Origin of the sequence: Oribacterium asaccharolyticum ACB7 (assembly GCF_000238075.1) — a bacterium.
GTDB classification, from domain to species: Bacteria; Bacillota; Clostridia; order Lachnospirales; family Lachnospiraceae; genus Oribacterium; species Oribacterium asaccharolyticum.
In genome coordinates this window covers 638,723-695,860 of sequence record NZ_JH414504.1, presented here as the reverse complement: position 1 = coordinate 695,860, position 57,138 = coordinate 638,723, and the positions used below count along the sequence as shown (strand labels likewise).

The following is a 57,138-nucleotide window of genomic DNA, read 5'->3' as shown; positions in this document are numbered from 1 at the left end:
GAACGATATAAGGATGAAATACGGAAGGAACTTCCCGAAATAGACGAGATTGCCTCTGTGAAAGACTATGTACGTCGTCTCGATTCACAGATGAAGAGAGTAGAGAGCGGAGAACGTTATACCCGCTACTTAAAAATAGCTGAAGGCTGCGATAAGTACTGCAGTTATTGTATTATTCCCCGTCTTCGGGGGCATTTCCGTTCCATTCCTATGGACATGGTTTTGGAAGAGGCGAGGGAACTTGTGGAAGACGGTGCGAAAGAACTGATTTTAGTGGCACAGGAGACGACTCTTTACGGAACCGATCTTTACGGGAAAAAGAGCCTGCATCTTTTGCTTCATGCTCTTTCCGAGATAGAAGGATTGGTCTGGATTCGAGTTTTGTATTGCTATCCGGAGGAAATAGAACTTCCGCTCATAGAAGAGCTTCGTGATAATCCGAAAGTCTGTCATTATTTGGATTTGCCGATTCAGCATTCTTCCGATAGGATTTTGAAAGCCATGAACCGGAAAACGCGGAGAGAAGAGTTAAAGGAAAAGATAGCGCTTCTTCGGAGAGAAATTCCCGATATTTGCCTACGAACAACTTTGATTACCGGCTTTCCCGGAGAGACGGAAGAGGATTTTCAAGATGTCCTTTCCTTCATTACGGAAGAACGTTTCGACAGGCTGGGCGTCTTCCCATACTCTCAAGAGGAAGGAACCCCTGCGGCAAGTATGGAGAATCAGATTCCGGAAAGTGTGAAGAACAAGAGACTTTCCCGTATTATGGAATTGCAGCAGGAAATTGCGTTCCAAAAGGCTGAGGAACAAAGGGGTAGGATTTTAAAGGCCCTTATTACGGGCTATGACGAGGAGGAAGGCAGAGTTATTCTTCGATCGTATATGGATAGTCCGGAGATTGACAGCTTTATCTTCGTAAAAGGACCGGAGAGAGTCAGCGGAGAGTTTGTCCAAGTGAAAGTAGTGGATACGGAAGGCTATGATTTAATAGGAGAGTATTGTGAATCTTCCCAATAAATTGACCGTTTTAAGGGCGTTGATGGTCCCTGTGTTTGTATTTTTTATCTTGTATCCGGCGGAACAGGAAATGCTATTCCGTCTGATTGCGTTGTTCTTGTTTTGTACAGCCTCTTTTACGGACTATCTGGACGGACATATCGCAAGAAAAAGAAATCTGGTTACCAATTTCGGTAAATTTATGGACCCCTTGGCGGATAAATTACTGGTTTGTTCCGCATTAATCTGTATGATTCCTTTATCAAGGCTTCCGGCATGGTACGTAATCATTCTCATATCCAGAGAATTTATTATTTCCGGTTTTCGTCTGATTGCCGTGGAGCAGAATGTGGTAATAGCCGCATCCTATTTCGGTAAGCTGAAGACAGTCAGCCAGATGGTGATGATTATTCTCCTCATTTTACAGCTTTCTGCCTTACATTTTGTCAATTTGCTTTTTATTTATCTGTCTTTAATTTTAACTATTGTTTCACTTATTGATTATTTATATAAAAATCGGAAAGTGCTGCAAGAAGGAGGCTTTTAATGGGAGAGAAGAAAAAGGAGAAGGAGCTTCATTACCCTATTGATGCTACTCTTGAAGAGCAGGTGGTGTTTCTTTTGAAAAACTCGAAGAAAACAATCACTACGGCTGAGAGTATTACCGGGGGGCTGGTTTCTGCCGCAATTACCTCGGTGGAAGGAGCTTCGGACTGTTTTAAGGTTGGATATGTAACTTATTCCAACAAATCAAAGCGGAAATTACTTTCCGTGAAAAAGGAGCTCTTGCGAAAGGAAGGCGCGGTATCGGCCTCTACCGCAAAAGAAATGGCAATTGGCGCCATGATGGAGTCTGAGGCGGATTTAGCCGTTGCGCTCACTGGAAATGCCGGTCCCGGCGCGTTGGAAGAGAAAGAGGTTGGTTTAGTCTATATTGCTGTTTGTGCAGGAGGAAAAACCAAGGTTCTGGAGTTCCATTTTACGGGAAACAGAAAAGAAGTTCGGGAACAGGCCTGTAATGCGGCTTTGCAAATGGTCAGAACCTATCTTACGGAAAAGAAATAATGCGTTTGTCTAAGAATTTATGCTTCGGGAATAGAGCCCAAAAATATATTCCCTATCTCATGGAAAATTTGAGAGAAGGGCATATTGTGCCCATGGCTTATCTGGTATATAGCGGATACGGAAGCAATTTATTCGAGTTCTATCCTTCTTCCATGCTGAAAATTAAAAACTTTCCCAGAAAAGAGGATGAGATTCTCGGGATAGCCTACGGATATAAGGATGCGCTTCAATTGGTATCGATGATGAGTCTTAAGAAGCTGAGAGGAGAGGAGAAATGCTCATCGTTTTAACGATTCTCAAATATCTCTTATTGGTTCTTCTTTTTTTGCTTCTGCTTCTTCTCTTCCTTTTGCTTTTTCTTTTATTTGTCCCCTTTCGTTACAAATTGGACGGGAAGAAGGAGAGGGAGGAAAAGCATCCGAGAGGGGAGTTCTCCCTGCGTTTTCCTCTTATGCACTTTCAGGCAAGCTATCAAGAGGAAAAACTGAGTTACTCCGGAAAGATTCTTTTCTTCACGATTTTTGAGGGAGGAAAAGAATGAATGGAATAATCGGAAAAGGGAAGAAGATTTTTCGGGAGAAACTGAGAAGCTTCAAAGAAGTTCTTGAGACCGCCAAAGAGCTTAGCAAGGAAGAATCAAGGGAAATGATAGCCCTTGTTTTACACGAAACGCTCCGCTTTTTAAAGACTTGTCGAATTCGAAAGGCAAAAGGAGAGTTCTATTTTGCAATAGAAGATCCTTATACTATGGGGCAGGTTTTAGAAGGTCTGGCGCTCTTTTATCCTCTTGTGCAGGATAAAATCAGACTTGTTCCGGAGTTTGGAGACAGTTATTATTATGGAAAGATTCGTATAGAGGGAAGAATACGGCTGATTCATCTGCTGATTCTGTTGGTTCGCCTTTTAAAAAATAAACAGTTCCGAAAATTAATCCTCAAGGGAGGGAAGCATGGCAAATAACAATACAAAAGAGCTTATTCAAGAACTATTTCAAGGGATGGACGGCTTTGTGCAATCCAAAACCGTTGTCGGAGAGCCGATTAAGCTGGGAGATACTGTTCTCATTCCTCTTATGGAGGTTAGCTGCGGAATGGCAAGCGGTGCTTTCGTTAAAGAGAATAACAAAAAAGGAGACGGCGGCGCCGGGGCTATGAATTCGAAGATCAGTCCTGCTGCAATGCTTGTGATTCAAAACGGAAGAACAAAGCTGATTCGGGTGAAAAATGAAGATGCTTTTTCCAAGATTATAGACATGATTCCGGAGGCTATCGATAAAATCACCGGAGGAAGCAGAGTCAGTGAGTCTGCTGAAGAGAAGGGACAGGAGGCTTTGGACTCTATGGTTCAAGCTGAAAAAAAGCAGAAAAAGGAAGATAAGAAGTATACGGTTCTTTCTGCCGGAGAAAGTGGCGATGTTTATGCCGATTCCGCCGAGGATGTAATTGATATAGATTTGAGTGATTTTGAAGAGTAAAAAGCGATTATTCCGGAAAGGTTGAATGATAGAAAGTTGATGCAGAGTTCTCGTTTAGATTTTAAATTTCTGCTTGCAATCTAAAATCATTTTTGCTATAGTACTATAGTCGCTGTGAAGCAGTGGATTTTTTAAAAGAGGGAGGTGCAATCATGGCTAAGTGTGCTATTTGTGAGAAGGCAGTACATTTCGGAAATCAAGTAAGCCATTCACATAGAAGATCGAACAAGATGTGGAAAGCAAATGTGAAGTCAGTTAGAGTGAAGGTAGATGGCGGTACAAAGAAGATGTACGTCTGTACTTCCTGCCTGCGTTCCGGTAAAGTTGAGCGTGCTGTTGCAGGCGCTGCGGAATAAGAAAAGCTTGAAAAGATATTGTCGAAAGGCAATATCTTTTTTTATGCCTTGACAGACTTATTATATTAGTGTACTATTTTACTAGTGCACTAATATAGAATTATGCCATATGATTTTTAGCTCAGTTGAGAAAGGAGGCAAAATGCAATACAATCCTTCTCTTCCAATCTACATACAGGTGGAAGCGGATATTATTAAGGATATGTTAAACGGAAAGCTCTCTTCGGGAGAAAGGCTGCCTTCAGGAAGAGACCTGGCTGTAAAGTATAAAATCAATCCCAATACCGCATCACGTGTCTATCAGGAATTGGAGCTGAAGGGGCTTTGCTTCACAAAGAGAGGAATGGGGACTTTCGTCACCGAAGATGAGAGAAGATTAAAGACGGAAAGAGAAAGGCGTGCAAAGGAATATACGGAAGAATATGTTGTGCGGATGAAGGATCTTTCCATTTCAAGAGAACTTATTCAGGAATACGTAAAGGAGGAAATTGATGCTTCAGTCTACAAAGCTAAGTAAGAAATATAATGGAAAAATCGCCTTGGATCATGTCGATGTGGAGCTTTTGGATGGTAAAATTTATGCCTTACTGGGCCCAAACGGTTCAGGAAAAACCACATTCATGAAGATTCTTTCCGGTCTGACAAGGGAGAGCGAAGGGGAGGTTACTTTAGACGGAGAAGCCCTTTCCATGAAAAGTAGAGCACTTGTTGCCTACCTTCCTACGGAGTCTCATGCGTATCCGTTTATGACGGTGGGAGAGTTTGGAGAGTATTATAAAAAGTTTTTTACGGATTTTCAGGAGACGAGATATACGGAGTTGATCCGGAGAATGGAGATTCCTTTTAAGACTCCATTTAAGGTTCTGTCTTCCGGAATGGATAAAAAGGTGCGGGTGGCGGCCACTCTTTCCCGGGATGCCAAGCTTCTTATTTTGGATGAACCCTTTAACGGTGTGGATCTTTTGGCCAGAGAAGAAATTGTGAAAATGATTCTTGAAGTGATGGCAGAGGACAAAATCATCCTGCTTTCCAGTCATCTGGTGGAGGAAGTGGAATCCTATGTGAATACGGCCCTGTTTTTTAGTGAGGGAAGGCTGATTGCGAAGGAAGATGTGGAAGAGTTAAGAAGCAGTAGAGGTATGGCTTTAACCGATCGCTACAGAGAATTATTCGGAAAGGTGGGAGATTGATATGTGGACTTTGATTCGATATGAAATGAGAAAAACGATGCAGATTAAAATTATTTCCGTTTCCCTGATTGCCATTTTTGAATTTCTACTGCTCTTTGGAAGCACAAGCGGAAATATTGCCGTTATGGGACTTGCGGGGGTATTTCTTTTCTTTTTCAGCTTTGTGGCATTTCTGCTTTTTGGCCTTTCCAGTATGGCGAGCCTAAGCAAAGACTTAAGTACCAACCAGGGCTATATGTTGTTTATGCTTCCCAAACCGAGCTATACCTTTCTTCTCGCTAAGATATTGGAAAGCTTACTCAGTACATTTTGTCTCAGCCTATTGCTGTACTTTCTGTTTCTCTTTGATATCTTTTTCTTCAGTGTGGATGTCGCCGGTTTTATGGATGTTTTTAAGATGGTATGGGGACTTACCATGGAAAGCAGACTGGGAGACTTTATCCACTTTATGATTTCCATCGCCTTGATTTATGCAGGATTTTGGCTGTATATGTCATGCCTGGCCGTTCTTTGTGTTACGGTACAGGCCAGTTTCTTCAGGGGGAAAATCTTGGCTTTCCTTATTTCAATCATTGTATTTTTGTTCCTGGCGGTCAACATTGTGGAGTGGTGCGCGACTCTTTCGGAGAAGATAGTGGATTTGGTCGGCTTGGACAGCCAAATGAATTCTCCTCTGCAGATCCTTTTCTTGACGTTGGTATCTCTTCTTTGCTTTGGTCTTTCCGCCTATATACTGGAAAAGAAGAGAAATTATTAATCCCTTTTCATCTATAGAAAAATAGAGTATACTAAGAAAGAATTCTCGAACTATCGAGAATTCTTTTTCTTTTAGCTTAGTATTGCTTTGTATACATGCTTAAAAACAGAATTCTTTTTTGTTTATTAAGAATTGGAGGACAGACTATGAAAGGAAAAATTCCGTCGCATTTTGGAGAGGTTGAAATTTCCGAGAGAGTCATTGCCGAGTATGCCGGGAATTCTGCGGTTTCCTGCTTTGGAATCGTGGGAATGGCCGCGGTGCCCATGAGCGGAAAAGGCCTTGCCCGTTTACTTAGGAAAGAGAGTTATCATAAGGGAATAGACGTAAGGATTAAAGAAAATAAAATCAGTCTGGATTTTCATGTCATTGTAGCTTACGGTGTCAGCATCAAGGCAGTTGCGGAAAATCTCATGGAAAGTGTTGAGTATCGCATTTCCCAGTTTACAGGTATGGAAGTGGACCGTATCAATGTGTACGTAGAAGGCGTACGCATTATTGATTGATAGGAGGGAAGGCCCTGTGAGTAAGGTGCTTAGTGTAAAAGAGTTAAAAAAGGCATTTCTAGCGGGTGCAAATCAGTTAAATGCTAAAAAAGATCTGATTAATGAGTTAAATGTATTCCCTGTACCGGACGGGGATACGGGAACCAATATGACGATGACCATCCTATCTGCAGCCAGAGAAGTGGACAGTGTGGAGGACAAAAATTTAAAGGATATTTTGAAGGCTATGTCCGGTGGGGCCTTAAGGGGGGCCAGAGGTAATTCCGGCGTTATCTTGTCCCAGCTGATTCGCGGTTTTACCAAAGAACTTTCGGAAAGCGGAGAGATGGATGCCTTATCCCTTGCAAAGGCATTCCAAAGAGCCGTGGAGACTGCTTACAAGGCTGTGATGAAGCCGAAGGAAGGAACCATACTGACCGTTGCAAAAGGAATGGCGGACAAGATTATGGAGCTTTCTCTGACAGAGGAAGAAATCCTTCCCTTGTTCGAAAAGGTTTATGCACATGGAGAAGAAGTTTTAGAGCATACGCCGGAGCTTCTTCCGGTACTGAAGGAAGCTGGAGTAGTGGATTCCGGCGGAGCAGGCCTTATGGCAGTCATGGAAGGAGCGCTTCGCTCTTTGCGGGGAGAGAAGATTGTCCTGGATCTGGAACTGAAGGAGAGTGGAGCAGTATCCGCTCTGGTAGGGGAAAGAAAGAACAAAGGAGAGATTTCCACTGCGGACATTCGCTTCGGCTATTGTACGGAGTTTATGGTTAACGGAGACCATGCCTTTACGGACGATGAGGTGGATGCACTTCGTACTTATTTGAACGGAATAGGGGATTCCATCGTATGCTTTTCCGATGAAGAATTGATTAAGGTACATGTTCATACCAATCATCCGGGAGATGCTTTTGAAAAAGGTTTATCGATGGGCTATCTTTCCAAGATGAAGGTGGACAATATGCGCCTGGAGCATCACGAGCTTTTGATTGAAGATGCGTCCCGCATTGCTGCGATGGAGAAGCTGGACGAGGAGCAGGTTAAGCCTGAGGAGAGAAAGACTTTCGGTTTTGTTGCGGTTTGCTCCGGAGACGGCTTGGAAAATATTTTCCGGGATCTTGGAGTGGATCAGGTTGTTTCCGGCGGACAAAGCATGAATCCTTCTACGGAAGATTTGATGCAGGCGGTAGAGAAAATTAATGCGGAGCATATTTTCATTTTACCCAACAATAAAAACATTATTCTCGCCGCAGAGCAGGTGGGAAGTATCTTATCGGAACAGTCTTTGGCGGTTATTCCGACCAAGACGATTCCCCAGGGAATTTCTGCGATACTTTCTTTCCAGGAGGAAGAAGATTTCGAGAAAAATAAAGAAGCTATGACGGAAAGTCTTTCCTACATTCATTCCGGAGAAATAACCTATGCAGTAAGAGATACTTCGATTGACGGCAGAGAGATTCATTCCGGAGACATTTTGTTCTTGGGAGATCAGGGGCTTCTTTCTGCAGCAAAGGATATATCCTCTGCAGTGAAAGAATCGATTCCCAAGATGGGAGAGGGAGAGATTTTGACCCTTTACTACGGAGAGGAAGTAAAGGAGGAAGATGCGGAAGCATTGGTTTCGGAAATTCAAAACGAACATCCGGAGTTGGAAGTGGAGTTGCATCGCGGCGGACAGGCTGTCTATTACTATATTGTATCTTTGGAGTAAGACTGCAGACGCTCTGCCTGAGAGAAAAGAGGACTTTCTATAGGAAAAGGATGTAAGCATGCTACAGGATGCCATAGAAAGAGTTAAGGGAGTGGGGGAGAAAACCGCCACTCTCTTTCATAAAGAGGGGATTTTCACAAAGGAAGACCTGATTCTCGGTTTTCCAATCAGTTATAGAGAATATCCGGCCCCCGTCTTAATCCAACAGGCAAGAGATAAGGAGTGGATGGCCTTTTCTGGAGTCTTAAAGGAAGATTTCAGGGGAAATTCTGGGAATGCGAAGGGCTTTCTCTTCGCCAAAGTTTTCGATCAGAGCGGAGAGATTATTCTACAGTACTTTCATGCTCCTTATATTCGTAAAGTTCTAAAAAAAGGGATGCAATTTGTCTTCTTCGGACAGGTCAGGGAGTTCAAGGGGAGCTTGTATCTCCAGCAGGCGAAATATTTTTCTCCGGAGGAGTATCGGGAAAAACAGCGCTGTCTGGAAGCGATATACTCGGGGACAAAAGGAATGAAAAGCTATGTTCGGAGGAAGGCGATAGCGGAAATTTTCAAAGAAGACTTCCGCTATCCGGACCTATTTTCCGAAGCAGACTTGGAAAGGCTTTCACTTCGGAATAAAAAAGAGAGCTTACGGCTTCTTCATTTCCCACGAAATTTCAAGGAGAGAGAAGAAGGGAGGAGGCGCTTTGCCTTTGAGGAACTCTTTTTTTACTCTTTGTATCTGGAGAAGGAAGAAAAAGAGTATAAGAAAGTAAAAGAGACGGTTCTTTATCAAGAGGGAGAAGAGGAAGACTTTCAATCTTACTTTCCTTTTGCTCTTACGAATTCACAAAAAAACTGTATTACGGAAATGAATCGGGAACTTTTGGAGAAAAAAAGGATTTTTCGTTTTGTGGAGGGAGACGTAGGATCCGGAAAGACGGTAATTGCTTTTTATTTACTGTACTTAACGATGAAACGCAAAAAACAAGTCGCTTTTATGGCGCCTACCGAGATTTTGGCAAGGCAGCACTATGAAAATGCTCTAAAACTTTTTCCGAATGGAATAGCCTTACTGCTTGGCAGTACAAGTCTCAAAGAAAAAAAGAGGATTTATAAGGACATCGCGGAAGGAAAGATACTGGGAGTCTTCGGGACACAATCTTTAATTCAGGAACTTGTTCACTTCCAAGACTTGGAGAGTATTATTATTGATGAACAGCATCGCTTTGGCGTGAAAGAGAGAAGGAAGCTGGAAGAAAAAGGAAAATTTCCGCATGCACTTTTTCTTTCCGCGACACCTATTCCGAGAAGTCTTGCAAAGTTATTATACGGCAGTTTACCGCTTTCCGTTTTGCAGGAAAAACCGGCAGACAGACTTCCCATAAAGAATGCCTTGATTCATAAGGAAGAGCAAGGAAAGGCCTTCTCCTTTATCTTGGAAGAAATCCAAAAAGGCAGACAGGCTTATGTCATTTGTCCGATGATAGAAGAAAATGAGAACTTGGAAGTAGAGTCGGTTCTTTCTTATGAAAAGCTGTTGAGGAAATCCTTTCCGGAAAATGTGCGGATTTCCGTATTACACGGGAAGATGAAGGCTGAGCAAAAAGAGGAAGTGATGGAGGCTTTTAAGCAAGGAAAAACACAAATTTTACTTTCCACCACCGTTGTGGAAGTCGGCGTAGATGTAGGAAATGCAACGGTTATGCTGATTGAGAATGCGGAACGTTTTGGTCTTGCACAGCTGCATCAGCTGCGCGGAAGAGTGGGAAGATCCGCTTTACAGAGTTATTGTATCTTTCTGGATCGAAAGGATGATGAAAAGTCGAGAGAACGTCTGGAAATCATCAAGAACAGTAATGACGGCTTCAGTATTGCAAAAGAGGATTTACGACTGAGGGGACCCGGTGATCTTTTCTTTGGGGAAAGACAATCCGGAGACTTGCAATTTCATATGGCGGATCCGATTCTGGATGAAGCCCTTTTCCGAGATGCAAGGTTGGAAGCGGAGAGAATATTGAAACAGGATCCAAATTTGGAAAGGCATGAAAAACTGCAAAATGCTTTTTTGAAAATGCTTGAGGCGGATTGTCCCTAGCTTTTTATAACGGATAAGGAGAGTATAGATGAGAGTGATTGCCGGAACAGCAAGAAGAATGAACTTAAAAACGCCGGACGGTCTGGATACACGTCCTACACAGGATAGAATCAAGGAAACCTTATTCAATATCATTCAATTTGATCTTATGAATAAGGATGTACTGGATCTTTTTGCCGGAAGCGGAGCACTTGGGATAGAAGCCCTTTCCAGAGGGGCAGCCAGGGCGGTTTTCTGTGATTCTGCCAGACAGGCAATCCTTTGCATTGAAGAAAATCTGCAAAAAACGCATTTTAAAGAGCAGAGCCTGGTCCTTTCCGGAGATTATAACGGAGCGATTAACAGTCTGATGCGAAAGGACTATCATTTTGGACTTGTCTTTATGGATCCTCCTTATGGTCGAGAACTTGCGGAAAAAGCTTTGATCCGTTTAAAGGACAAGGCTTTTGTGAGTCAAGATACTCTTTTTGTTGTGGAGGCGGGGCTACAGGAAGACTTTTCCGGAATGGAAGAGGAAGGATACAGTATTTTAAGGGAAAAAATTTACAAAACCAATAAACATGTTTTTCTTCGTTTAAAAGGTGAAATAGGATAAAATACAAGCAGTTTGATAGAGGAAAGTAGAGGAGGGAAAATGAAGATAGCGATTTATCCCGGTTCCTTTGATCCGGTAACTTTCGGGCATCTGGATGTCATTGCCAGAAGTGCAAAAATGGTAGATAAATTAATTATTGCCGTTTTGATAAACAAAAATAAGTCGGCGTTGTTTTCCATGGAGGACCGTGTTAGAATGATTAGCGAATATGTCAAAGATGTGCCGAATGTGGAGGTGCATTCTTTTAGCGGACTGACTGTGGATTATGCCAAGAAGGTAGGAGCTACGATGATTGTACGTGGTCTCCGTGCGGTAACGGACTTTGAGTATGAACTGCAGCTGGCACAGACGAATAAGGTGATTGCCGAGGGAATTGATACCTTGTTTCTGGCAACGAATCTGAAGTATTCTTATCTGAGTTCCAGCATTGTAAAAGAGATTGCATCTTATAACGGTGACATTTCGGCTTTTGTACCCAAGATGGTGGAGATAGCCATGAAAGAAAAATACGGATTTTAAGTAGGCGGAGGGAATATGAGCAGAATAGAGCAATTGATTGGGGAAATTGAAGAGTACATTGACAGCTGTAAGTTTCAGCCCTTGTCTAATAGTAAGATTATCGTGAATAAAGAAGAGATGGAAGAACTTCTGGTGGAATTACGGTTAAGAGTTCCGGAGGAAATCAAGAAATATCAGAAGATTATTTCTCAACAGGATGCGATTTTATCCGATGCCAAGGTGCAGGCGGAGTCTATGCTAAGTGATGCGAAAGCGCAGACGGAAGAAATGGTTTCCGACAGTGAAATTATGCAGCAGGCTTATGCGAAGGCCAATGCGCTGGTGCAGGATGCACAGAACCAGGCGGACAGCATTGTAAACAATGCCGTAGCGGATGCAGATCAAATTCGATCCAATGCCATCCGGTATACGGATGAAATGCTCGCAAGCTTGGAAACGATTATATCCCGTTCTTTGGAGAATGCCAGCCTTCATCTGAATGAGTTAAAGTCTTCTTTGGGAGATTCCAAGAGTATAGTACAGTCCAATAGAGAAGCTCTTGCAAAGGCAATTCCACAGAATAAGCCTGCAGAGCAGAACTAAGGCCCGGAAAGAACTTAGCGCCGGGATTTGCGGAAAAGCTGAAAATTTTTGTAGATTTATTTCTGTATGACATTGACAGAAGAGCAGAGAAAGATTATAATCCTTCACTAGCGGCTTGTGAGGTAAAAGACATGATTCGCTAGTGTAGGAACTTTAAGGATGAACCGGGATTCATTTTTGGAGGAAAGAATAGATTTTAAGAATCTATCAGATAGCGATGCGTGGCTCAGCTTGGTAGAGCGCTGCGTTCGGGACGCAGAGGTCGCTGGTTCGAATCCAGTCGCATCGACTTCGAAAAGCAGGAGGTGTATGACATCTCCTGCTTTTTCGCTATAGTTGGGATGCTTGTTTGTAGAGGGGAAAGTAAGGATATGGGAAGAGAAAATTTTAAGTCAAGGATCGGTTTTATCCTGGTCAGTGCCGGCTGTGCCATCGGTATCGGAAACGTCTGGAAGTTTCCTTATTTGGTCGGACAGAATGGAGGCGGCATTTTTGTACTCTTTTATCTGCTTTTTCTTTTAACTATGGGGCTTCCCATTCTTACCATGGAACTTGCGGTAGGAAGAGCCAGTAGAAAATCTGTGGTACAGGCGTATAAAAAGTTGGAGCCGGAAGGCACAAAGTGGCATATTCACGGCTATGTTTGTATTTTCGGTTGCTATCTCTTGATGATGTACTACACAACGGTATCCGGTTGGATGCTCTCTTATTTTTTCAAATTTCTTTTTAACAGCTTTGGGAACATTGAACAGAGTCAAGTAGAAGGAATTTTTACTACGATGCTCAGTCGTCCTGAAGAAATGACACTTTGTATGGGAATCACGGTTATCGGCGGTTTTATGATTTGCTCCTTAGGCTTACAGAAGGGCCTCGAGAAGGTGACTACCGTTATGATGAGTGCCTTATTTATCCTTATAGTACTCCTTGCCGTACATAGTCTTCTTTTACCCGGTGCCCTGGAAGGCGCGAAGTTCTACCTTCTTCCAAATGTGGAAAAGGTAAAGGAAATCGGGTTATTTCATGTCATTTCCTCTGCAATGAATCAGGCATTTTTCACCTTGTCTCTCGGTGTTGCGGCAATGGAGATTTTCGGTTCTTATATGTCTGATGACTATACCTTGGTCAGTGAAGGGGTGAAGATTTGTGCCTTGGATACCTTTGTGGCGATTATTTCGGGACTCATTATTTTCCCGGCCTGCTTCAGCTTCGGTGTGGAGCCGAATGCCGGCCCGCCCCTTATTTTCTTTACTTTACCGAAGGTTTTCATGCATATGCAGTTCGGTAGAGTTTGGGGAGCTCTTTTCTTCCTCTTTATGACTTTTGCAAGCTTCTCCACGGTTATTGCCGTTTTTGAGAATCTGATTTCCACCAGTATGGACAATTTTCATTGGGACAGAAAAAAAGCGGTCATTGTGAACTGCATTTTTATTTTTGTAATGAGCATTCCTTGTATTTTAGGGTATAATTTATGGCAGGATTTAAAGCTTATCGGCGGAAGGGATGTACTGGATTCGGAAGATTTTATTGTAAGTAATCTGATTCTCCCTATCGGATCTCTCATTTATCTTCTTTTCTGTGTAAGTAAGATGGGATTCGGTTTTGACCGGTACATCGAAGAATGTAATAAGGGAGAAGGCATCAAGATGTCCAAGGCTTTTAAGCCGTATTTCGTGGTTGTACTACCGATTTTGATTCTGATTTTGCTGCTGCAAGGCTTGCGTTAATCGTCTTTCGAAGACGGGATAGGAGTCTTATGACGATACGGGAAGAAATGGAGGAATTGGAGAAGAGGACACTCTCCCCTTATGCTTTTTTAAGCATGAATTCTATGGGGAGGGATTATCCGGAAGAGGAGGATGATATTCGGACCATTTTCCAAAGAGACCGGGATAGAATTCTGCATTCGAAGGCCTTTCGTCGCCTGAAGCATAAGACACAGGTCTTTATTCAACCTGAGGGAGATCACTATAGAACGAGACTCACGCATACCCTGGAAGTGAGTCAGATTGCAAGAAGCATTGCCAAGGCTCTTCGTTTAAATGAGGATTTAACCGAGGCGATTGCACTTGGCCATGACCTTGGTCATACGCCTTACGGACATGCGGGAGAAAGAGCCTTGAATCAGATTTGTTCCTTTGGATTTTCCCATGTGGAACAGAGTGTCCGTGTTGTAGAAGTACTGGAAAAAAACGGAAGGGGTTTAAATTTATCGAAAGAAGTGCGGGACGGGATTCTGAATCACAGAAGTTCGGGACATCCGAAGACTTTGGAGGCGCAGGCCGTACGATTGTCCGATAAGATTGCTTACTTGAATCATGATGTGGATGACAGCATAAGAGGCGGAATTATTACGGAGGAAGATTTACCGGAAGAGTTTCGCTCCGTTCTCGGAAGAAGTGTAAAGGAAAGGATTGATACTCTGATTCGTTCTGTCATCTTTTCCTCTATCGGAAAAGACAGTTTAAGAATGGATCCCGTAGTGGGTGAGGCCATGCAGGGGCTGAGGAAGTGGATGTTCAACCATGTTTACAAGAAAAGTGAAGCAAAGGAAGAAGAATGGAAGGTGGAAGGCATGCTTCGTCTTCTCTTTACATTTTACATGGAGCATCCGGAGACTTTGACGGAGGAATATCGTTTCCTCTTTGCAAAGAGCTTGGAAGACAAGAGTGTTTCGGAAAAAGAGCATTTAGAGAGAGTCGTTTGTGACTATATCTCCGGGATGACGGACGAATATTGTAATCATAAATTTATGGAGTATTATGTGCCGAAGGCCTGGGCTAAAGACTAAAAGGAGCTTTCATGTACTACGGAGAGGATATTGTCGAGGAAGTTCGCCAAAAAACGGATATTGTAGACCTGGTTGGGCAATATGTTAAGCTAAAGAAAAAGGGATCGAGCTATTTCGGTCTCTGTCCTTTTCATGGGGAGAAAACGGCTTCCTTTTCGGTTTCTCCCGGAAAACAGATTTTTTATTGTTTCGGTTGCGGAAAAGCGGGAGACAGCATTCGTTTTCTGATGGAATATGAAAACCTAAGCTTTGTAGAGGCTCTGGAGGAGCTTGCAGAGCGTGCCAATGTCACACTTCCGAAGGAGGAAAAGAGAGACAAGGGAGAGGAAGACCTTCGTTATAAAATATTGGAAATCAATAAGCAGGCGGCACTTTTTTATGTGAAGCAGCTCAGAAGCGAAAAGGGAAAATCGGGACTGGCTTATTGTGCAAAGCGGAAGCTCAGCGGGGAAAGTATCACGCATTTCGGCTTAGGGTATGCCGGGAAGGAAAGAGACAGCCTATACCAATATTGCAAGTCTTTAGGCTTTAAGGACCAAGTTTTACAGGAGTCGGGTTTATTCAGCTTTAAGGAAGCCGGAGTTTACGATAAGTTTTTTAATCGACTGATGTTCCCGATTATGGATTTACACAATAGGGTTATCGGTTTTGGAGGAAGAGTCATGGGGGACGGAGAGCCCAAGTATTTAAATTCTCCGGAAACCAAGCTCTTTGATAAGTCCAGAAATCTCTTTGCCCTTAACTTTTCGAGGAAATCCCGTTCCGATTTTTTTATCCTCTGTGAAGGCTATATGGATGTGATTTCTCTTCATCAATGGGGATTTCCGGAGGCGGTAGCGGCTCTTGGAACAGCTTTCACGGAACAGCAGGCGGATCTTATGAAACGCTTTCATTCGCTTGTTTATCTCTGTTTTGACAGTGACGGAGCCGGGAAAAAGGCCTGTAAACGTGCTATTTCCATTCTACGGGAAAAGAACTTGGAGGGAAAAGTAATAAACCTTTTACCTTATAAGGATCCGGATGAGTTTTTGAAGGCGGAAGGAAAAGAAGCTTTTGAAAAACGAATGGAAGAAGCAAAAAATGCTTTTCTCTGGGAAGTGGAAGAGAAGAAAAACGAGTTTGTCCTCCATGACCCTGCAGGAATGCAGAAATATATGGAAAGTATCGCGGAGCTTTTAAGGACAGTTTTTTCGGATCCCGTTGAACGGGAAAATTACCTGAAGGCAGTTGCCAGAGAGCAGATGTTAAAGGCGGAAAATCTGCAGCATCTTGTGGACCAAAGAGAGGAAAAAATACAGCTTTCGTTCGGCTTTAAAAAAGCAACTGACGGAAAAGAAAAGAAGAGGGAAGAAAAATGGAATTCGCCTCTGGAGGAGGAGTTTCTTTCCGTTTTGATGCAGAGAAATGAATTTCTTCCCATCGCACGAAAATATGTAGAGGAAGAAGATTTTCAAGGTGATTTTGCCAAGGAAGTGTACGGAAAACTTTTATCCGGCACGGATGCAAAGTTGATTTTAGACAGTTATCGGAATGAAGAGGAGAAATATCAAAAACTGGCAAAGCTTTATCATGGAGACTTGTATCACATGGATTTGGAACGGGATGAGGAGAAGAAGCTCTTGTCGGACTACATACGTCAGCTGAAATTACAGAAAATCGAAGCAAAAATCAGGGAAGTGACGGATGCGGAAGGCCTTTCCCTCTGCTTTAAAGAACGGGATAAGTGGGAGCATTTTGTTTTCGGGTAAAGAATAGCACAGTTTTTTGGGGGAGGAGCTTTGAGTAAAAGAATAGAAAGACTGGTGGATTTATTTCCCGGAGCGACTTCCGTGGCGGATATAGGCTGTGACCATGGCTATAGCTCGATTCTTCTTGCAAAGAAAGGGAAGGCGGAGAAGATTATAGCCTGTGATATCGGAGAATCCCCCTTGGAAAGTGCCAAAAATAATATTCGAAAAGAGGGGCTTACGAATAAGATTCAGTGTCGCTTGGGAAATGGCTTAGAGCCCTTGAAATCCTATGAAGTGGAAGCCTTACTGATTTCCGGTATGGGCGGTCCTCTAATCATGGAAATAGTGGAGAAGAGAATAGATGAGTTTTCTCTAGCCGTATTTTCTCCTCAATCCGACTTTTCCAATTTTCGTCGATTTCTTGCGGAGAAAATGGAAGTTTTAAAAGAAGAATATCTGGAAGAAGGCGGGAAATTCTATCGTCTTTTTCTTGCGGGAAAGAAAGAAAACAAGGAAGAAACGGCGGCAAGAAGTTATGCGGAATGGGAATACGGTTGGATTCCTTTACAGAAAAAAGATCCCGTGTTAAGAGCTTTGCTGGAAAAAGAAAAGAGACAGTATGAGGAAATACTGGAGAAAAGGCAAGTGGAGGAAGTTCGGAATAAGCTTGCCGTAATAGATGAGGCTTTGGGATTTTATAGGGAGAATCATAATGGATAAAGAACAATTCATTCAATTTTTGGAGGACTTTGCTCCGAAAAATTTGGCGGAAGAGTGGGATAATGTAGGATTTCTTCTTGGGAAGAGAGAAGGAGAATTAAAACGGGTCTATATCTGCCTGGATGTGGACGCTTATTCGGTGGATACTGCGATAGAGGAGGGCTGTGACTTTATTCTGAGTCACCATCCCTTTATCTTTAAGGGAATGAAGTCCGTGACAGGAGAAAATGTTTCCGGAAAGAAAGTTATTTCTTTGATTGAAAACAGGATTTCCGTTTTTTCTATGCATACGAACTTTGACAGTGTAGAAAAGGGGATGGCGGACCTTCTTGCCGAGATTCTGGGATGGAAGAAGGAGGGGGTTATGGAGGAGGTTTGTGTGAGTTCTTCCGGAAAGGCGGAGGGAATCGGCTTTTTTACCCATTTGGAGAAAGAATGGTCCTGCAAAGAATTGGCAGAGTATGTGAAAGAAAAGTGCAAGCTTCCCTACATAGAGTATTTTGACGGCGGAAGAAAAATTCGAAAGCTGGCGGTTTGCCCCGGATCCGGAAGAAGCTTTCTTTCCACCTTACCTGTGGATGTAGATGCCTACATCAGTGGCGATTTTGGACATCATGATGCCATTGACAGTATGGAAAAGGGGCTTAGCCTAATTAATGCAGGGCATTACGGTCTGGAGCATTTCTTTGTGCCTTATATGCAGAGCTTAATTTGTCGACAATTCCCAGAGATAGAGATTGTTCAGGAGAAAACCCGTTTTCCGGGAAAGATACTTTAATGCTGTCCGGAAAATGAGCGGATATTTAGCATGGGAACAGCAGGAAATCGCTTTTACTGTAGGAAATATCAGGGAGGATAAGAGACAATCGAAGGAGTACGAAAGGAGAATACAGTATGCTTGTAACAGCAAAGGGAAAAACCGTTGAAATAGAAAAGGGGAGTCGCTTCCAAGATTTAGTGCCTTTTTTTCAGGAGCAGGAAGAGTATCCTCTTCTTTTGGCAAAGGTCGGAAGTCGTATTTTTGAATTGCATAAGAAGGTTCCGGAGGAAGATTTTACCGTAGAGTGGATTACCATTCGGGATCGGATTGGAATGCAAAGCTATCAGCGTTCCGCGGTTTTTATGCTGTTAAAGGCTTTTTTTCATCACTGCAAGGGGATTCCCGGCTTTAATGTAACGATAGATTATACTTTGGGAGGGGGCTTTTACGGCTATCTTTCCGGAGGGGTCAAAATTACGACAGACTTGCTCTCCAAGGTTAAGGCTACCATGGAGGAGTATGTTAAGGCGGAAATGCCGATTATGAAACGCAATATTTCGACAGGAGAAGCCAGGAAGCTGTTTCATGATCTAGGAATGACTTCCAAGGAGGAGCTTTTCCGTTTTCGTATGACCAGCCGTGTCAATATTTATTCTCTGGGGAATTTTCAGGATTATTTCTACGGCTACATGCTGTTGAATACCGCTTATGTGACCAAATTCGATTTATTCCCTTATGGAGACGGCTTTATCTTACTTCTGCCAAAAGAGGATAATCCCGGTGAACTGTCCGAGTTTCATCCGATGAATAAGCTGTATGAAGTACAAAAAACATCCTCCAACTGGGCTAAGGAGGTAGGAATTAAAAATATCGGCGAGTTAAACCGTAAGATTGTATCGGGGGATCCGGACTCTTTGATTCTCATGCAGGAGGCATTCTTTGAAAAACAAATCGGCAATATGGCGATGGAAATTGCCAAAAAGAATAAGCGATTGGTGTTGATTGCAGGACCTTCTTCTTCCGGAAAAACCAGCTTTGCCAAGCGTCTCGGCATTCAGCTTTCCGCATTGGGAAAGAAGCCGCATGCGATTTCCGTAGACAATTATTTTGTAGGAAGAGATCAGACTCCGAGAGATGAAGAAGGAAATTATGATTTTGAATCTATCCTGAATGTGGATTTACCTCTTTTCAACAAGGATATGAGGGCGCTTCTTTCGGGTGAGCGAGTAGAGCTTCCGAGGTTTAATTTTCTTACCGGAAAAAGAGAATATAAGGGTGATTTCCTAAGCTTGGGTGCGGATGACATTCTGGTCATTGAAGGAATTCATTGTTTAAACGATAAGATGTCCGAATCGCTTCCCGAGGACAGTAAGTATCGCATTTATATTTCCGCACTTACACCGATAAACATTGATGAGCATAACCGGATTCCGACAACCGATGTCAGACTTTTGCGCCGTATGGTACGAGACAATCGCACTCGCGGATATTCAGCGGAAAATACAATTTCGATGTGGAAGAGCGTAAGAAGAGGGGAGGATCAAAACATCTTCCCTTACCAGGAAAAGGCGGATGTCATGGTAAACTCCGCACTGATTTATGAACTTCCCGTTCTAAAGATTTTTGCAGAGCCGCTTTTATTTCAGATTGAAGAAGATAGCCCCTGTTACCAAGAGGCAAAGCGTCTTCTGAAATTTCTGGACTATGTTTTGGCCTTAAGCCCCGAGTCGATTCCGCATAATTCCATTTTAAGAGAATTCATCGGCGGCTCTTGCCTGCATGTAGGATAAAATCTGTATAAAGAGTCTGTGAAAAAATCAAAATAATAAAGTAATTTTTGCAATATAGGTCTGAATGCGGGGTAGTCTGAGCCCGTCGGTACTTGCGAAAAACAAGAGAAACGCAGTTTTTCGCTTAGTATCCGTAAGGACAGACTTTTCATCAGAAAAGTTGTTCTGTACGAGACCAACTTCCGAAGGAAGTTGCTTTGCGAAGCAAAGTGAGCAGAGGTTAACAAAACCACTGCTCAGTCAGGCGAAGCTAGCGAGAGCGTGCCCAAGTTCAGACCTATATTGCTTAGAAAATTATTTTGATTTTTTACAGCCCCTTCATTCTTCATTGTACCATTCCAGAAAGGAATGCTTCACTCCTTTCTCCTTCAAAGCTAAGATAGTTTGCTTGGAGACATTTTCCGTGGAACGGAATATATTTTTCTCGATAAAAGGATTCGTTTTTTTCAGCTCGGCAATCAATTTCTTTGTTTCCAGACGTTTGGAACTTGTGGTTCCGTCCGTATGGCAGGTGGAGCAGGTTTCCGTAAACTTGCAGGCACATTGAATAAAGTTCAATTGATTGTAATCTCGCCAATGCTTGATATCGTCTTCTCGCACATAGTATAGGGGACGAATCAGTTCCATGCCCGGAAAATTGGTGGAGTGGAGCTTCGGCATCATGGCCTGGAACTGTCCACTGTAAAGCATCCCCATGAGAACCGTTTCAATGACATCATCAAAATGGTGTCCCAGAGCAATTTTATTGCAGCCCAATTCTTTTGCCTTGGAATAGAGGTGTCCTCGCCTCATTCTTGCACAAACATAGCAGGGAGAAGATTCAATTCCAAAAACGGACTCAAAGATATCGCTTTCAAAAAAATGCAGGGGAATCCCAAGCAACTTCGCATTCCCCTCAATGATTTTTCGGTTGTATTCGTTGTATCCCGGATCCATGCACAGAAACTGTATTGTAAATGGAAATTTATTGTGTCTCTTCAGCTCTTGGAAGAGCTTGGCCATAATCATCGAGTCTTTTCCGCCGGAAATACAGATACAGAGATTGTCCCCTTCCTGAATCAGCTCAAAATCGTTGATGGCTTTAGCAAAGGGGGTGAAAATGGATTTTTTGAATTTTTTTCTCAGGCTTTTTTCAATCTCCTCCCGTCGTTCCTCTTCGGAAGCATACTTGATTTTCATGAGGATATACTGTCCGTAGCCGCCGCTTAAATTGGCTACCCGATAGCCTTTTTCCAAAAGCCTTTCTCCAAGTTCCCGAGAAATGGTGCCGTATTTACAGTAGAGCAAATAGGCCTTGGACGAATCCAAAATTGTATCATCCCGCAGTAAATCAGAAATGGCCATCCATTTGGCGTTATCGATATGCCCGAGCTGATACTCCGCTTCATCACGGAGATCAATCGGGATATAATTTTTATATTCTTCTTTTTCCCACTCTTCCGGGGATATTTCTCTTAAGTTTGTCATAGAATATCCTTGTTACGGTCTTGATTGCTTCGAATTAGACCCTGCATAGAAAAATAGAATTCTTTTCAAACAACAGGTACTTTTTTCGAAACAGAAAAATTGCAAACGAAGACAGTATAGCATACTTCGGGGATTCTATAAAAACATATTGCAGAATGTCTCGGGCTTCGTTATTCTAAGAGAACAAAAATCATGTAAAAGGAAAGGAAAAAGCTATGAATCCGATGGAAATGATGCAATTTGCAAAGGAACTGGATAATTTCAAAAAAAACCACCCGAAGGTGGCTAAGTTTTTGGCAATCGAGTTTGGAAAAGGACTTCCGGAGGGGAGTATCCTGGAATTGAAAATCACAAGGCCGGGACAAGAGGAAAAAGTTAGCAATATGCGGATTCTCCCGGAGGATCAAAGCTTTTTGAGCAAACTCATGCAGTCTTAAATTGCTGATCAAAATTATCTCATTTTGCTAAAAATTTTATTCTTCTAGTGCGCTAACTCGTTAATTTCTTTTTCTTCAGTCTTGGAGAAGAGAATCTTCTGTGTGTGGTACAGACCATAGTTTCCGGAGCAAAGATAGCTGACTGCTATCGCCAGAATAAAATAGGATGAAGCCTGAAATCCGAAAAGCTCGAAGCAAATGAGCAGAGTGGCAAGCGGACAGTTCGTTACGCTGCAAAAGACGGAAGCCATGCCGAGTGCTGCACAGAGTCCGGGATCCAGCGGTAAAAACAGTTGTAAAGCATTCCCCAAGGTGGCACCGATAAAGAGGGAGGGCACAATTTCTCCTCCCTGATAGCCACCACCCAGGGATACGGCAGTAAACAGGATTTTCAGAAGAAAAGCAAAGAAAAAGACTTTGTATCCTGAGTCTGTAATGGTTTTTACAATGATATCCATGCCGGTTCCGTTATAGTCGGTGCTTCCGACAAGGAGAGTGCCTACAATCAAAATCAGTCCGCAGACAAAGATGCGAAAATAGCTATTCTTAAAGTATTTTGTAAAAAGAGCCTTTGCCTTATGTGCTGAGAGCACAAAGAGAACACTGACCATGGAGGCCAGAATGGCTAAAAGGATGGTAGCCAGTGCGGACTTCCAATCTATCTCGGAAACGAGACTTAAATGAAGCTCCGGTTCAATCACGTGTACGACTTTTTCGGCAAAAAAATTGGCTACCAGGGCGGAGACGGTACAGGGAAGAAGTGCTATGTAATACATATGTCCTACAGTACAAATCTCCATTGCCAAAACGGAAGCGGCAAGCGGTGTTCCGAAGAGTCCTGAAAAGGCGGCACTCATGCCGCACATCATAATTCTGCGTCTGTCTTTTTCTTTGAGACGGAGAACCCTTCCGATTATGGACCCCATGGAGGAGCCAAGCTGTAATGCAGCTCCTTCACGTCCTACCGAAGCACCGAAAAGGTGTGAGAGAATGGTTGCCAAAATAATGAGGGGGGCCATATAGGATGGGAGATTTTCTCCGTTTTGTATGGATTCCAAAACCAAATTGGTTCCTTTGGGTTCTTTCACGGAACAAAGCCGATAGGAAAAAACAATCAGAATTCCGGCGAACGGGAGGAGGCCGATTAGCAAGGGGTGAAGACTTCTGATTTGGCTGACAATCTGAATTCCCTTTGCAAAGTAAGCGGCAACCGATCCCACGATGCCTCCCGTGAGTCCCCCGATGATAACCCACTTTATGCCGTTTCCATAGGTCAGTATGAGTCTCTTTTCCAGGTCTTTCATGCTTTACTTTCCTTTTCTGGCATTGATTGCCAGCTGTAAACAACCAAGGACGCCCTGGTTATCGTTGAGACTTGCAGGAACAATATAGTTGTCTAAATCAGCGAGTTCTTTTGTTTTTATATATCCATTTAACTGCTCTTTTACTTGTTTTCGAATGAGGGGGAAAAGTTGCATTTGATGCATTACTCCGCCACCTAAAATAATTCGCTCGGGACTCAGGGTAAGGATAATATTGCAAAGTGCCTGCCCGATATAGTAGGCCTCTATCTCCCAAACCAGAGGAATACCGGAGAGGCTATCCGCTTTCTTTCCGTAACGGGCTTCCATTGCCGGACCGGATGCCATGCCTTCAAAACAGTTTTTATGAAAGGGACAGATTCCCTGAAAATGATCTTTTTCATGCGGCACAAGAATCATATGTCCAAGTTCGGGATGAAGCATACCGTGAAGAAGCTTTCCGTTGCTCAATACTCCGCCGCCGATTCCGGTACCAATCGTTATGTATACGGCATTTTCGAGACCGCGACCGGAACCGAAGGATACTTCTCCCAGCAAAGAGCCGTTTACATCCGTATCAAAACCGGCAGGAACCGAGAGCGCTTTCTCAATTACCGGTAAAATAGGATAATTCTGCCATTTTACCTTAGGCGTACTGGTAATATATCCATAGGTCTCGGAGGACTTATCCAGGTCTATCGGTCCGAAGCAGGCTACACCAAGTGCAGCGATTCCCTTGTCCTTAAAGAAATCAATCACTCTGGGCATTGTTTCATCCGGGCTGCTTGTCGGGATAGATACTTGTTCCAGAATTTCTCCGTTTTCTTTACAAATAGCGCAAATCATTTTTGTTCCGCCTGCTTCCAAAGCACCATATACCATAGTTTTTACCTCATTTTCCTAAAAAATTATCAAGCTGCCTTTTTTCCCGTTGCATCTTCTCCGAGCAAGGCTGAATGAGAAGCTTTCGTGATATAGTGTATATAAGCGAATGAAAAAATGCAATCTCTGAAGCGGGACTTGAGAGAAGAAAAAAGAAACATCTTTTCCGTATTTTATTCCGCTTTTTAAGCTTGTTGAAGATTTTTTATTCGGGTATAATGAACAGGGTTGTGATGACAGGGATTTTGGAGGAGGGAGTAGGATGAAATCTGGTTCCGCTAGCGAGAAAAGTGCAGGAAAAGGGAAGGATGGAAGCGTTATGCCTAAAACGGAAACGGTTCGGTCGAAGAAAAAAACGCTATCCAAGACGCTTGAAAAGACTGTGAAAAAAACACGCCAAAAGATCGATAAAACGGAAGAAAAGCGTACTGCGGAGAAGGACTCCTTAAGCCTAAAAGAAAGAGCGGAAATCTCCTATCGGAATAGATTGAAGAAGCATTACGATGAAATGAAATGGCTTTATCATGAGCTGTATCACGGTGCGGATGAAGCTTTCCAATATCTTCTCGGTTTATTGGAAAAGTATGCTTTGAGTCGTGAAGAGGATTTGCTTATTCTGGATGAAGAAAGAATGGCAAAGCCGAACTGGTATAAAAATAACGAGCAAATAGGAACGCTCCTTTATGTAGATCATTTTGCGACCAATTTGCAGGGAGTGGAGAAAAACCTCTCTTACTTAAAAGAAAGCGGTTTCAATTATCTGCAGATTATGCCTATCTTGGAGAGCCCGAAAGGAAAATCGGACGGGGGATATGCCGTTTCGGATTATCGAAAGGTTCAACCGGAACTGGGGAGTATGGAAGATCTTCGTTCTTTGTCCAAGGCCTGTCATAAAGATGGAATGATTATCGGACTGGATTTTGTGATGAATCATACCTCTGAAGAACATGAATGGGCAAGGAGAGCAAGAGGGGGAGAAAAAGAATTCCAGGATCGCTTCTTTGTGTTTGACGATTGGGGTATTCCCAATGAATTTGAAAAGACGGTTCCCCAAGTCTTCCCGGAATCGGCGCCGGGAAATTTCACCTACTATGAGGATATGCATAAGGTAGTCATGACGACTTTCTATCCCTATCAGTGGGATTTGAATTATGCCAATTTCATGGTATTTAATGATATGCTGGAGACGGCGCTGTACTTTTGTAACCAAGGAACGGATGTATTCCGTCTGGATGCGGTTCCCTATATTTGGAAAAGGCTGGGAACCAATTGTCGCAACCTCCCCGAGGTGCATACTCTGGTTCGACTTTTCCGTATGGCCATAGAAATCGTAGCACCCGGTGTCCTTCTTTTAGGAGAAGTGGTTATGGAGCCGACTAAAGTAATGCCATATTTCGGAACGGATGAGAAACCCGAATGCCATCTTCTTTATAACGTTACCACCATGGCGACTACATGGCATACTCTTGCGACACAGGATACTCGACTTTTGCAACATCAACTTGGTCAGATTTTTACGCTCCCGAAAGACAAGATCTTTTTAAACTACCTTCGTTGTCATGATGACATCGGTTGGGGATTGGACTATGAATTTTTGGCACAGTTTGATATGGCTGAAGTTCCGCATAAGGCATTTTTAAATGCCTATTTCCGGGGCTTTGCAGACTTTTCCGAGGCAAGAGGAGAACTCTATAATGATGATCCGTTGAAAGGAGACGCCAGACTTTGCGGAACCACCGCATCTCTTTGTGGAATAGAGGCCGGTGTTAAGGAAGGAAATCAGGAGAAGATTGATGCCGCCATTCGTCTTGACCTGATGCTTCATGCTTTTCTACTCAGTCAGTCGGGTATTCCGGTATTGTATTCAGGGGATGAGATCGCCATGGAAAATGACTACAGCTACCATGATGATCCCTTAAAGCGACATGATTCCCGTTATTTGCACAGAGGTAATTTCCCTTGGGATAAGGCTGCTAAGCGAAAAAAGAAGGGAACGGTGGAAGAAAAGCTATATTCCGGTATTTTACGTTTGGAAGCCATGAGGAGAAAAAACAAAGCTTTTTCCGCCATGGCTGATACTTGGATTATTGATACGAAGAATATTCATGTTCTGGCTTTCGGTCGCTATTATGAGGGAGAAAAAATTCTCTGCTTCTACAATTTTTCTGTTTCTGATGAAATTGCTTATGTTTCCGAGGTGGAGGATTATGTCAATGTATTTACAAATGAGGGAATGAAGGCAAGAGATTTGCGAATTCCGTCTCATGACTTCCTTTGGTTAAAGACCAGTTTCTAAAAAGAAGGTGCGTTTTATGCGCATCATCCGTTATGCACAAGTTTTTTCGCCGGAAGAAGCTTCATTCTTCCGGCTCCGTTCATAACGAGTATCGTGCGCAAAGCGTGCGCTGTCTCGTTTATCCTCTATATCACAATTGTATCTCCATCCATCAACAGCAAAAATCTGATTTTATAGCAAGGAGCTTTCATGAAAAAAAAGGACGAAAAAGAAGAGAAAAAATCCATAAGTGAAGTAACGCAGGAAGGGAAGGAAGAATTGCTCAGTCCTCCGAAAAAAAGAAGAGGCAGGCCGAAGAAGGAAGAAATTCCGGAAAGTTCCGGGACAGAAACATCGGAACCTGCCGTAAAGGAAGAAAAGAAGAAAAAGAGAAGCGTAAAAAAAGCGGTAAAGGAATCTTCCTCGGAAGACCGTGCCCCGTCCGAGCTTCGCATAGTGGAGGACAATTCTCTATTTACAGCCTATAAAGAGACGCAGCCTGCCGATGCTCCGGAAGAACGGATAATGCCGGAAAAGACGGATGAACCGGTTAAAAAAGAGGGACCTCGTGATGCGGACGCGAAAGCTGTGCAAGGCATTCTGGAAATCATGTCGGAGGGCTACGGCTTTATTCGCTCGGAAAATTTCCTTCCCGGAGAGCAAGATGTTTATGTAAACAATCTTATGATACGCCGTTTTCACTTGAAGACGGGAGATATGCTTTACGGATATGCAAAGTCCAGAAATCCGCAGGAACGTTACAGCGCCTTGCTTTATATAGAAAAGGTAAACAATCTTCCGATTTCCGCGCTTTACGGAAGGCCTGATTTTGATAAGCTTACTCCGATTTTTCCGGATGAGCGAATTCCCATGGAAAGAGAAGGAAAGCGCGTATCCACATCACTCCGTGTCTTAGATCTTTTGGCGCCCATCGGAAAAGGGCAAAGGGGAATGATTGTCTCTCCGCCCAAGGCCGGAAAAACCACTTTGCTAAAGCAAATTGCTCAGTCTATTTTACAAAATGAACCGGATATGACCTTACTGATTCTTCTTATCGATGAAAGACCGGAAGAAGTAACGGATATGATGGAAGAGGTAGTAGGAGATAAGGTTCAGGTAATCTACTCCACCTTTGATGAATTACCGGAACATCATAAAAGAGTGGCGGAAATGACGATTGAGAGAGCGAAGAGGCTTGTGGAACAGGGGCAGGATGTATGCATTCTTCTGGACAGTATTACCAGACTTGCAAGAGCCTACAATTTGATTGTACCTTCCTCCGGTAAGATTCTTTCCGGCGGTATGGATTCTGCCGCACTTCATATGCCCAAGCGCTTTTTCGGGGCAGCCCGTAATATTCGTGAGGGAGGAAGCTTGACCATTCTTGCAACGGCACTTGTTGATACCGGATCCCGTATGGATGATGTCATTTATGAGGAGTTTAAGGGGACCGGAAATATGGAATTGGTATTGAATAGAGAGTTGCAGGAAAGAAGAATTTTTCCGGCAATTGACATTCAAAAGTCCGGAACAAGAAGGGATGATTTGCTTTTGAGCCCACTTGAGAAGGACGCGGCCGATTTTCTGCACAGAGAGCTTTCTTCCGATAAGAAAAATGCGGTGGAGGACACCCTTTCTCTCTTTGACAGAACCTTAAACAACATTAAACTATGCGAAACTTTGGTGCGTGGAAAAACCGTTACCGCCCCGGAAAGAATACCGGATCGCGATGAAAATGTGTTTGTCCGCGTAAATAAAAAGAATTTTTCAAATTAAATGTAACCTTTTTCTGTATTCTCTGTCTCTATAGATGTAGCGCCCTTTGAGGGAACTATAGAATGAGGGAGAGTAGGGTCTCCCGTATAAAACGGAGGATAAAAAAATGAAAAAGAACAGTACTGTAGTAAAGAAAGATTTGTTGAAAAAGGCCGGTATCGTTTCCGCTGCCATGCTTCTTGGAATTTCCATGATGGCCTGCGGATCTTCTTCCGGTTCGGATAAAGCAAGCACAGAAAAGACAACGGTTGCCAGCGAAGCTGCGAAGGAAACGAAAAAGGCAGGAGAAAAAGCCGAAGAGAAGTCTGAAGCACAGGAATTAAAGGGAAAAGTTTCCGAGATTAAGGATTTCATGTTTACGGTTACCACGGATGACGGAAAGTCCTATGCGCTGAACTTTGATAAGAAGCCGGAAGGGCTGGACAAGGTGAAGGAAGGAGATGAAGTAATCGTTCACTACACCGGAGAGCTTTCCGAAGTGGATTCCTTTACCGGAGAGATCCTTTCTGTAGAGAAGGCATAAAAATTCACACTCCGGACATATCTTTCTTTTATCCTGTATTATCAGTTAAAACTTAGTGATTTTGAGCGAATTTATAGGGTGGATATGGAAGATCAAAAGATTCTGGAGTTGTTTTTTGCAAGAAATGAAGAAGGAATTCTCCGCTTAGAGGAACAGTACAAGGCTTATTGCGGAAAGATTGCGAGTCAGATTCTCTCGCAAAGAGAGGATGTGGAAGAGGTCTTAAACGATACTTGGCTCAGTGTTTGGAATGCCATTCCTCCGGAGAAGCCTTCTTTTTTGAAGGCTTATTGTGCCAAAATTGTACGAAATGCCGCGATTAATCGTTTTAAGATGATTGGAGCAAAGAAGAGAGCGAGTGAAAGTTTTACGGAAAGTGTAGACGAGCTCGGTGAAGATATACAACTTTCTTTTAACAACGTAGAAGATCATATTAATGAAGAAGCTTTGGTTTCCGCAATCAATGATTTTCTGTCCCGTGAAAAGAAGGAGCTTCGTGTTTTTTTTGTCAGACGATATTTTTATCATGATGAAATCAAAGAAATTGCGTCGAAATATAAGGTAGGAGAAAGTAAGGTAAAAGTCAGTCTGCATCGTATGAGGGAAGCTTTGAAGAAAAAATTGCAAGAAGAAGGTCTGCTATGAAAAGGAATAAATTGATAGAGGCAATGGGGAAAATAGAGGATTGCTTTATTTTGGAAGCGGATGAAGAAATGTCGCTTGAAAAGGCAAAGATTTTCTCCTTTGTCAAAGGGAAAAAATGGATAAAATCTTCTTTTGTAAAAACGGCAGTTGCGGCCTGCCTGATTCTTTCGGTTGTTCTCCCGAATGTTTCTGAAAAGAGTGCCTATGCCTTGCAAGCCATTCCGGGCCTTGGAAGATATTTCCAGTTAATTACTCTTCGAAACTATTCTTTTGATGACGGACAGCATAGTGCGGAAGTGGATACCCCGCTTCTTGCCGTAGAGGCGCCGAAAGAAGTTGTGGAAGCATACGGAGAGAGAAGCGTTGCGGGAGCTTCTCAAGATGAAGTTCAGGACGGAATTTCGGGGGAAGAGGCCGCAAAGTCGGCGTTTAAAGAAAAAGAAGATGGAAAATTAGCCTCTGCGGAGCAAATTAATTTGGATATCAATGCGAAAACGGAAGAGTTGATTCGTGAATTTAAAGAAGAACTTTCTAAAACGGAATATAAGAATTTGGATGTATCCTATAGTGTAATTTTAAATTCGGAGGATTATTACGTTCTTGCGCTTTCCGTGTTGAAGCAGGAGGGTGATACGCAGACCATTCATCATTACTATACTGTGGATAAGCATAGTGGGGAACTTTTACAGTTGGCAAAGCTTTTTCCGGGCAGACCGGATTACAAGGAAATTTTATCCGAAGAAGTTGTCAGACAAATAAAGGCACACAACCAAAACTCTAAAGATAAATATTTTCTGCAGGACGGTGAGGATGAAGAGGGCTTCAGAGAGGTAACGGACGAGCAAAGCTTCTATATCAATGCCGATGGACAGCTGGTTTTGGTTTTTCCACAGGGGGAAGTGGCACCGATGTATATGGGAGAAAGTCAGTTTATTATCCCAAAGAGCATTTGGCAGGAAAGCTAAAGCTGTGATAGAATAGGCTATGTTGCAAGTAGGCTTTTTAAGGGCGAAAAATGAAGTTCACACGACATAGTATAGAGAATCGTTTATATGAAATGAAAAGTAAGCGAGCACGAATATGGCACAGGTTTACAGGAATTTTGAAGACTGTAATCCTGTTCTGTTTCGTTGCTTCGCTTTTTTTGGGTGCATCTTTCGGCTATGGTTTGTTCAGAGGAGTTTTGGATTCCGCTCCCGATATTCATAAAATTCATGTAGGGCCGACTTCTTACGCCACAAAAATTTATGACAAGAAGGGAAATCTGATGTCCACCCTCGTTACGGAGGGATCAAACAGAGAAAGGGTCAGCTACGAGGAGCTGCCGAAAGACATGATCAATGCCTTTGTGGCGATAGAGGATGAACGTTTCTGGAGACATAACGGCATCGATTTTCGCTCTATTTTGCGTGCAGTAAGAGGAGTGGTCTCCGATGACAGTTCTGCCGGAGGCGGTTCAACGATTACGCAACAGCTCCTGAAAAACAATGTTTTCGGCGGCGGTCTGCATGAGGGAAAATTTGAGAAATACGTACGAAAGATACAGGAACAATATTTGGCCTTGGAATTGGAGGACCAGCCGGGTCTCGATAAAAAGGAAATTAAAAAAAGTATTTTGACCGAGTACTTAAATACGATTAACCTTGGAGCCAATACTTTGGGCGTAAAGGTTGCAGCACGTCGTTATTTTAATAAAGAGGTTTCGGAATTGAGTCTCTCCGAATCAACCGTTATCGCTGCAATTACGAAAAATCCTTCCAAGTTAAATCCGATAACCCATCCCGAGAACAATGCAGTCAGAAGAAAACAGGTTCTGCGTAATATGCTCAGTCAGGGCTATATTGATGAAAGTCGCTATCAAGAAGCATTAAATGATCCTGTGTATGAGCGAATTCAAAATGTTAATTTAGTTACGCAGGGAGAGGATAAGCCCTATTCTTATTATACGGATGAACTTACGGAGCAGGTAGTTGATGCTCTTGTGGAAAGGCTCGATTATAAGAAGGAAGATGCCACAAAGTTGCTATATTCCGGCGGTTTGACGATTTATGCAAACCAGGATCCGGATTTGCAAGCAATCGTAGATCAGGAAATCAATAACCCGGAGAATTATGATACGGCAAAATATTCCATTTCCTGGAGATATACTTTGCAACATGAAGACGGTACCATTGTTAATTTCAGTGAAAAGGATATAGAGAAGTATTTAAAAGAGGGAAAGGGAATCTCTTTTAACGGCCTGTATACCTCGAAGGATCAGGCTAATAAACGGATAGAGGAATTTAAAGAGAAGGTTACCGTGGATTCCGATCGTATCTTGGGGGAAACGGTAGATTATGTATTGGAGCCCCAGGCATCCTTTGTCCTGATGGACCCGCATACAGGCGAAGTATTGGCTCTTACGGGAGGAAGAGGCGAGAAAAAACAGAGCAAAACCTTGAATCGTGCCAGTAATGTTCTGCGTCAGCCCGGTTCCACCTTCAAAATCATTACTTCCTTTGCGCCGGCCATCGATTTATACGGAGCAACGCTTGCCTCTACCTACTATGACTCGGAATATACCTTAGGAAATAAGACCTTTAAGAACTGGTATTCCGGAGGATATTTGGGATTTCAGAGTATTCGAGACGGAATAGTCTATTCTTTAAATATTGTGGCGGTTCGCTGTCTTATGGAGACGGTTAAGCCGGAACGAGGGTACCAATATGCGGAGTCTTTGGGAATTACATCCTTGGTAAAGGATGATGAAAATCCGGCTTTGGCTCTGGGGGGATTAACCCGCGGTGTATCGAACCTGGAGCTCACCCAGGCATTTTCCGCTATCGCAAATGGGGGAGAACTGGAAAAGGCCAAGTTTTTCTCCAAGATAGTAGATCAAGACGGAAAAGTACTCATTGACACAACGGAGGATAAGCCTACACAGGTTATGAAGGCCAGCACAGCCTATCTCCTTACGGATGCCATGAAGGAATCCATGGAATCGAACCGTGCCTTTGCATCCGATGTACGGGTAAGTTCTACATCTACAAGGGCGCATTTTGACGGGATGAGCCAGGCGGGAAAGTCCGGAACAACCAGTAATAACAGAGATATTTGGTTCATCGGCTATACACCCTATTATATCGGCGGAGTTTGGGGCGGCTGTGATGATAATCAGGTTCTAAAAGATGCGAAAACCGGGGAATACAACGGCGGAACCGGATTCCACAAGGATATATGGCGAAAAATCATGACGAAGATTCACGAAGGAAAGACGGATCCGGGCTTCAGTAAGCCGGAAGATATCGTGGAAGCTCAGGTATGCCGAAAGTCCGGAAAGCTTCCGACTTCCGGATGTTATCAGGATTACAGGGGAAGTGCCGTCATTACGGAACTTTTCGCCAAGGGAACGGTGCCTACGGAAAAATGTACGTATCACACTTCCTGGGGAGCTATGCTCGTTCCTGAAAATCTACGGGACTTGGATACGGACGATCATTATTACAGCTATAAGGAACCGGAGGAAGAAGACGAGGATTCTGACAGAGATTCCGACAGAGATTCCGACAGTTCGGAGAAAAATACAAAAAATAAGATTACGATTTCCGAACAGGGACCGAGTAAAAAGAAAAGTGCCGAGGATTAAGGAATGAAATTTATTAAGGAGTGCTTTTACGGAGAGATTGAAGAGAAAAAGTCCAAGTTTTACGCCGGGCTTTTTCCGCTTGAAAGAGAAGCGGATGTGGAAGGACTCCTTGAAGCATGCAGAAAGAAATACAGAGATGCAAGACATCACTGCTATGCCTATATTTTTCTGGAAGAGGGAGAGGGAATTCTGCAGGAGCACAAGAAGCAGAGCGATGACGGAGAACCGGCAAAGACCGCAGGTATGCCTATTTTGCAAAGGATGGAAAGTCTGGAACTGAAAAATGCCCTTCTTGTGGTAAGCAGAATTTTTGGCGGTACGCTTCTTGGAACCGGAGGTCTTTCACGAGCCTATTCCGATGCGGCAAAGGCGGTACTGGAGAAGGCGGTTTTTCTGGAGAGAATTGAGGGGTGGGAACTGCAACTGCAAATTCCGTATTCCTTACTCGGAAAGCTGGAGTACAGCTTTACGGAACAGAATATTTCTATTTTGGATAAGGCTTTTACAGAAAACGTGATTCTTAGGATTCGCGTTAAAGAAGAACAATATTCCGGTTTTGAAAAGCAAATCCGGGAATATGGACCGCAGGTGGTTTTCCTTGCAATCAAAAAATGCCGGTGGTATACTCGATAAGTTAAAGTAATAAATAAATATTGTATAAATTTGTTGAAGTTTAAGTTTGTTCGATTTCGTTCAGGAAGTGAAAATTCATGTTAAAAAAGAGAGAAGATGTTCGTAATGTAGCCATTATTGCCCATGTAGACCACGGGAAAACAACCTTAGTGGATGAGCTTTTAAAGCAGTCCGGTGTATTTCGCGACAATCAGGATATCGGTGTTCGTGTCATGGACTCGAATCCCATTGAGCGGGAGAGAGGCATTACGATTTTAGCGAAAAATACTGCTGTAAGCTATAACGGAGTAAAGATTAACATTGTCGATACACCGGGACACGCGGATTTCGGCGGTGAGGTTGAGCGTATTTTAAAAATGGTGGACGGCGCCATTTTACTTGTTGACGCCTTTGAGGGACCGATGCCGCAGACTCGTTTCGTTTTGCAGAGAGCCTTAGAGCTTCGCCTTCCTGTTCTTGTCGTAGTCAATAAAATTGATAAGCCGCAGGCTCGTCCGACTGATGTTGTGGATGAAGTTTTGGAGCTGATGCTCGACTTAAATGCATCCGATGAGCAGCTGGACTGCCCCTTCCTCTTTGCTTCCTCGAAAAACGGCTTTGCGAAGAAAAATCTGGAAGATCCCGATGTGGACATGAAACCGCTCTTTGAGAGCATTATTGATTTTATTCCGGCACCGGAGGGAGACCCCGATGAGGAGACGCAACTTCTTGTTTCTACGATTGACTACAATGAGTTTGTAGGAAGAATCGGAATCGGTAAGGTGGAAAACGGAAAAATCAAGGTCAATCAGGATGCACTGGTTGTAAACCATCACAATCCGGACAAACGAAAGAAGGTGCGGATTACAAAACTCTATTCCTTTGACGGATTAAAGAGAGTGGATGTGGATGAGGCTTCTTTCGGAGATATCGTTGCGGTATCCGGTATTGAGGATCTTCATGTAGGAGATACCATATGTACGGAGAAAAACCCGGCACCGCTTCCCTTCCAGAAGATTTCCGAGCCGACCATTTCCATGGACTTTATGGTCAATGATTCTCCGCTTGCCGGAACAGAGGGGAAGTTTGTGACTTCCCGTCATATCCGTGACAGACTTTTCAGGGAATTAAATACGGACGTTTCTCTTCGCGTAGAAGAAACCGATTCAGCAGACTGTTTCAAGGTTTCCGGACGAGGAGAGTTGCACCTTTCCGTGCTGGTCGAGACCATGCGTAGAGAAGGCTTTGAATTTGCGGTTTCCAAAGCGGAGGTTATTTATAAAACGGATGAATCCGGTAAACAGTTGGAGCCGATGGAGATAGCGTATATCGATGTTCCGGAGGAGGCAACCGGTGCCGTTATCCAGAAACTAACCCAGAGAAAGGGAACTTTAAACGGCATGAGTCCTTTGGCATCCGGCTATACAAGACTGGAGTTTGAAATTCCTTCCCGCGGACTCATCGGTTATCGAGGAGAGTTCTTAACCGATACCAAGGGGAACGGAATCTTAAATACGGAATTTGAAGGCTACGGGGAATATAGAGGAGACTTGAACTACCGTCATCAGGGATCCCTCATTGCCTTTGAGCAGGGTGAGGCGGTAACCTACGGTCTTTTCCAGGCACAGAACAGAGGAGTACTCTTTATCGGACCGGGAGAAAAGGTCTATAGCGGTATGGTTATCGGACAGAGTCCGAAGTCGGAAGACATAGAGCTGAATGTTTGTAAGACCAAGCACTTAAGTAACACGAGAACCTCCAGTTCCGATGAGGCGTTAAAATTGGTACCGAAGAAAATTATGTCTTTAGAGCAGTGTATTGACTTTATTGATACGGATGAGCTTTTGGAAGTGACGCCTGAGAACTTGCGAATCCGTAAGAAAATTCTGGATCCCACGGCAAGAAAACGTGCCGGCTTTAACAGAAAGTAAGACAAGAAGAGTAAAACAGGACGAGCAAAATCTAGCGAGGTGAGTTATGGCTTTATTTAAGGGAGCGGGAGTGGCACTGGTTACTCCCATGCATGAAGACGGGACGGTAAACTTCGAGGTACTGGAGGCAATTATTGAAGATCAAATTGCGGGCGGTACGGATGCCATTATCTCTGTGGGAACCACGGGAGAAGCGGCGACACTGACTGTTGAGGAGCATCTTGAAGTGATTCGTCATACGATTAAGGCGGTAAATCATCGCATTCCGGTCATTGCGGGCACAGGTTCCAATTGTACCAGATCTGCTTTGTATACTTCCAAGTGTGCGGAGGAAGCCGGTGCGGACGGCCTTCTTTTGGTAACTCCCTATTACAATAAGGCTACCCAGAAGGGGCTCTATCAGCACTTTAAGACCATTGCGGAATCCGTTTCCATTCCTTCCATTCTCTATAATGTTCCCGGAAGAACGGGAATGAGTATCGAGGCGAAAACGATGGCGGCTCTGTATCATGATGTGAAGAATATTATAGGTGTGAAGGATGCTAGTGGAGATGTTGGCAAAACCTTGGATTTGATGCGTCTCGTGGATGAGGACTTTTGCCTTTATTCCGGAGAGGACGGTTTGATTCTGCCCCTCCTCGCAGCAGGTAGTCTGGGTGTTATTTCCGTTTTATCGAATGTGGCGCCGAAAGAAACGCATGATATCTGTGCAAAATGGTTTGCCGGAGACGTGGAAGGCTCAAGAAAAGAGCAGCTTCGAGCTATGCCTCTTATTCGGGCCTTATTCAGTGAAGTGAACCCCATACCCGTTAAAGCGGCAATGAATCTGCAGGGAAAGAAGGTGGGTCCGCTTCGCCTGCCTCTGACAGAGATGGAAAAAGAGCATTTGGATAGTTTAAAAGAGGAAATGATTCGTTACGGTATTTTAAAATAGAGAAGAAAAGGCTTGTGAAAAAGAAGAGAGGCTCCGGGTGTTTCCGAGCGGATTTTCTTTTTTACGGCTTTTTTCTTTTGTAGAGTAAAGGAGGGGAAATGAAAATACTTTTACATGGTGCGCGAGGGGTAATGGGAAGAAACGTGATTGATGTTGCAAAAAACACGGAGGACTGTGAGATAAACTGCGGAGTAGATGCCCATGCGGAAGGCGCAGACTTAGGCTTTCCGGTTTATGAAGATATTTTCAAGGTAAAAGAAGATTTTGATGTGATTGTTGATTTTTCAGTAAGAGAAGCTGTGGACAGGCTCTTGGATTTTGCAGTTGAAAAGAAGAAGGCTCTTGTCTTATGTACAACGGGGCTTTCCGAGGAACAGGAAAAGAAGATTGTAGAGGCGGCAAAAAGTATCCCTATTTTACAGTCCGGCAATATGTCTCTTGGTGTAAACATTCTTCAGGAATTGGTTCGACTTGCCGCGGCAAAGCTCTATAAGGAAGGTTTTGACATAGAAATTGTGGAAGCCCATCATCGGAGAAAAAAGGATGCGCCGAGCGGCACGGCTTTAATGCTTGAAAAAGCGGTTGAAGAGGGTGTCGGAGAGGCACTCAATAAGGTATATGACCGGGAGGAAAGGCATCAGGCAAGAGAAAGACAAGAAATCGGCATGCTCTCCCTTAGAGGTGGTACAATTCCGGGAGTGCATGAGATCATTTTTGCCGGAGAAGACGAAATTGTAAAATTGGAGCACACCGCCTACAGCCGGAAAATCTTTGCCAAGGGAGCCATTACGGCGGCGTTTTTCCTTCTTCAAAAAGCACCGGGAAAATATGACATGACTGCGGTTTTACGATAAAATCCCGGATTGCATTGAAGGAGTTCAAGTTTTTGAAGAATAGAAAGGGATGGGAAATGGAAGCATTTTCAAGCTACGAAAGTCCGTTGTCCGGGAGATATGCCTCTCCCGAGATGCAGAAGATTTTTTCACCGAGTTTTAAGTTCAAGACTTGGCGGAAGCTCTGGATTGCTCTTGCGGAAACCGAAAAGGAACTGGGACTTCCAATTACGGAAGAGCAAGTTCGGGAGCTTCGGGAGAATGCGGAAAACATCAATTACGATGTGGCAAAACAAAGGGAAAAAGAGGTTCGACATGATGTAATGAGTCATGTCTACGCCTATGGCCTGCAGTGCCCCAACGCAAAGGGCATCATTCATCTTGGGGCGACTTCCTGCTATGTGGGGGATAATACCGACTTAATTACTATGCGGGAAGGTTTAAAACTGATTCGAAAAAAGCTTTTAAACTGTATGAAGGTCCTTTCCGACTTTGCAATGGAATACAGGGCGCTCCCCATGCTTGGCTATACGCATTTTCAGGCGGCGCAGACCGTGACGCTCGGAAAGAGAGCGAGCCTCTGGCTTCATGACTTATATCTTGATTTTTGTGAGATAGATGAGTGCATTGCATCGATAAAGCTATTGGGTTGTAAGGGAACCACGGGAACGCAAGCTTCTTTCCTGGAACTCTTTGAAGGAGACCATGAAAAATGTAAGGAGCTGGATAGAAGAATTGCAGAGAAGATGGGATTTTCCGAAGTGTATCCGGTATCAGGACAGACCTATTCCCGGAAGGTGGATTTTCGGGTTCTTTCCGTCCTTTCGGCAATTGCGCAGTCTGCACACAAGTTCTCCAATGATCTTCGACTTTTACAGCATTTAAAAGAAGTGGAAGAGCCTTTTGAGAAGCAGCAGATCGGATCCAGTGCGATGGCCTATAAAAGGAATCCCATGCGCTCTGAACGAATGGCGGCACTTTCGAACTTCATTTCCTCGGGAATCATGAATCCGAGCATTACGGCTTCCACCCAGTGGTTTGAAAGAACATTGGACGACTCCGCAAACAAGAGACTTTCCGTTCCGGAGGCGTTCCTCGCCTGTGACGGCTTACTGGATTTGTATTACAATGTTGCGAAGAATCTGGTGGTCTATCCCAAGATGATTGCAAAGCATTTGAACCAGGAGTTGCCCTTTATGGCAACGGAAAATATCCTGATGGATGCGGTGAAAAAAGGGGGAGACCGGCAGGAACTTCATGAGCGAATCCGCATGCACGCTATGGAAGCGGGAAAGAGAGTCAAGGAAGAAGGGCTGGATAACGATCTTTTGGAAAGAATCGTGCAGGATGATGCCTTCCCGCTTACGGAAGAAGATATACACGGACTCATGCGAGGAGAGCTCTATATCGGACGCGCAAAGGAACAGGTGGAAGAATTTGTTTCGGAGTACATTCAGCCGATTTTAGAGGAAAATCAAGAAGAGCTCGATTTATCGGTAGAGATTAAGCTCTAAGAATTTGTGCTATAATGCAAATCGGATCATTCTTAAGATTGCAAAGGATTTGGAGGGAAGATGAAACGAATTTTTGCAATTCTGGCTTTGGCTTTTATTTTGCTGACTTTGCTTCATTTTCTTTATACCGCGTTTACGGGAGGAAGCAAGGAGTCGCTGCTTGCCCATCTCTTCCTTCTGATGATTGTGCCAACCGTATTTTATGTATTGCAATGGGTAACGAAGTTGATACGGAAGGATTCATCGGAGAGTGAAGAATAAAATCGGGGCTGTATTTTGTAAAAGCCGGAATAGTTCTACAATACTATTTTCAGTAAATGATTTGGAAAGGGGAAAATTATGGTTCAGGCAATCGTCGGTGCAAACTGGGGAGATGAAGGAAAGGGGAAAATTACGGACTATCTTGCAGAGAATGCAGATGTGGTAGTACGTTTCCAGGGAGGGGCCAATGCAGGGCATACCATCATTAACAACTACGGCAGGTTTTCCCTGCATCTGCTTCCAAGCGGTGTATTCAATCCGAATGTGACTTCCGTTTTGGGAAACGGAGTGGCCTTGGACATTCCCAAGTTTTTAACAGAGCTTCATGCTTTGGAAGAAGCCGGCGTACCGACACCGAAGATTTATATTTCAGACCGCGTACAGGTTTTGATGCCTTACCACGTTTTACAGGATGAGTATGAGGAGGAAAGACTCGGGAAGAAGAGCTACGGCTCCACAAAGTCCGGAATAGCACCCTTCTTCTCCGATAAGTATGCGAAAATCGGTCTGCAGGTCAATGAGCTCTATTATGATGACATTCTGGAAGAGCAGTTACAGAAGATTTTGGAAATTAAAAATGCATTGTTTGAGAGTCTTTACGGAAAGAAAGGCCTGGATTACGCGACGGTCCTAAAAGAGCTGAAGAAGCAGAGAGAGGAGATTCGTCCGTATCTTTGTGATACCTCTCTTTTCCTGAGAAAGGCGATTAAGGATGGAAAAAAGATTCTTTTAGAAGGACAGCTTGGAACGATGAAGGATACCGACCACGGAATTTATCCGATGGTGACTTCCAGCCATACCCTGGCCTCCTTCGGCGCAGTAGGGGCCGGAATTCCGCCATACTCTATCAACAGTGTGGTTTGTGTTACAAAGGCATATTCTTCTGCAGTCGGAGCCGGTGAATTCGTTTCTGAAATCTTCGGAGAGGAAGCGGAGGAACTCAGAAAGCGCGGCGGAGATAAGGGTGAGTACGGGGCAACGACAGGTCGCCCGAGAAGAGTCGGCTGGTATGATGCAGTGGCTTCCCGCTACGGCTGTGCTTTACAGGGGGCGACGGAAGTAGCCTTAACGGTATTGGATCCTTTGGGATATTTAGAGGAAATCCCGGTATGTACAGCATATGAGATTGACGGAAAAGAAGTTAAGGACTTCCCGGTTACGCCCCTGCTTCGAAAGGCAAAGCCGGTATATACCGTGCTGAAAGGCTGGCACTGCGACATTCGCGGAATTCGAAAGTACGAAGAATTGCCTGAGGCGTGTCGGGATTATATCGACTTTATTGAAAAGGAGTTGGAGGTTCCGATTACCATGGTATCCAACGGACCGGAAAGACATGAAATGCTGATGAGAAGACCGAAAATATAGAAAGGAAGGCCTATGGCGCATTGTCCGAATTGTGGGGGAGAGGTACGGTTCTCCATCGACAGTCAGGACCTGGCATGTCAGAACTGTCATACCCATTTTGACCCGGTAACTTACAACAGAACCCCGGAAAGTATGGAGCAGGACGTTTATGAAACAAAGGTATTTACCTGCCCTAACTGTGCTGCGGAAATCGAGAGTACTGACTTATCGGCAACCGGTTTTTGTGCTTACTGCGGCTCCGCGGTAGTCTTTGAGAGTCGTATCAAGCAGGAGAAAAAACCGCAGAAAATTATCCCCTTTCAAATTACAAAGGAGCAATGTAAGGAGATTTATCTGAAGAAGATTCGCTCCTTCTACTACAGGCAAAGAGATTTGGAAGATCCGGCCTATTTGGATCGCTTTGTAGGATTTTATCTGCCTTATTGGCTTTATAATTATCATTTCGGCGGAGAAATCAATTTAAAGGGTGACAGAAAATATGTCAGAGGCAATTATGTCATTATGGAAGACTATTCCTTAAGAGGAAAGTTGAAAGGAGAGGTGGAAGGCATTCCCTTTGATGCCTCCCTACGTTTTGATGACAATATTTCCGCTGTCATTGCCCCGTTTTCCAGAGAAAAGATGAAAGAGTTCACGCCGAACTATCTCTTGGGATTTTACAGTGAAATTGCGGATACGGAATCTTCCGGGTATGAGAAGGAAGCCTTTTCCATGTTGGGAGAAGAACTGGGAAGATTTGTGGCAGGAAGCAATGGATTCGGTACGGAAGATATAAGAATTCATGGAGGAATAAATCCCTATTCTTTAGACAGGGAAATGACAGTCGGAAGAGGAATGTTTCCGATTTGGTTTTTGAGCTATAAAAAGAGAGACAGAATAGCTTATGCGGTAGTCAATGGACAAACCGGAAAAATCTATTGTGATATCCCGATTGATGAACAGAAGTTTCAGCGGGCTTCTTTACTGATGGCTGTGCCCATTTTCCTTGTTTTAAACCTCTTTATCCAGATTTCGGCGGAAAGCTTGCCCATCTATACTTTAGCGCTTTCTTTCTTTTTGATTTTCTTATCTCAGTTGCAAATGAAGAAAATTCAAGAGAGGGATAAAGAAGCTTTACGATACAGTAAGGAGCAGAAGAAGCAAGAAGAAACGGACAGGAAAAAGAGTGGAACTTCGTTTGCCTTACTAGCCCTTTTCCTTTCCGTAGCCATTTTAATCTGGCATCCGGTTCGGGATGAGTATTACTATATTGCGGCTGCTTTATCCGCTTTAGCATCGATTCTTTCTCTGAGAATGATGATTCGGAAATTTAATGTTTTGACGACGCGTGCGGTTCCCGATTTTTTTGAAAAGAAGGAGGAGTAATGATGAGGACAATCTTTAAGAGCCTTCTTTTTGCTCTTTTTCTTGGACTTTTCTCTATGGGAAAAGTCTATGCCCTGGATGCAAGCTCCTTCCTTTCTTCTTCTGTTTATGAAAATGAAAAAACGGGCTATACGGCTTATATTGATGATGAAGAGGACTTACTCAGCAGTTCGGAAGAAGAGAAGCTTGCTCAAAAATTAATTCCTTTAACGGAATACGGCAATGTAGCCTTTCTTTCCGGGCGCGGGGAAAACGATGCGGCTTCCAATATTCGTGATTTTTACAGGGAAGTATTTTATGGAAAAAGCGGTCTGATTTTCTTTATTGATATGGGAAACAAAGAGATTCGCATTCAAAGCGGAGGAAACTTCTACAAAACCATTACCGGCGATGTGGCAAACAGCATTACGGACAATGTCTATGTTTTTGCAAGTAAAGGTGATTTTTATAAGACTGCGTCTCTTGCTTTCAGACAAGTGCAGGGAAAGATGGAAGGACGCTTTATTGCGACTCCGATGCGCTGGATCAGTAATTTCTTCCTGGCAATTTTCTTGGGACTTCTCTTTAACTTTACCATGCTTCTTCTATCCTGGAAACAGAATAAAGCCGGTTCCCGGGCTGTACTTGGAGCACTTCAACCGGATATCATGCTGGAGGATCGAGAGGTTCTGATGACAAACCAAAGTAAGATGCGAATCAGCTCCGGCAGCGGAAGCGGAAGAATTGGCGGAGGACGTTCCGGCGGTGGATTTTCGGGAGGCGGATTCTCAGGCGGCGGAAATTCCGGCGGATTTTCTTCGGGAGGCGGCGGACATCGTTTTTAGGATTCGGAGTTTGTGGCAAAAGATTTCTCAGGCTTCCCCTGTGCGATTTTAAAATCGGGGATTTAGCTATAGGAATAAACTATAGCTAAATCCTGTTTTTTTATATTTAGCATAGAGAGGTTCTTTAGTATATGCTATACCTACTTTAGACTTGCATTTTAGTCGACTGTTCACTAATCTTGAGAATGGTTCATAAAGAAAGAGATACAGGAAGAGAAAACACGGAAAAACAGAAAAGTAAGGAGAACAAATATGCAAACATCGGTAATCGGATTTCCCAGAGTGGGAGCATTAAGAGAACTTAAGTTTACAACAGAGAAGTTTTTTAAAGGATTGGTGTCCGAGCAGGAGCTGGAGGCACTTGCAAAGGATATCCGAAAAAAACAGTGGCTGAAAATGCAGGAAAAGGAAGTGGATTTTATTCCGTCCAACGATTTTTCTTTTTACGATAATTTCTTGGATGCCGCAGTGCTTTTTAATATCATTCCGGAGCGTTACAGAGAACTGTCTTTAAGTCCTTTAGAGAAGTATTTTGCAATGGCAAGAGGCTATAAGGGACCGGCGGGAGATGTGAAAGCGCTTGCGATGAAGAAGTGGTTCAATACAAACTATCACTACATGGTAGCGGAGATTTCCGATAAGGATGAGATTCGTCTCGCAGGCGATAAGCCTTTTAAGGAGTATGAGGAGGCAAAGGCTTTGGGCGTTGAGACGAAGCCCGTGCTTATCGGTCCCTTTACCTTATTAAAGCTTCTCCGCTATACCGAAAAGAAGACAGAGAAGGATTTCCTTCCTGAGGCGATTTCCGCTTACAAGGCCTATGTGGAAAAGTTTGCGTCTCTCGGTGTACAGTGGATTGCCTTTGATGAAGCGTATCTTGTAAGAGATTTGGATCAGGATGATCTTGCACTTTTTACTGCCTTATATAAAGAGATTCTTTCCGTAAAGGGCGAGACAAAGGTATTGTTACAGACTTACTTCGGCGATGTAAGAGACGCTTATGAAAGCATTTTGGCACTGCCCTTTGACGGTGTAGGTCTGGATTTTCTGGAAGGAAAAGAGACTCGTAACCTTGTTGCGAAGGGCTTCCCCAAGGATAAGCTTCTTTTTGCCGGCTTGATTAACGGAAAAAACATTTGGAAGAACCACTATGAAAAGACGGTGGAAACAGTAAAGGAATTGGAGAAAAAGGGCGTTTCCGTAGTGCTTGGCACCTCTTGCTCCTTACTGCATGTTCCCTATACTTTGGAAGGGGAAAATAAACTTTCCGAAGAGGTAAAGAGACATTTCAGCTTTGCAGTGGAGAAGCTTTCCGAGCTTTTGGATTTGAAGCATATCTTGGACGGAAAGGCTGAGGCGGAAGTCTTGGAGGAAAATAAGGCTCTCTTTGCCACAGCAAGACCGAACAGTGAAGATAAGGCGGTTAAGGAACGTTGCGCGGCCATTACCGATGCGGATTATACCAGACTTCCCGCCTTTTCCGAGAGAGAAAAGCTTCAGAAGGAAGAATTTAAGCTTCCGCTTTTCCCGACCACAACCATCGGATCCTTCCCGCAGTCTGCGGATGTTCGTGAGAACAGAAATGCCTTTAAGAAGGGGGAGAAGTCCAAGGAAGAGTATGTTGCCTTTAATAAAGCAAAGATAGCCGAGTGGGTAAAGATTCAGGAAGAGCTGGATTTGGATGTCCTGGTGCACGGTGAGTTCGAAAGAAACGACATGGTGGAGTACTTCGGAGAGCTCTTAAGCGGCTTCTTGTTTACCGAGAAGGCTTGGGTACAGTCTTACGGAACCCGTTGTGTAAAGCCGCCCATCATCTGGGGAGATGTTCGAAGACTTTCCGCTATGACTGTGGAATGGTCCACTTATGCACAGAGCTTAACCAAGCGCCCCATGAAGGGCATGCTCACCGGTCCGGTGACCATTTTGAACTGGTCCTTCCCGAGAGAGGATATCAGCATTGCGGAAAGCACCAAGCAGATTGCTTTGGCAATTCGGGATGAGGTCTTGGATTTAGAGAAGAACGGCATCAAAGTGATTCAGGTAGATGAAGCGGCTTTAAGAGAGAAGCTGCCTCTTCGTAAGTCCGACTGGTACAGTGAGTATTTGGATTGGGCGATCCCCGCCTTCCGTTTGGTACACAGCGGATGTCAGGCAGGCACGCAGATTCATACGCATATGTGCTACAGTGAGTTTACTGATATCATTAAAGCGATTGACAACATGGATGCGGACGTGATTTCTTTCGAGGCTTCCCGTTCCGACTTACTGATTTTGGATTCTTTACGGGAGAACCATTTCCGTACCGAGGTAGGCCCGGGGGTATATGATATCCATTCTCCGAGAGTACCTTCCGTAGAGGAAATCAAAGAAGCACTCGGAAAGATGCTGAAGAAAATTGAAAAAGAAAAGCTCTGGGTCAATCCGGACTGCGGCTTAAAGACCAGAGGTAGAGAGGAAACCTTGGCAAGCTTGAAAAATCTTGTGCAGGCGGCAAAGGAACTGAGAAATGAGTATTGTTGATTTATTTTCCCAAAAAACGGTTTTTTCTTTCGAGGTATTTCCGCCTCGAAGGAATGCCCCGATTGAGACCATCTATGAAACTTTATACGAACTGCAGGATTTGCGCCCCGATTTTATTTCGGTGACTTACGGAGCGGGAGGAGGAGAGAACAAGCAAAGTACGATCTCCATCGCAGAGCATATCAAAAATATCTGTCATGTACCCAGCGTGGTGCATTTTCCCTGCATCGGTTTAACAAAAGAAGATATATTGGAAAAAATAGAGGAGTTTAAGACTGCCGGGATTCAAAATATTCTGGCCTTACGTGGCGATATTCCCGAAGGCATGGAAAATCGAGGAGACTTCCGTTACGCTTCGGATTTAGTGGCTTTTCTGAAAGAGAACGGCGATTTTCGCATTTCTGCAGCCTGCTATCCGGAAGGACATATTGAAAACCCGGATAAGGTAGCGGACATTCGGAATTTGAAAACGAAGGTCGATGCCGGCGCGGAGTATCTGATTTCCCAACTTTTCTTCGACAATGAATACTTTTATGATTTCCTTGAAAAATGTGATTTAGCGGGGATTTCGGTGCCGATTGAGGCCGGGATTATGCCGGTCATCAATAGGCGCCAAGTTTTAAGGATGGCAGGCCTTTGCGGCGTCAATATTCCGAAGAAATTTCAGAGAATTCTGGAAAAATATGAGGATAATTCGGTTGCCATGAGAGATGCCGGAATTGCCTATGCCGTAGATCAAATTGTTGATTTACTGACGCATGGGGTAGACGGGGTACATCTTTATACGATGAACAATTCTTATATTGCCAGAGAAATATATAAGGCAACACACAGCCTCTTCAACTCCGGTGAAAAGGGAGAGAAAGAGGGAACAAGTGCTTCGGCCTAAAGGCCGAAGCCATATTTATGTAAAAGTTTTTTGGCCATTTCACAGTCCTCTCCCGTGTAGAAGGAAAGCTGTAAGGCTCCTTCACCCTTTTCTCGGTTGTGATTGATGCCGATGTTACGGATACTGACCCTGTTGGAAGCAAGTATCGTGGAAATGATGGAAATGGCACCGGGGTGATCCTGAACACGGATGGAGAGGGCATAGTCACTGTGAATCAAACCCTGTGCGCTGCTGTCCATGGAATTGCGATAGGCCCCGGATTCTTGGAAGAGCTCCTCGATTGCATGGGGCTCTTCTTTTTTTATGGAAGACCGGATTTCTTCCAATTGTTGCATGTAAGCCTCTATCATTTCCAAAATCGGCTTTTTATTGCTGAGGCAAATCTGCTGCCACATGACGGGGGATGACGAGGCGATACGGCTGATGTCTTTGAAGCCTCCCGCTGCCAGCTTTTTCATACTGCCTTTTTCATCTTCTTGCTTTAAAAGCTTTACCAGACTTGCGGCAATCAAATGCGGAAGATGGCTTACACAAGCTACGGACCGGTCATGTTCCTCCGGACTCATGACAAAGGGAATACTGCCGATAGAGGAAAGAAATGTCTTCATTTTCTCCGTATTTTCCGAGGAAAAATCTTTTCCCGGTGTCAAGAGATAATAGGCATTTTCCAAAAGAAGAGCATCGGAAGCCTTATAGCCGGAAAGTTCCGCTCCGGCCATAGGATGCCCACCGCAAAATTGCGCCGAAAGTCCCAGCTTTTCCGCTTCCTCCATGATGGCGGTCTTAGTGGATCCTACATCACTTAAAAGGGTATGAGGAGAGAGTTGTTTTTTCAGTTTCTTTAAACAGGAGCGATTTTCTTCTACCGGAGCGCATAAAAACAGAAGATTACAGTCTCTCTCTATTTCTTCGAAACTTTTCAATTCCTGATTCACGATGCCTTCCGATAAGGCGATTTGCACGGAAGACTTGTCCTTATCCAAAACGGAAATATGCGTATCGGGATAGACTTTTTTGATGGCCTTTGCCAATGAACCCCCGATTAAGCCTAAGCCGAAGAAGGTGATACGATTCCACTCCATACTTTTACCCCTCTGATTTCTTTAAAATCAAGTCATTTATGTAAGAATATTTTTACATGAGAATATTTTTGTACATGAATATTTATTACATGAGAATTTTTTCATTCAAAAATATTTCTGTTCAAGATAGTATGATTGCAAAACAGATCCTTGCAATCTTTTCAAATTATACATGAAAACTGCGGAGAGTGTACGTTTTTCAAGAAAAGCTTGCGTGCATTTTCATTTTATATTAGAATTGACAGCGAGTTTAGGGTAGAACTGTGCCCTTGTGGCTGTTTCCCGTATATAAAGATATTTAGGAGGATTTATGGTTTCTGCAGGTGATTTCAGAAATGGTATAACAATCGAGATGGATGGACAGGTAGTTCAGATTATTGAATTCCAGCACGTTAAGCCCGGTAAGGGGGCTGCTTTCGTCCGAACCAAGTTAAGAAATGTAATCAATGGCGGCGTGACAGATAAGACATTCAGACCGACCGAGAAGTTCCCGGCAGCCAGAATTGACAGAGTGGATATGCAGTATCTCTATGATGACGGAGAGATGTATAACTTCATGAACAACGAGACCTTTGAGCAGATTGCTCTGTCTCATGACCAGATTGCCGATTCCATGAAGTTTGTAAAGGAAAATGAAACCGTTAAAGTTGTTTCTTATCAGGGAAATGTATTCTCAGTAGAGCCTCCTTTGAAGGTTACCCTCGAAGTGGTACACACCGAGCCGGGTATCAAAGGAAACACTTCTACCGGTGCTACCAAGCCAGCTACCGTGGAAACAGGGGTAGAGGTTCAGGTACCTCTGTTTGTGAATATTGGAGACAAGATCATCATCTCTACACAGACAGGAGAATACGAGTCCAGAGCATAAGTCTTTTTATGCGGAGTGAGCGTCGCGCAAGGCTGTACGATGTCTCGTTTAGATAAGGAATAGACTTCCGATTCAGGAAGTCTTTTTCCATAATTGGGAAAAGAATAGAAAGGATAAGTATGGAAAGCGTAAAGAAGATTTTACAAAATGCCGTAGAGCTTGCATTTGAGTCTGCCGGATATGAAAAGGAATTGGGAAAGGTTACAATTTCCAATCGTCCTGACCTTTGTGAATACCAGAGTAACGGCGCTTTAATTGGAGCGAAGAAATATCAGAAGAATCCGATTGAGCTGGCTGAGGATGTACAGAAGTATTTGGAGGGAGATAAGGCGCTTTCCGTACCCTTATTCTCCAAGGTGGAAGTGGTTAAGCCGGGATTTTTGAACATGACTCTTTCTCCTGCATTCCTTGCAAAATACTGTGGTCTTATGGCTGAGGATGAGAAGCTCGGTTTAGACCCGAAGGAAGGTCAGAAGGTGCTCGTGGACTACGGCGGAGCGAACGTGGCAAAGCCCCTCCATGTAGGACACCTCCGTTCCGCGTCCATCGGAGAAGCCCTAAAGCGTCTGGCTATCCGTATGGGAAATGAGGCTGTGGGCGATGTGCACCTTGGTGACTTCGGTCTGCAGATGGGTCTTATCATCGGAGAACTGGAAGAAAGAGGAGAGCTGGAAAAGGATTTTACCATAGGGGAACTGGAAGAAATCTATCCCTTTGCTTCTGCAAAAGCCAAAGAGAAGAATGCCGACGGCAGCTTAAAGAATGAAGAGTATGCGAACCGTGCAAAGGATATCACGGTAAGACTGCAGAAGGGTGAAGAGAAGTACAAGAAGGCTTGGGAAAAGATTATGAAGGTTTCCGTTGCCGATTTAAAGAAGAACTATGATGCGCTGGATGTGCATTTTGAAATCTGGAAGGGCGAGTCCGATGCGGAGCCTTATTTCCCGAGACTCATTGAAATTTTGGAAGAGAAGGGGCTTTCCTATCGCTCAAACGGCGCTCTTGTTGTGGATATTGCAGAGCCGGAGGATAAGAAGGAACTGCCTCCCTGCATGATTTTAAAGTCCGACGGAGCAAGCCTTTATGCGACTTCCGACCTAGGAACCATTATGGATAGAGAAAAGTGCTATCCGCAGAACTGGTATCTTTATGTGGCGGACAGCCGTCAGGAGCTGCACTACACTTCCTTCTTCCGCGTAGGAAGAAAGGCGGAGATCCTTCCGAAAGAAACGAAGCTCACTTTTATGGGCTTTGGTACCATGAACGGAAAGGACGGAAAGCCCTTTAAGACTAGAGATGGCGGCGTGCTTCGTTTAGAGAAGCTTATTGACGAGATTCGGGACTCCGTACTTTCTCGTATGGAGGAAGGAAAGGATACCGGACTCACGAGTGAAGAAAGACAGGAAACGGCAAAGGTTATTGCTCTTGCAGCCTTGAAGTACGGGGATCTTTCCAACCAGATTACGAAGGATTATATTTTCGACCTTGAGAAGTTCAGTGCTTTTGAAGGAAATACCGGTCCTTATATCCTTTATACTATCGTGCGTATTGCCTCCATTTTACGGAAATACGCCGAAGCAAACGGAGAGAGTTCTGCAGATACCGCAACTTGGATTGCAAACTACGGAAAGAACTATGCGATTCATTCCGAGGATGAGCCTTCTTTACTCGCTCTTGAGAAGCAGATTATTGTTTTCTCCGATGAAATGAAGGATGCATGGAAGGAGCTGGCACCGCATAAAATCTGCGGATACATTTATGCCCTGGCAAACAGCTTCAATGCCTTCTACCACAATGTAAAGATTCTTGGAGAAGAAGATAAGGAAAAGCAGAAGAACTATATTGCTCACCTTGCACTGACTTGGAGAATTCTGACCGATGCCATCCATGTACTCGGATTCTCTGCACCGGAGAAGATGTAAAATGAAGTATTTTGTTATGAGTGATTTACACGGCTCTTCTTACTATACGAAGAAGGTATTGGATATCTATCGGGCGGGAGAGTATGAGAAGATTCTCCTCCTGGGCGATGTCCTCTACCATGGCCCGCGAAATGATTTACCGAAGGATTATGCTCCGAAAGAAGTCATCAAAATGCTGAATCCCTTAAAAGACGAAATCCTAGCCGTTCGCGGAAATTGTGAGGCGGAAGTGGATCAGATGGTACTGGACTTCCCTGTTATGGCGGATTACGCCCTTTTAGACTTGGGAGGCAGAAGTATTTTCTTAAGTCACGGGCATGTGTATAATCATGAAAGCTTTCCGTTAAGAAAGAACGGCGATGTCTTCTTACAGGGGCATACCCACCTTCCTGTTGCGGAGAAGAAGGAGCGGGACGGAAAGCATTATTTCCACTTAAATCCGGGTTCAGTGAGCCTCCCGAAGGAAGGAAACCCGAACAGCTACGGGGTTCTTACGGAGAAGGGCTTCACCATCTATACCTTGGACGGGGAAGTGCTGAAGACGGTGGAGTTTTAATAGGGAAGAGCAAGTACGCCAAGCTTTATCTTTGATATATGTTATAAATGAAATATTGCGTATACTGCAGCGAAATTCGTTATCAGTGAGATACTGTAAAACAAATTTGTAAAGAATAAAATAATAGCAGATTTTAGGCCAATATAGGCTTCAATCTGCTGTTTTTGTTGTTGTTCTTATCATAGGTAAAATGTTTAGCTTCTTCGTCTTTTAAGAGAAGTATTTTGTAAGGTGAGGGAATAGAAATAGTTTTATCGTTATAACTTGTTAAGGTCATGGCTATAAATCGTATTCGTAGGTGTAACTATTTTCCTAAAATATATAATTTTATTTCTCAATCTATGCTTTCTTTTTCAGGAATGCTTTCAGTGCTTTGACTTTCTTCATAGGCAGTAATGTCAGCGTATAATTGTGAATTAAAATCTTTTTTATTTTTTCTCCTGATACCAAACAAATAAGAAAAGTCAATAATCATCCATGTAATCCATTTTATCGGAAAAACAAACTCTCCAACAAATAAGTAGACTAGAATACTAGATAAAGTAAAAGTGAAAATTCCCAACAATATCGTTGTAATTATTTTTGTTTTAGTACTGATTTTGACTCTAGGCAAAAATAATTTTTTTACAACAACCGCAGGTAAAAAGAAGATCGGCATCCCAATCAGATAAGATAGAAGTTCTAAAACAAAAGAAGGTAATTCCATTTTTTCTCCTTTCATCGAAAAATCCTAACAATAATAAAAAAAGCCGCTTCATTTCTTAATCATTGCAATAAACGTTATAAAAAACATAAATTTTCAGTCTTGTTTTTAAGCTACGATAAAAATAGATTATAACATTAAATTCTATCTTGGAAGTTCAAAATTAACGCATCAATGTTCTTTTATAGTATAATAATAAAATAATTAATACAAGAAAGAATTTGACTTGTGTGATGAAAATAATCACTCGTCCTGAATAGATTGGAGATTTTCATCAGAGGTTTTTTATTGTCTGACTTTCAGGAAGTGGAGGAATTTGTAAAAAAGATTGGAGAAAGGTATGGAAAAGAAAAGTAGGCCGCAGGATAACTGGGATAAGAAAAACGGCTATGTGCTGAAAAGCTTTAAGATGTATCAGACCTTATTTGATGAGTTTAAAGCTACCTGCCAGAGACTTGGAGTGACTCAATCCGGACAGATTTCTAAGCTCATGAAGCAATTTGTAGAAGAAAATCGTGAAAAATAGAGGAATGCTATGAAGATACCGGGATGCAAAGAGGATGGCATAAATAGACTGAGAGAATGAAAATTGAGAGTCTTATCTTTATAGATAGACAAGAGGCTGATATCAAGTGATAGATTTTTAGTCAATAGATACCACTGTCTCAGGCAGTGCTATTTTTTATTCATAACGAGTATCGATTATAAAATGTACGATATCGCGGTAGATGAGGATACATGGAACTGCTTAAGTGTGGTTACTTTCGTGGGCAGTTCATAACCAATTCATGACCAAATTTATTCGAAAACATACTACTTTTGTAAAAAATAAGACTTTCTATAGACACCTCAAAACAAGCAAAAACGCTAGGTTTCAAGCCGTTCTTGGCTGAATTCCTAGCGTTTTTTCATCGTGGACCTGATGGGAGTCGAACCCATGTCCGAAAACGAATTCCCTTTCCTTCTACTATCATAGTACACTTCAAGATTCCCCACTCATAAAAGCTGTGCACTTCTTTTATGAGCCGGTATCCTCTACATACGCCCGAGCATGGGAGGAACCATACACGTCGTTTCTCACATAGATGAGGTCAGGTTCTTCTCCTGTGAGTGAGAGAAGGCTGGCCAGCAGCGCTTAGGCTGCTAATGCGTAACTATTATCGTTAGCGTTTAATTTTAGGTTTGAAGTTTAACGCGACTTCTTTCGGATAGCTTCTAAAGCTGCATCATCCCCGTCGAAACCGGTACAAGCCCTTAGACAGCTTTTATTTTACGGGGAAAAGAAGGATTTGTAAAGAAGCTTGTGCATTCTCTGATTACCCATCCGTCATTTCTTTTTTCAAGCACGCTGTTTTAAAAGAGAGAATTCATCATTTTGAAAGAAAATGGTTCAAATGAGAGGGAGATTTTGGCGGATATTTCTCTCGCTCTTAAGGAATAGTCGAATCACATTTCTATTATAACCAAATCTGCAATTTCACCTCCTTTTTCCGGAAAATCGTGTTAAAATAAAGATTGTTAAATATCTAACCATTATATTCTGCATCTTTTTTTTAGAAAAAACGATGCGGAAAAGAATGTTGCAAGTTGGGAAAGAGTTTTAAGGAGAATGAAAATGAAAATGCTTAGAGAAATGAGAAATCCGTTGAAATATGTCCAGGGAAGAGATGCACTGCTTTCTTTCTGTAAGGAAACAGAGTATATGGGGAAAAATTATCTCTTTGTCTGTTCTCATAGTGCCTACGAAGCTTGTCATGACAAATTGGAAAAAAGCTTTGAAGGAACGGAGAAGACTCGTTACTATGAAATTTTCGGTGGCATTTCCAGTGAGTCCGAGATTGCCAGAATGCGGAAAATTGTGCAGGAAAACAACGTTGATACCGTTGTCGGAGTAGGAGGCGGTTCCGCTGTGGATACGGCGAAAGCAACAGCCTTTTATGAGAAAAAGCAGATTGTCATCATCCCGACGGTAGTGGCTACGGATGCTCCCTGTACCGGCCTTTCCGTAATCTATCATGATGACGGATCTTTCAAAGAATATCTTTTCTATCCGACGAATCCGGACTGTGTTTTGGTAGACAGCACCGTGATTGCCCATGCTCCTGTTCGTTTCTTAATTGCCGGAATGGGAGATGCTCTTGGAACTTATTTTGAGGGAAGAGCTTCTCTTCGTACCGAGTCTCCCAGCTTGGAAAATGCCGGTATTCCCGGTGCAGGAATGGTTCTGGCGAAGTATTGTTATGAGAATCTGAAGAAGTTCGGAGAAGCTGCCATTGTAGCCTGTGAAAATCACGTGGTTACCAAGGCTTTGGACAATATCATTGAGGCTTGCGTCTATCTCTCCGGTGTAGGTGCGGATAATGTCAATGTTGCCGCAGCACATTCCTTCTACAACGGTCTTACCTCCCTCGGCGGACACAGTGCTCCGCACGGAAATTGTGTCGCCTTCGGTACGCTGGTGCAGCTCTGTCTGGAAGGAGTTAAGAAGGAGGAATTTGAAGAAGTGCAGGACTTCTGTGTTGCTGTAGGTCTACCTATAACCTTAGCAGAGCTTGGAAATTTCTCTGATCAGGATTTACACACCATTGCAAAAAATGCCTGCATTCCCGGAGAAACCATTCATAACCTGGCAGGGGATGTTACGGAAACAGAGCTTTATGATGCAATCATTGCCGCAGACGCTCTGGGAAAAAAGAGAAAGGGAAGCTGCTAAGGAGAAAAATTCAATCATAATCAGTCCATTTCTATTGCGAATATCGCGGTGGAAATGGATTTTTTTCTTGCCGAGAATGGGAATTATCTTCGGAATAAGTATTGCAATTACGAAATGAGACAAGAAATATCTTCCGGATAGCACTTGCTATAAGGAATAAAGATAAACTATAATGAAGACGATTTTGTGCAAGTGAATGCTTCCACTGGATTGCCGTTGGACGAACTGAAGAAAAGGGGAAAGAAAAATGAATCATGAGCGGATTCTCGTATTGGATTTTGGTGGACAGTACAACCAGTTGATTGCCCGTAGAGTAAGAGACGAAGGGGTTTATGCAGAGGTTTACAGTTCCGACATTGGCATAGAGAAGATTAAAGAGTTAAGTCCCAAGGGAATCATCTTTACCGGGGGACCTCAGTCCGTGTACAAAGAGGAAAGCCAGCATATCGGAAAGGAAATTTTTGAGCTGGGTATCCCCATTTTCGGCTTCTGCTACGGAGCACAGCTGATTGCCTATGAGCTTGGAGGAGAGGTGGCTACCGCCCCTGTCAGCGAATATGGAAAGACGGAAACTTATGTGGAGAAGTCCTCCGTGCTTTTCTCCGATGTAGCGGAAGAGACTACTGTCTTCATGTCCCACACCGACTATATCGCCAAGGTGCCGGAGGGTTTTACCATTACCGCCCATACCGAGCATTGCCCCGTTGCGGGAATGGAAGATGGGAAGAGACAGATTTATGCGGTGCAGTTCCACCCGGAGGTACAGCACAGCGTGGAAGGGCAGAAGATGATTCATCATTTTCTCTATGACGTCTGCAAATGTACCGGAGACTGGAAGATGGCGTCCTTCGTGGAGGAGCAGGTTTCCCTTTTGAAAAATAAAATAGGTTCCGGCAAGGTGCTTCTCGCCCTTTCCGGCGGTGTGGACAGCTCTGTTGCAGCAGGGCTTCTTTCCAGAGCTATCGGAAAGCAGCTGTACTGCGTGTTCGTGGACCACGGCCTTCTTCGGAAAAATGAAGGAGATCAGGTGGAGGAAATCTTCGGAGAAAAGGGAGATTTCGAGTTAAACTTCGTCCGTGTCAATGCGGGAGAAGAGTATTTTGAGAAATTAGCCGGGGTGGAAGATCCGGAGAAGAAGAGAAAGATTATCGGAGAGCAGTTTATCCGTATCTTTGAGCGTGAGGCAAATAAAATCGGGGCAGTGGACTTCCTTGCCCAGGGAACCATTTACGCAGACGTGGTGGAATCCGGCCTTGGTAAGGGAGCAGTGATTAAGTCCCACCACAATGTGGGCGGACTTCCCAAGAACATTTCCTTCAAAGAAATCGTAGAGCCTCTGCGCCTGCTCTTTAAGGACGAGGTGCGTAAGGTAGGACTGGAGCTTGGACTTCCGGAGCATTTGGTTTATCGTCAGCCCTTCCCGGGACCGGGACTTGGGGTAAGAATCATCGGAGAAGTAACTCCGGAGAAGGTTCGCATGGTACAGGATGCGGATTTCATTTACCGTGAAGAAATCGAGAAGGCAGGACTTTCCCGTTCCTATAGCCAGTATTTTGCTGCCCTCACCAATATGCGTTCCGTGGGCGTGATGGGAGACTTCCGTACCTATGACTATGCGGTGGCTCTCCGTGCAGTGATTACCGATGACTTTATGACCGCAGAATGCGCGGATATCCCCTTCATCGTACTTCAGAGAGTGATGAATCGAATAGTGAATGAGGTAAAGGGCGTGAACAGGGTGTTCTATGATTTGACTTCTAAGCCACCAGGAACGATTGAGATGGAATAACAGTAACAAATATGTTTTTTGTTATATAACGGTTGAAAACAGTGAATTTTAGCGATTTGCAGGAGCAAAAAACTCCTGAATGATACTGTTTTGATACTAAAAGTAAGAAAAAGTAGGTCTGAAAGGGAGTTGTTGAATTTAGGTGAATTGTTTAGAAAGCCTTCCATCGTTTTGGTGGGAGGCTTTTGTGGAAAATAGAGAATGGTAGATTAGAAGTTGTGGAGTATGAATGAATATAAGAATTAGAAAAATGACAGTCAGTGATTTGGAACCGCTTTACAAACTTTTGTCGAATTCGAAAGTAATGCAATATCTCGAAGCACCCTAAACAAAAGAGCAGACCGAGCAATTCCTCTTTCGATCCGGCCTTTCTGAGACACCATTGATATACGCAGTTGAAAAAGATAACGACTTCATCGGATATGTGATTTATCATGATTATGATTCAGAGAGTGTCGAGATTGGATGGGTTTTAGAACCTTCCTTTTGGGGGCTAGGGATTGCATCATGCTTGACATCAGGTATGATAGCAAAAGCTAGAAACTCAGGCAAACAGGTAGTGATTGAATGTGTACCTGAACAAAAAAGTAGTATTCGGATAGCTGAAAAATATGGATTTCAAAAGTGTGGTATTATCGATGGACTGATGATATATCGTTTGTAGAGGTAAATCCCTGTCTGTCGGGATAGGTAAATTAGAAGCTATGTGTGTAATGAAGTATTTGGAGGTATATGAAATAATATGATTAATGAAATTAAGGGTAACAATATTATATTGCGTGAGCAAAAAATCGAAGATGTGAAATTCTTTACCTACTGGTACAATCAGCCATTAGTCATGTTTCAATGTGGCTTTACAAAACTTACTGATGAAGAAGCTGAGAAAGAGAGGATTACAATTGGTCATAAACAGAAAGACTCAGTATGGTACACGATTACAGATTTAGAGGGGAATATAATAGGTGAAACGGGATTGTTACGAATGTGGCCTGACTGGAACTGTACGGATCTTTCGATTATCATTCCTGACCCTAAAATACAACAGAGAGGATATGGAACAGAAGCTATTAGACTTATGCTGAGCCTTGCTTTTGATCACTATGAAATGAACCGAGTGGCAATTGGTGTGGTAGGGCTGAATACCAATGCATTGAATTTCTATAGAAAAATCGGATTTAAGCAAGAAGGTATTCAAGAGCAAGGATACTACTATAATAACGAGTACAGTGACTTTATCATGATGAGGATTCTTCGCCAAGAGTGGCAATAAAATATTAATCCCGATTTGTCGGGCTAATTCAGTAAATTATACAGTGAAAGCACATGACTTTAAAATCTAAAAATCTTTCAGTTATGTGTTTTTTCTGTGCCTATTTTATTTCCGGTGGGACTTTGACTGACATACCGTTATTAAAGCGTTTGAGATTACTTTCTTCAAAGGGAACATAATCTTTTTTTAGACTGTCGGGGTAGTTTGCCTTCCAATCCTCATATGCTTCTCTTGTGATCTCATTATTTTCGTATTTTTCCTTCATTTTTTGCCATTGTTCAAGCATGCCTCTAATTCTTAGAATGGCTTCACTACCAAAATAAATACCTGTGGTAGTATATTCAGGATCTTCATCATTTACAATAACAGGTCTTATATTGACTTCAATGCTGTCATCCAGCTTAAACAAAAATCGCATTAAATCATGTTCCGTATAGGGATAATCAGGTTCTTTCAAATACTCTTTGTTTACATGCAGTGCAGTGGAAATATTTTCTAAGACATCATCTTTAGGAGTGCGAATATCAAGTTCGTATTGCCTTATTCTCACATCATCTAATCCGGTTCTATCTCCTAATGCCTTTTGAGTAATTCTTCTTAATTCACGAAATTTCTTTATCAATTTACCCAAACTCAATCTTAACACCTC

General features: G+C 43.3%; 54 protein-coding genes, 1 tRNA gene, 1 other RNA gene and 1 pseudogene (1 of these 57 running past the window's edge). 50 read left to right on the top strand and 7 right to left on the bottom strand.

Annotated features, from left to right (window positions below):
• From rimO to HMPREF9624_RS03035, 24 genes are all read left to right on the top strand, one after another.
• Positions 1-1,020, top strand: partial view of a 30S ribosomal protein S12 methylthiotransferase RimO gene (gene rimO, locus HMPREF9624_RS03150; RefSeq protein ID WP_009536506.1) — the 3' portion only. The gene continues 252 nt to the left of window position 1, outside the view; 1,020 of the gene's 1,272 nt are visible here — the last part of the coding sequence; its start codon lies beyond the left edge, outside the window; the stop codon is at positions 1,018-1,020.
• Positions 1,004-1,546: a CDP-diacylglycerol--glycerol-3-phosphate 3-phosphatidyltransferase gene (pgsA, locus tag HMPREF9624_RS03145; protein ID WP_009536505.1), complete on the top strand. Its 543-nt coding sequence runs from the start codon at positions 1,004-1,006 to the stop codon at positions 1,544-1,546. The genes rimO and pgsA overlap by 17 nt, the downstream gene beginning before the upstream one ends.
• A complete protein-coding gene (locus HMPREF9624_RS03140; protein WP_009429024.1) occupies positions 1,546-2,064 on the top strand; it encodes a CinA family protein in 519 nt (172 codons plus the stop codon). Before pgsA ends, HMPREF9624_RS03140 begins: the two co-directional genes overlap by 1 nt.
• Positions 2,064-2,354 (top strand): hypothetical protein, encoded by a 291-nt coding sequence (locus tag HMPREF9624_RS03135; RefSeq protein ID WP_009536504.1) that lies wholly within the window; start codon positions 2,064-2,066, stop codon positions 2,352-2,354. Before HMPREF9624_RS03140 ends, HMPREF9624_RS03135 begins: the two co-directional genes overlap by 1 nt.
• Positions 2,339-2,605 carry a hypothetical protein gene (locus HMPREF9624_RS03130; protein ID WP_009536503.1) on the top strand — a complete coding sequence of 89 codons (267 nt, stop codon included), beginning with the start codon at positions 2,339-2,341 and terminating at the stop codon, positions 2,603-2,605. The genes HMPREF9624_RS03135 and HMPREF9624_RS03130 overlap by 16 nt, the downstream gene beginning before the upstream one ends.
• A complete protein-coding gene (locus tag HMPREF9624_RS03125) occupies positions 2,602-3,024 on the top strand; it encodes a hypothetical protein (protein WP_009536502.1) in 423 nt (140 codons plus the stop codon). The genes HMPREF9624_RS03130 and HMPREF9624_RS03125 overlap by 4 nt, the downstream gene beginning before the upstream one ends.
• On the top strand, positions 3,014-3,538 hold the full coding sequence (locus HMPREF9624_RS03120) for a GerW family sporulation protein (protein ID WP_009536501.1): 525 nt from the start codon (positions 3,014-3,016) through the stop codon (positions 3,536-3,538). The genes HMPREF9624_RS03125 and HMPREF9624_RS03120 overlap by 11 nt, the downstream gene beginning before the upstream one ends.
• Before the next feature lie 152 nt (positions 3,539-3,690).
• Positions 3,691-3,894: a 50S ribosomal protein L28 gene (rpmB, locus tag HMPREF9624_RS03115; RefSeq protein ID WP_009428400.1), complete on the top strand. Its 204-nt coding sequence runs from the start codon at positions 3,691-3,693 to the stop codon at positions 3,892-3,894.
• A 142-nt stretch (positions 3,895-4,036) separates the two neighbouring features.
• The gene (locus HMPREF9624_RS03110; RefSeq protein WP_009536500.1) at positions 4,037-4,411 is read left to right on the top strand and encodes a GntR family transcriptional regulator; all 375 of its coding nucleotides are present in this window, start codon (positions 4,037-4,039) and stop codon (positions 4,409-4,411) included.
• Positions 4,386-5,084, top strand: a complete 699-nt coding sequence (locus HMPREF9624_RS03105; protein WP_009536499.1) for an ABC transporter ATP-binding protein — start codon at positions 4,386-4,388, stop codon at positions 5,082-5,084. The genes HMPREF9624_RS03110 and HMPREF9624_RS03105 overlap by 26 nt, the downstream gene beginning before the upstream one ends.
• 1 nt (position 5,085) lies before the next feature.
• Entirely contained in the window at positions 5,086-5,841 is a 756-nt protein-coding gene (locus HMPREF9624_RS03100) for a hypothetical protein (protein WP_009536498.1), read from the top strand.
• A 146-nt stretch (positions 5,842-5,987) separates the two neighbouring features.
• Positions 5,988-6,347, top strand: a complete 360-nt coding sequence (locus HMPREF9624_RS03095) for an Asp23/Gls24 family envelope stress response protein (protein ID WP_009428205.1) — start codon at positions 5,988-5,990, stop codon at positions 6,345-6,347.
• Positions 6,348-6,363: 16 nt separating this feature from the next.
• Positions 6,364-8,043, top strand: a complete 1,680-nt coding sequence (locus HMPREF9624_RS03090) for a DAK2 domain-containing protein (protein ID WP_009536497.1) — start codon at positions 6,364-6,366, stop codon at positions 8,041-8,043.
• A 58-nt stretch (positions 8,044-8,101) separates the two neighbouring features.
• Entirely contained in the window at positions 8,102-10,123 is a 2,022-nt protein-coding gene (locus tag HMPREF9624_RS03085; protein WP_009536496.1) for an ATP-dependent DNA helicase RecG, read from the top strand.
• A gap of 28 nt (positions 10,124-10,151) precedes the next feature.
• On the top strand, positions 10,152-10,718 hold the full coding sequence (gene rsmD / locus HMPREF9624_RS03080; protein WP_009536495.1) for a 16S rRNA (guanine(966)-N(2))-methyltransferase RsmD: 567 nt from the start codon (positions 10,152-10,154) through the stop codon (positions 10,716-10,718).
• Positions 10,719-10,757: 39 nt separating this feature from the next.
• On the top strand, positions 10,758-11,237 hold the full coding sequence (coaD, locus tag HMPREF9624_RS03075) for a pantetheine-phosphate adenylyltransferase (protein ID WP_009536494.1): 480 nt from the start codon (positions 10,758-10,760) through the stop codon (positions 11,235-11,237).
• A 15-nt stretch (positions 11,238-11,252) separates the two neighbouring features.
• The gene (locus tag HMPREF9624_RS03070) at positions 11,253-11,819 is read left to right on the top strand and encodes an HrpE/YscL family type III secretion apparatus protein (RefSeq protein WP_009429617.1); all 567 of its coding nucleotides are present in this window, start codon (positions 11,253-11,255) and stop codon (positions 11,817-11,819) included.
• Between the two features lie 215 nt (positions 11,820-12,034).
• Positions 12,035-12,108, top strand: a tRNA-Pro gene (locus HMPREF9624_RS03065).
• An 82-nt stretch (positions 12,109-12,190) separates the two neighbouring features.
• Positions 12,191-13,543 carry a sodium-dependent transporter gene (locus tag HMPREF9624_RS11500; RefSeq protein ID WP_009536493.1) on the top strand — a complete coding sequence of 451 codons (1,353 nt, stop codon included), beginning with the start codon at positions 12,191-12,193 and terminating at the stop codon, positions 13,541-13,543.
• A gap of 29 nt (positions 13,544-13,572) precedes the next feature.
• Positions 13,573-14,607: a deoxyguanosinetriphosphate triphosphohydrolase gene (locus HMPREF9624_RS03055; protein ID WP_009536492.1), complete on the top strand. Its 1,035-nt coding sequence runs from the start codon at positions 13,573-13,575 to the stop codon at positions 14,605-14,607.
• Positions 14,608-14,618: 11 nt separating this feature from the next.
• Positions 14,619-16,355 carry a DNA primase gene (dnaG, locus tag HMPREF9624_RS03050; protein ID WP_009536491.1) on the top strand — a complete coding sequence of 579 codons (1,737 nt, stop codon included), beginning with the start codon at positions 14,619-14,621 and terminating at the stop codon, positions 16,353-16,355.
• Between the two features lie 30 nt (positions 16,356-16,385).
• Positions 16,386-17,057 carry a tRNA (adenine(22)-N(1))-methyltransferase gene (locus HMPREF9624_RS03045; RefSeq protein WP_009536490.1) on the top strand — a complete coding sequence of 224 codons (672 nt, stop codon included), beginning with the start codon at positions 16,386-16,388 and terminating at the stop codon, positions 17,055-17,057.
• Positions 17,050-17,835: a Nif3-like dinuclear metal center hexameric protein gene (locus tag HMPREF9624_RS03040; protein ID WP_009536489.1), complete on the top strand. Its 786-nt coding sequence runs from the start codon at positions 17,050-17,052 to the stop codon at positions 17,833-17,835. Before HMPREF9624_RS03045 ends, HMPREF9624_RS03040 begins: the two co-directional genes overlap by 8 nt.
• Before the next feature lie 116 nt (positions 17,836-17,951).
• Positions 17,952-19,607, top strand: a complete 1,656-nt coding sequence (locus tag HMPREF9624_RS03035; protein ID WP_009536488.1) for a nucleoside kinase — start codon at positions 17,952-17,954, stop codon at positions 19,605-19,607.
• 318 nt (positions 19,608-19,925) lie between these two features.
• On the opposite strand, the gene HMPREF9624_RS03030 is transcribed toward HMPREF9624_RS03035, so the two are convergent.
• Complete coding sequence (locus HMPREF9624_RS03030) at positions 19,926-21,074, bottom strand: ATP-binding protein (protein WP_009536487.1); 1,149 nt, start codon at positions 21,072-21,074, stop codon at positions 19,926-19,928.
• A gap of 215 nt (positions 21,075-21,289) precedes the next feature.
• On the opposite strand from HMPREF9624_RS03030, the gene HMPREF9624_RS03025 reads away from it, so the two are divergent.
• On the top strand, positions 21,290-21,511 hold the full coding sequence (locus tag HMPREF9624_RS03025; RefSeq protein ID WP_009536486.1) for a hypothetical protein: 222 nt from the start codon (positions 21,290-21,292) through the stop codon (positions 21,509-21,511).
• Between the two features lie 44 nt (positions 21,512-21,555).
• Here the strand turns inward: HMPREF9624_RS03025 and HMPREF9624_RS03020 are convergent, their stop codons facing one another.
• A complete protein-coding gene (locus tag HMPREF9624_RS03020) occupies positions 21,556-22,815 on the bottom strand; it encodes a chloride channel protein (RefSeq protein ID WP_009536485.1) in 1,260 nt (419 codons plus the stop codon).
• A 3-nt stretch (positions 22,816-22,818) separates the two neighbouring features.
• Entirely contained in the window at positions 22,819-23,694 is an 876-nt protein-coding gene (locus tag HMPREF9624_RS03015) for an ROK family protein (protein WP_009536484.1), read from the bottom strand.
• Between the two features lie 262 nt (positions 23,695-23,956).
• Here HMPREF9624_RS03015 and HMPREF9624_RS03010 point away from each other — a divergent pair, with 262 nt between their 5' ends.
• The 17 genes from HMPREF9624_RS03010 to metF all read left to right on the top strand — a co-directional run bounded on the left by HMPREF9624_RS03010 (position 23,957) and on the right by metF (position 45,586).
• The gene (locus tag HMPREF9624_RS03010) at positions 23,957-25,990 is read left to right on the top strand and encodes an alpha-amylase family glycosyl hydrolase (RefSeq protein WP_009536483.1); all 2,034 of its coding nucleotides are present in this window, start codon (positions 23,957-23,959) and stop codon (positions 25,988-25,990) included.
• 189 nt (positions 25,991-26,179) lie between these two features.
• Entirely contained in the window at positions 26,180-27,745 is a 1,566-nt protein-coding gene (rho, locus tag HMPREF9624_RS03005) for a transcription termination factor Rho (protein ID WP_009536482.1), read from the top strand.
• 106 nt (positions 27,746-27,851) lie between these two features.
• Positions 27,852-28,268 carry a DUF1344 domain-containing protein gene (locus HMPREF9624_RS03000; RefSeq protein ID WP_009536481.1) on the top strand — a complete coding sequence of 139 codons (417 nt, stop codon included), beginning with the start codon at positions 27,852-27,854 and terminating at the stop codon, positions 28,266-28,268.
• An 84-nt stretch (positions 28,269-28,352) separates the two neighbouring features.
• Complete coding sequence (locus HMPREF9624_RS02995; protein WP_009536480.1) at positions 28,353-28,913, top strand: RNA polymerase sigma factor; 561 nt, start codon at positions 28,353-28,355, stop codon at positions 28,911-28,913.
• On the top strand, positions 28,910-29,878 hold the full coding sequence (locus HMPREF9624_RS02990) for an RsiV family protein (protein ID WP_009536479.1): 969 nt from the start codon (positions 28,910-28,912) through the stop codon (positions 29,876-29,878). The genes HMPREF9624_RS02995 and HMPREF9624_RS02990 overlap by 4 nt, the downstream gene beginning before the upstream one ends.
• Positions 29,879-29,928: 50 nt before the next feature.
• Positions 29,929-32,538, top strand: a complete 2,610-nt coding sequence (locus HMPREF9624_RS02985) for a transglycosylase domain-containing protein (RefSeq protein ID WP_009536478.1) — start codon at positions 29,929-29,931, stop codon at positions 32,536-32,538.
• Between the two features lie 3 nt (positions 32,539-32,541).
• On the top strand, positions 32,542-33,171 hold the full coding sequence (locus HMPREF9624_RS02980; protein WP_009536477.1) for an IMPACT family protein: 630 nt from the start codon (positions 32,542-32,544) through the stop codon (positions 33,169-33,171).
• Positions 33,172-33,248: 77 nt separating this feature from the next.
• Positions 33,249-35,081 (top strand): translational GTPase TypA, encoded by a 1,833-nt coding sequence (typA, locus tag HMPREF9624_RS02975; RefSeq protein ID WP_009536476.1) that lies wholly within the window; start codon positions 33,249-33,251, stop codon positions 35,079-35,081.
• A 46-nt stretch (positions 35,082-35,127) separates the two neighbouring features.
• The gene (gene dapA, locus HMPREF9624_RS02970; RefSeq protein ID WP_009536475.1) at positions 35,128-36,015 is read left to right on the top strand and encodes a 4-hydroxy-tetrahydrodipicolinate synthase; all 888 of its coding nucleotides are present in this window, start codon (positions 35,128-35,130) and stop codon (positions 36,013-36,015) included.
• Between the two features lie 98 nt (positions 36,016-36,113).
• The gene (gene dapB / locus HMPREF9624_RS02965) at positions 36,114-36,869 is read left to right on the top strand and encodes a 4-hydroxy-tetrahydrodipicolinate reductase (RefSeq protein WP_009536474.1); all 756 of its coding nucleotides are present in this window, start codon (positions 36,114-36,116) and stop codon (positions 36,867-36,869) included.
• 56 nt (positions 36,870-36,925) lie between these two features.
• Positions 36,926-38,362 carry an adenylosuccinate lyase gene (gene purB, locus HMPREF9624_RS02960; RefSeq protein WP_036594725.1) on the top strand — a complete coding sequence of 479 codons (1,437 nt, stop codon included), beginning with the start codon at positions 36,926-36,928 and terminating at the stop codon, positions 38,360-38,362.
• A gap of 60 nt (positions 38,363-38,422) precedes the next feature.
• Positions 38,423-38,623, top strand: coding sequence for a hypothetical protein (locus HMPREF9624_RS02955; protein WP_009536472.1), 201 nt, complete (start codon positions 38,423-38,425; stop codon positions 38,621-38,623).
• A gap of 78 nt (positions 38,624-38,701) precedes the next feature.
• A complete protein-coding gene (locus HMPREF9624_RS02950; protein ID WP_009536471.1) occupies positions 38,702-39,988 on the top strand; it encodes an adenylosuccinate synthase in 1,287 nt (428 codons plus the stop codon).
• 12 nt (positions 39,989-40,000) lie between these two features.
• A complete protein-coding gene (locus HMPREF9624_RS02945; protein WP_009536470.1) occupies positions 40,001-41,353 on the top strand; it encodes a zinc ribbon domain-containing protein in 1,353 nt (450 codons plus the stop codon).
• Positions 41,353-42,177, top strand: coding sequence for a TPM domain-containing protein (locus HMPREF9624_RS02940; RefSeq protein ID WP_009536469.1), 825 nt, complete (start codon positions 41,353-41,355; stop codon positions 42,175-42,177). The genes HMPREF9624_RS02945 and HMPREF9624_RS02940 overlap by 1 nt, the downstream gene beginning before the upstream one ends.
• A gap of 252 nt (positions 42,178-42,429) precedes the next feature.
• Positions 42,430-44,697, top strand: coding sequence for a 5-methyltetrahydropteroyltriglutamate--homocysteine S-methyltransferase (gene metE / locus HMPREF9624_RS02935; RefSeq protein WP_009536468.1), 2,268 nt, complete (start codon positions 42,430-42,432; stop codon positions 44,695-44,697).
• On the top strand, positions 44,684-45,586 hold the full coding sequence (metF, locus tag HMPREF9624_RS02930) for a methylenetetrahydrofolate reductase [NAD(P)H] (RefSeq protein ID WP_009536467.1): 903 nt from the start codon (positions 44,684-44,686) through the stop codon (positions 45,584-45,586). Before metE ends, metF begins: the two co-directional genes overlap by 14 nt.
• Here metF and HMPREF9624_RS02925 read toward each other — a convergent pair.
• Positions 45,583-46,668, bottom strand: coding sequence for a prephenate dehydrogenase (locus HMPREF9624_RS02925; protein WP_009536466.1), 1,086 nt, complete (start codon positions 46,666-46,668; stop codon positions 45,583-45,585). The two genes, metF and HMPREF9624_RS02925, sit on opposite strands and share 4 nt — an antisense overlap.
• A 310-nt stretch (positions 46,669-46,978) precedes the next feature.
• On the opposite strand from HMPREF9624_RS02925, the gene efp reads away from it, so the two are divergent.
• The 3 genes from efp to yfcE all read left to right on the top strand — a co-directional run bounded on the left by efp (position 46,979) and on the right by yfcE (position 50,014).
• Positions 46,979-47,536, top strand: coding sequence for an elongation factor P (gene efp, locus HMPREF9624_RS02920; RefSeq protein WP_009429426.1), 558 nt, complete (start codon positions 46,979-46,981; stop codon positions 47,534-47,536).
• A gap of 119 nt (positions 47,537-47,655) precedes the next feature.
• On the top strand, positions 47,656-49,458 hold the full coding sequence (gene argS / locus HMPREF9624_RS02915; protein WP_009536465.1) for an arginine--tRNA ligase: 1,803 nt from the start codon (positions 47,656-47,658) through the stop codon (positions 49,456-49,458).
• 1 nt (position 49,459) lies between these two features.
• A complete protein-coding gene (gene yfcE, locus HMPREF9624_RS02910) occupies positions 49,460-50,014 on the top strand; it encodes a phosphodiesterase (RefSeq protein ID WP_009536464.1) in 555 nt (184 codons plus the stop codon).
• 334 nt (positions 50,015-50,348) lie between these two features.
• Here the strand turns inward: yfcE and HMPREF9624_RS02905 are convergent, their stop codons facing one another.
• The gene (locus HMPREF9624_RS02905) at positions 50,349-50,720 is read right to left on the bottom strand and encodes a hypothetical protein (protein ID WP_009536463.1); all 372 of its coding nucleotides are present in this window, start codon (positions 50,718-50,720) and stop codon (positions 50,349-50,351) included.
• Between the two features lie 337 nt (positions 50,721-51,057).
• Here HMPREF9624_RS02905 and HMPREF9624_RS02900 point away from each other — a divergent pair, with 337 nt between their 5' ends.
• Positions 51,058-51,243 (top strand): hypothetical protein, encoded by a 186-nt coding sequence (locus tag HMPREF9624_RS02900; protein ID WP_009536462.1) that lies wholly within the window; start codon positions 51,058-51,060, stop codon positions 51,241-51,243.
• A gap of 385 nt (positions 51,244-51,628) precedes the next feature.
• Here HMPREF9624_RS02900 and ssrA read toward each other — a convergent pair.
• Positions 51,629-51,971: a transfer-messenger RNA gene (ssrA, locus tag HMPREF9624_RS11495) on the bottom strand.
• 361 nt (positions 51,972-52,332) lie between these two features.
• Here ssrA and HMPREF9624_RS02895 point away from each other — a divergent pair.
• From HMPREF9624_RS02895 to HMPREF9624_RS02880, 4 genes and pseudogenes are all read left to right on the top strand, one after another.
• Complete coding sequence (locus tag HMPREF9624_RS02895) at positions 52,333-53,430, top strand: glycerol dehydrogenase (protein ID WP_009536461.1); 1,098 nt, start codon at positions 52,333-52,335, stop codon at positions 53,428-53,430.
• 247 nt (positions 53,431-53,677) lie between these two features.
• Complete coding sequence (gene guaA, locus HMPREF9624_RS02890; RefSeq protein WP_009536460.1) at positions 53,678-55,219, top strand: glutamine-hydrolyzing GMP synthase; 1,542 nt, start codon at positions 53,678-53,680, stop codon at positions 55,217-55,219.
• Positions 55,220-55,562: 343 nt separating this feature from the next.
• Positions 55,563-55,883 (top strand): annotated as a pseudogene (locus tag HMPREF9624_RS12365) (GNAT family N-acetyltransferase); the annotation flags it as partial.
• A gap of 78 nt (positions 55,884-55,961) precedes the next feature.
• A complete protein-coding gene (locus HMPREF9624_RS02880; RefSeq protein ID WP_009536458.1) occupies positions 55,962-56,489 on the top strand; it encodes a GNAT family N-acetyltransferase in 528 nt (175 codons plus the stop codon).
• Positions 56,490-56,589: 100 nt separating this feature from the next.
• Here the strand turns inward: HMPREF9624_RS02880 and HMPREF9624_RS02875 are convergent, their stop codons facing one another.
• Complete coding sequence (locus HMPREF9624_RS02875) at positions 56,590-57,135, bottom strand: helix-turn-helix domain-containing protein (protein ID WP_242822611.1); 546 nt, start codon at positions 57,133-57,135, stop codon at positions 56,590-56,592.
• Positions 57,136-57,138: the final 3 nt, after the last annotated feature.

Excerpts from the sequence above, each read along its gene's own strand:
- HMPREF9624_RS03140 (WP_009429024.1), top strand. The coding sequence starts at position 1,546 with ATGGGAGAGAAGAAAAAGGAGAAGGAGCTTCATTACCCTATTGATGCT.
- HMPREF9624_RS03135 (WP_009536504.1), top strand. The coding sequence starts at position 2,064 with ATGCGTTTGTCTAAGAATTTATGCTTCGGGAATAGAGCCCAAAAATAT.
- HMPREF9624_RS03130 (WP_009536503.1), top strand. The coding sequence starts at position 2,339 with ATGCTCATCGTTTTAACGATTCTCAAATATCTCTTATTGGTTCTTCTT.
- HMPREF9624_RS03125 (WP_009536502.1), top strand. The coding sequence starts at position 2,602 with ATGAATGGAATAATCGGAAAAGGGAAGAAGATTTTTCGGGAGAAACTG.
- HMPREF9624_RS03120 (WP_009536501.1), top strand. The coding sequence starts at position 3,014 with ATGGCAAATAACAATACAAAAGAGCTTATTCAAGAACTATTTCAAGGG.
- rpmB (WP_009428400.1), top strand. The coding sequence starts at position 3,691 with ATGGCTAAGTGTGCTATTTGTGAGAAGGCAGTACATTTCGGAAATCAA.
- HMPREF9624_RS03110 (WP_009536500.1), top strand. The coding sequence starts at position 4,037 with ATGCAATACAATCCTTCTCTTCCAATCTACATACAGGTGGAAGCGGAT.
- HMPREF9624_RS03105 (WP_009536499.1), top strand. The coding sequence starts at position 4,386 with ATGCTTCAGTCTACAAAGCTAAGTAAGAAATATAATGGAAAAATCGCC.
- HMPREF9624_RS03100 (WP_009536498.1), top strand. The coding sequence starts at position 5,086 with ATGTGGACTTTGATTCGATATGAAATGAGAAAAACGATGCAGATTAAA.
- HMPREF9624_RS03095 (WP_009428205.1), top strand. The coding sequence starts at position 5,988 with ATGAAAGGAAAAATTCCGTCGCATTTTGGAGAGGTTGAAATTTCCGAG.
- HMPREF9624_RS03085 (WP_009536496.1), top strand. The coding sequence starts at position 8,102 with ATGCTACAGGATGCCATAGAAAGAGTTAAGGGAGTGGGGGAGAAAACC.
- rsmD (WP_009536495.1), top strand. The coding sequence starts at position 10,152 with ATGAGAGTGATTGCCGGAACAGCAAGAAGAATGAACTTAAAAACGCCG.
- coaD (WP_009536494.1), top strand. The coding sequence starts at position 10,758 with ATGAAGATAGCGATTTATCCCGGTTCCTTTGATCCGGTAACTTTCGGG.
- HMPREF9624_RS03070 (WP_009429617.1), top strand. The coding sequence starts at position 11,253 with ATGAGCAGAATAGAGCAATTGATTGGGGAAATTGAAGAGTACATTGAC.
- HMPREF9624_RS11500 (WP_009536493.1), top strand. The coding sequence starts at position 12,191 with ATGGGAAGAGAAAATTTTAAGTCAAGGATCGGTTTTATCCTGGTCAGT.
- HMPREF9624_RS03055 (WP_009536492.1), top strand. The coding sequence starts at position 13,573 with ATGACGATACGGGAAGAAATGGAGGAATTGGAGAAGAGGACACTCTCC.
- dnaG (WP_009536491.1), top strand. The coding sequence starts at position 14,619 with ATGTACTACGGAGAGGATATTGTCGAGGAAGTTCGCCAAAAAACGGAT.
- HMPREF9624_RS03040 (WP_009536489.1), top strand. The coding sequence starts at position 17,050 with ATGGATAAAGAACAATTCATTCAATTTTTGGAGGACTTTGCTCCGAAA.
- HMPREF9624_RS03035 (WP_009536488.1), top strand. The coding sequence starts at position 17,952 with ATGCTTGTAACAGCAAAGGGAAAAACCGTTGAAATAGAAAAGGGGAGT.
- HMPREF9624_RS03030 (WP_009536487.1), bottom strand. The coding sequence starts at position 21,074 with ATGACAAACTTAAGAGAAATATCCCCGGAAGAGTGGGAAAAAGAAGAA.
- HMPREF9624_RS03025 (WP_009536486.1), top strand. The coding sequence starts at position 21,290 with ATGAATCCGATGGAAATGATGCAATTTGCAAAGGAACTGGATAATTTC.
- HMPREF9624_RS03020 (WP_009536485.1), bottom strand. The coding sequence starts at position 22,815 with ATGAAAGACCTGGAAAAGAGACTCATACTGACCTATGGAAACGGCATA.
- HMPREF9624_RS03015 (WP_009536484.1), bottom strand. The coding sequence starts at position 23,694 with ATGGTATATGGTGCTTTGGAAGCAGGCGGAACAAAAATGATTTGCGCT.
- HMPREF9624_RS03010 (WP_009536483.1), top strand. The coding sequence starts at position 23,957 with ATGAAATCTGGTTCCGCTAGCGAGAAAAGTGCAGGAAAAGGGAAGGAT.
- rho (WP_009536482.1), top strand. The coding sequence starts at position 26,180 with ATGAAAAAAAAGGACGAAAAAGAAGAGAAAAAATCCATAAGTGAAGTA.
- HMPREF9624_RS03000 (WP_009536481.1), top strand. The coding sequence starts at position 27,852 with ATGAAAAAGAACAGTACTGTAGTAAAGAAAGATTTGTTGAAAAAGGCC.
- HMPREF9624_RS02995 (WP_009536480.1), top strand. The coding sequence starts at position 28,353 with ATGGAAGATCAAAAGATTCTGGAGTTGTTTTTTGCAAGAAATGAAGAA.
- HMPREF9624_RS02990 (WP_009536479.1), top strand. The coding sequence starts at position 28,910 with ATGAAAAGGAATAAATTGATAGAGGCAATGGGGAAAATAGAGGATTGC.
- HMPREF9624_RS02985 (WP_009536478.1), top strand. The coding sequence starts at position 29,929 with ATGAAGTTCACACGACATAGTATAGAGAATCGTTTATATGAAATGAAA.
- HMPREF9624_RS02980 (WP_009536477.1), top strand. The coding sequence starts at position 32,542 with ATGAAATTTATTAAGGAGTGCTTTTACGGAGAGATTGAAGAGAAAAAG.
- typA (WP_009536476.1), top strand. The coding sequence starts at position 33,249 with ATGTTAAAAAAGAGAGAAGATGTTCGTAATGTAGCCATTATTGCCCAT.
- dapA (WP_009536475.1), top strand. The coding sequence starts at position 35,128 with ATGGCTTTATTTAAGGGAGCGGGAGTGGCACTGGTTACTCCCATGCAT.
- dapB (WP_009536474.1), top strand. The coding sequence starts at position 36,114 with ATGAAAATACTTTTACATGGTGCGCGAGGGGTAATGGGAAGAAACGTG.
- purB (WP_036594725.1), top strand. The coding sequence starts at position 36,926 with ATGGAAGCATTTTCAAGCTACGAAAGTCCGTTGTCCGGGAGATATGCC.
- HMPREF9624_RS02955 (WP_009536472.1), top strand. The coding sequence starts at position 38,423 with ATGAAACGAATTTTTGCAATTCTGGCTTTGGCTTTTATTTTGCTGACT.
- HMPREF9624_RS02950 (WP_009536471.1), top strand. The coding sequence starts at position 38,702 with ATGGTTCAGGCAATCGTCGGTGCAAACTGGGGAGATGAAGGAAAGGGG.
- HMPREF9624_RS02945 (WP_009536470.1), top strand. The coding sequence starts at position 40,001 with ATGGCGCATTGTCCGAATTGTGGGGGAGAGGTACGGTTCTCCATCGAC.
- HMPREF9624_RS02940 (WP_009536469.1), top strand. The coding sequence starts at position 41,353 with ATGATGAGGACAATCTTTAAGAGCCTTCTTTTTGCTCTTTTTCTTGGA.
- metE (WP_009536468.1), top strand. The coding sequence starts at position 42,430 with ATGCAAACATCGGTAATCGGATTTCCCAGAGTGGGAGCATTAAGAGAA.
- metF (WP_009536467.1), top strand. The coding sequence starts at position 44,684 with ATGAGTATTGTTGATTTATTTTCCCAAAAAACGGTTTTTTCTTTCGAG.
- HMPREF9624_RS02925 (WP_009536466.1), bottom strand. The coding sequence starts at position 46,668 with ATGGAGTGGAATCGTATCACCTTCTTCGGCTTAGGCTTAATCGGGGGT.
- efp (WP_009429426.1), top strand. The coding sequence starts at position 46,979 with ATGGTTTCTGCAGGTGATTTCAGAAATGGTATAACAATCGAGATGGAT.
- argS (WP_009536465.1), top strand. The coding sequence starts at position 47,656 with ATGGAAAGCGTAAAGAAGATTTTACAAAATGCCGTAGAGCTTGCATTT.
- yfcE (WP_009536464.1), top strand. The coding sequence starts at position 49,460 with ATGAAGTATTTTGTTATGAGTGATTTACACGGCTCTTCTTACTATACG.
- HMPREF9624_RS02905 (WP_009536463.1), bottom strand. The coding sequence starts at position 50,720 with ATGGAATTACCTTCTTTTGTTTTAGAACTTCTATCTTATCTGATTGGG.
- HMPREF9624_RS02900 (WP_009536462.1), top strand. The coding sequence starts at position 51,058 with ATGGAAAAGAAAAGTAGGCCGCAGGATAACTGGGATAAGAAAAACGGC.
- HMPREF9624_RS02895 (WP_009536461.1), top strand. The coding sequence starts at position 52,333 with ATGAAAATGCTTAGAGAAATGAGAAATCCGTTGAAATATGTCCAGGGA.
- guaA (WP_009536460.1), top strand. The coding sequence starts at position 53,678 with ATGAATCATGAGCGGATTCTCGTATTGGATTTTGGTGGACAGTACAAC.
- HMPREF9624_RS02880 (WP_009536458.1), top strand. The coding sequence starts at position 55,962 with ATGATTAATGAAATTAAGGGTAACAATATTATATTGCGTGAGCAAAAA.